Genomic DNA, 56,100 nt, shown 5'->3' on the forward strand with positions numbered 1-56,100 from the left:
TGTCCGGGGTGGGGACGCCGACCATCACCACCCGGCCGGCCAGGTCGCGGGCGTAGAAGGCCTGCTCGAACACCGCCGGGTGGCCGACGGCGTCGATCGCGACGTCGACGCCGAAGCCGCCGGTGAGGCCCTTGATCGCCGCGACGGCGTCGGTCTCCGTCGAGTTCACCGTGTGGGTGGCGCCGAAGCGCCTCGCCCACTCCAGCTTCCGGTCGTCGAGGTCGACGGCGATGATCGTGCCCGCGCCGGCCAGCCTGGCCCCGGCGATCGCGGCGTCGCCGACGCCGCCGCAGCCGAACACCGCCACCGACTCCCCGCGCCGGACCGCGCCGGTGTTCACCGCCGCGCCGACGCCGGCCATCACGCCGCAGCCGAGCAGCCCGGCGGCGGTGGCCGGGGCGGCCGGGTCGACCCTGGTGCACTGGCCGGAGTGGACCAGCGTCTTCTCCACGAACGCGCCGATGCCCAGCGCCGCCGACAGCGCGGTGCCGTCGGTCAGCGTCATCTTCTGCGCGGCGTTGTGGGTGTCGAAGCAGTACTGCGGCTCGCCCTTGAGGCAGGCGCGGCACTGCCCGCACACCGCCCGCCAGTTGAGGACGACGAAGTCGCCGACCGCGACGTTGGTCACCCCCTCGCCGACCGCGGAGACCACGCCGGCGGCCTCGTGGCCGAGCAGGAACGGGAACTCGTCGTTGATGCCGCCCTCGCGGTAGTGCAGGTCGGTGTGGCAGACCCCGCAGGCCCGCACGTCCACGACCGCCTCACCCGGGCCCGGGTCGGGCACCACGACCGTCTCGACGGTGACCGGCTGACCCTTCGCGCGGGCGACGACGCCCCGAACCTCGTAGGCCATGGCGGTGGATCCCCTCTCGTCCCTTGACCCTGTCGAGGAGTCACCCTACGGTGCTACATAACTGGTATACCAGTCTTCCACGGAATTCATGACAGAAGGGAACCCGGCATGGTCGTCCAGCTGGAGGAGACGCTGCCGGCGCCCGCTGCGCAGTACCGGGTGCTCGACCGGTCGCTGGCCGACACGGACCCCGACGTCTTCGACGCGATCACCGCCGAGCTGACCCGGCAGCAGACCACGTTGGAGATGATCGCCAGCGAGAACTTCGCGCCGCTCGCGGTCATGCAGGCGCAGGGCTCGGTGCTGACCAACAAGTACGCCGAGGGCTACCCGGGTCGCCGCTACTACGGCGGGTGCGAGCACGTCGACGTCGTCGAGCAGCTGGCCATCGACCGGCTGAAAGGGCTGTTCGGTGCCGAGTACGCCAACGTGCAGCCGCACTCGGGGGCGCAGGCCAACGCCGCGGCGATGTCCGCACTGCTGGCGCCCGGCGACACCATCCTCGGGCTCGACCTGGCGCACGGGGGGCACCTGACCCACGGGATGAAGCTGAACTTCTCCGGCAAGCTCTACGACGTCGCGGCCTACCACGTGCGGGCCGACGACCACCTGGTCGACATGGCCGAGGTCGAGCGGCTGGCGCGCGAGCGGCGGCCGAAGCTCGTCGTCGCGGGCTGGTCGGCCTACCCCCGCCACCTCGACTTCGCCGAGTTCCGGCGGATCGCCGACGAGGTGGGCGCCTACCTCATGGTCGACATGGCGCACTTCGCCGGCCTGGTGGCCGCCGGACTGCACCCGTCCCCGGTGCCGCACGCGCACGTCGTCACGTCGACCACCCACAAGACGCTCGGTGGCCCGCGCGGCGGCGTCATCCTCGCCACCGGCGACCTGGCCAGGAAGTTCAACTCCTCGGTCTTCCCCGGCCAGCAGGGCGGGCCGCTGGAGCACGTCATCGCCGCCAAGGCCGTGGCCTTCAAGCTGGCCGCCGAGCCGGCCTTCCGCGAGCGCCAGCAGCGGACCCTCGCCGGCGCCCGCATCCTGGCCGACCGGCTGCTGGCCCCGGACTCGCGCGCCGCGGGCATCGACGTCGTCAGCGGCGGCACCGACGTCCACCTCGTCCTGGTGGACCTGCGCGGGTCGGAGCTGGACGGCCGGCAGGCCGAGGACCGGCTGCACTCCATCGGGATCACCGTCAACCGCAACGCGGTGCCGTTCGACCCCCGCCCGCCGATGGTCAGCTCCGGCGTCCGCATCGGCACCCCCGCGCTGGCCGCCCGCGGCTTCGGGCCCGACGACTTCGCCGAGGTCGCGGACGTGATCGCCGCCGCCCTGCGGCCCTCGACCGGTGCGGAGGAGCTCCCCGGGCTCCGCGCGCGGGTCACCCGGCTCGCCGACCGCCACCCGCTCTACCCCGACCTGACGGAGGCCGGCCGATGAGCCCCCGCACCCCCGGCGCCGACCTGCCGGACCACCCGGACTTCCTCTGGCGCGACCCGGAACCGAAGCGCTCCTACGACGTGGTGATCGTCGGTGGTGGTGGCCACGGCCTGGCCACCGCGCACTACCTCGCCAGGAACCACGGCATCACGGACGTCGCCGTCCTGGAGAAGGGGTGGCTGGCCGGCGGCAACATGGCCCGCAACACCACGATCATCCGGTCCAACTACCTGTGGGACGAGAGCTCGGCGATCTACGAGCACAGCCTCAAGCTCTGGGAGGGCCTCGAGGAGGACCTCGGCTACCCGATCCTGTTCAGCCAGCGCGGGGTGCTGAACCTCGCGCACACGCTGCAGGACGTCCGCGACAGCGTGCGCCGGGTCGAGGCGAACAAGCTCAACGGCGTCGACGCCGAGTGGGTCGAGCCGGACGAGGTCCGCAAGGTCTGCCCGATCGTGAACACCTCGAGCGACATCCGCTACCCGGTGCTGGGTGCCACCTACCAGCCGCGCGCCGGCATCGCCAAGCACGACTACGTCGCCTGGGGCTTCGCCCGCCGGGCCGACGAGGCCGGCATCGACCTGATCCAGAACTGCGAGGTCACCGGGTTCTCCACCGACGGCGACCGGGTCACCGGCGTGCAGACCACCCGGGGCACGATCGCCGCGGGCACGGTGGCGCTCTGCGCCGCCGGCCACACGTCGGTGCTCACCGATCTGCTCGGCATCCGGGTGCCGGTGCAGAGCCACCCCCTGCAGGCGCTGGTCTCCGAGCTGCTCGAGCCGGTGCACCCCACGGTGGTCATGTCCAACGCCGTGCACGTCTACGTCTCCCAGGCGCACAAGGGCGAGCTGGTCATGGGCGCCGGCGTCGACTCCTACAACGGCTACGGCCAGCGCGGCGCCTTCCACGTCATCGAGCGCCAGATGGCCGCGGCCGTCGAGCTGTTCCCCGTGTTCGCACGGGCCCACCTGCTGCGCACCTGGGGCGGCATCGTCGACGTCAGCCCCGACGCCTCGCCCATCGTCGGGCGGACCCCGTACGCCAACCTCTACCTCAACTGCGGATGGGGGACCGGCGGCTTCAAGGCCACACCCGGCATCGGCTGGGCCCTGGCGCACACCATCGCCCACGACGAGCCCCACGCGACCGTGGCGCCGTTCGGCCTCGACCGCTTCGTCACCGGCGCGCTCGTCGACGAGCACGGCGCGGCCGCCGTGGCCCACTGATCCAGGGAGCCCCTGCGATGCAGCTCATCGAATGCCCGTGGTGCGGCCCCCGCGAGGAGGTCGAGTTCCGCTACGGCGGCCAGGCCCACGTCCCGTACCCGGAGAACCCCGCCGAGCTCTCCGACGAGCAGTGGGCGCACTACGTCTTCTTCCGGGACAACCCCAAGGGCCGCTTCGCGGAGCGCTGGAACCACAGCACAGGCTGCCGGCGCTGGTTCAACGCCGTCCGCGACACCGCCACCTACCGCTTCGAGCGCGTGTACCGCCTCGACGACCCGAAGCCGGTGATCCGATGACGAACCCGTTCCGCACCGCCGAGGGCGGCCGCGTCGACCGCGCCACCACCGTCGAGTTCACCTTCGACGGGCAGGCGTACACCGGTCACCCCGGCGACACGCTGGCCTCCGCGCTGCTCGCCGCGGGCCGGCACCGGATCGCCACGAGCGTCAAGCTCGGCCGCCCGCGGGGCATCGCCGCGGCCTGGGCCGAGGACCCGGGCGGCCTCGTGCAGGTCGAGGAGCCGTTCCCCGAGCCGATGCTGCTGGCCACCACCGTCGAGCTCCACGACGGGCTGGCCGCCCACGGACTGCGGGGGCAGGGCCGCCTCGCGGAGATCCCCGACTCGGCCCGCTACGACGCCGTCCACCACCACGTCGACGTGCTGGTCGTGGGCGCCGGGCCCGCCGGGCTGGCCGCCGCCCTCAGTGCCGCCCGGGCCGGGGCGCGGGTCGCGCTCGTCGACGAGCAGTCCGAGGCCGGCGGGTCGCTGCTGTCGGGCACCGACCGGCTCGACGACGGCCCGGCACCGGACTGGGTCGCCGCGGCGGTCGCCGAGCTCGCCGGGCTCCCGGAGGTGCTGCACCTGCAGCGCACCACGGCCTTCGGCAGCTACGACGACGGCTTCGTCCTCGCGCTCGAGCGGCGCACCGACCACCTCGGGCCGGCCGCCCCCAAGCACGTCTCCCGCCAGCGGGTCTGGCGCTTCCGGGCCCGCTCGGTCGTCGTCGCGACGGGCGCCCACGAGCGGCCGGTCGTGTTCGCCGACAACGACCGCCCGGGCATCATGCTCGCCGGCGCCGCCCGGACGTTCCTGCACCGCTACGGCGTGCTGCCCGGCCGCGAGGCCGTCGTCTTCACCACCAACGACAGCGCCTACGACGCCGCCCTCGACCTGCACCGCGCCGGCGTCCGGGTGCAGGCGGTGGTCGACCCACGGCCGGCCGGCTCGCCGCGACGGCGGGAGGAGTGCGAGCGCGCGGGGATCCCCGTCCTGGACGGATCCGTCGTCACGGGCACGCAGGGGGTGGACCGGGTCACCCACGCGCTGGTCGCGCCGTTCGCCGACGGCGAGGTCGGCGCCGGCCGGGCGATCGCCTGCGACCTGCTGCTGGTCAGCGGCGGATGGAACCCCGCGGTGCACCTGTTCAGCCAGGCCCGCGGCCGGCTCCGCTTCGACGAGGCGCTCGGCGCGTTCGTCCCGGCGGAGGAGCTCGACGGCCTGTCCGTCACCGGTTCCGCCGCCGGCGTCCTCGACCTGCCCGGGTGCCTGGCCGACGGGCAGCGGGTGGCCCGCGCCGCGCTGGCCGCGCTGGCGATCGAGCCGGCGTCAGAGGACCGGCTGCCGGCCGCCCCGGAACCCGTCGTCCCAGCCGCACCCCTCGTGCTCTGGCGGGTGCCGGACGTCTCCGGCGCGGAGGGCAGCACCTCGTTCGTCGACCTGCAGCGCGACGCGACGGTCGCCGACATCGCCCGGGCGGTCGGCGCCGGCCTGCGCTCCATCGAGCACGTCAAGCGCTACACGACCATCGGCACCGCGCACGACCAGGGCAAGACCTCCGGCGTCCTCACCTCGGGCATCACCGCCGAGCTGCTCGGGGTCCCCGTGCAGGACACCGGCACCACCACGTTCCGGCCGCCCTACACCCCGGTGGCCTTCGCGGCGCTCGCCGGCCGCGACCGCGGCCGGCTGTTCGACCCCGAGCGGGTCACCGCGCTGCACGGGTGGCACGTCGCGAACGGGGCGGTCTTCGAGGACGTCGGCCAGTGGAAGCGGCCCCGCTACTACCCGCGGCCCGGCGAGGACATGGAGGCCGCGGTCCTGCGGGAGTGCGCCGCGGCCCGCACGGGCGTCGGGATCCTCGACGGCTCCACCCTCGGCAAGATCGACGTCCAGGGGCCCGACGCCGCCGTCCTGCTCGACCGGCTCTACACGAACCTGATGAGCAGCCTCAAGGTCGGCTCGGTCCGCTACGGCGTCATGTGCGGCGTCGACGGCATGGTCCTCGACGACGGCACGGTGCTGCGCCTGGCCGAGGACCGGTTCCTCGTCCTCACCACCACCGGCGGTGCGGCCAAGGTCCTCGACTGGATGGAGGAGTGGGTCCAGACCGAGTGGCCGGACCTGCGGGTGCACTGCACCTCGGTCACCGAGCAGTGGTGCACGTTCCCGGTCGTCGGGCCCCGCTCCCGCGACGTCGTCGGCGCCGTCTTCCCCGACGTGGACGTGTCCACCGAGGCGTTCCCGTTCATGACCTGGCAGGACACCGCGCTCGACGGGGTGCCGGTGCGCCTGGCCCGGATCAGCTTCTCCGGGGAGCTCGCCTTCGAGGTCTACGTCAACCCCTGGTACGCGGTCGCGGTCTGGCAGCGGCTGCTCGAGGCCGGCCGCCCGTACGGCATCACGCCCTACGGCACCGAGACCATGCACGTCCTGCGCGCGGAGAAGGGCTACCCGATCATCGGGCAGGACACCGACGGCACCGTCACCCCGCAGGACCTGGGCATGACCTGGGTGGTGTCCAAGAAGAAGCCCGACTTCATCGGCAAGCGCTCCTTCGCCCGTGCGGCCAACCAGGACCCGCTGCGCAAGCAGCTGGTCGCGCTGCTGCCGGTCGACCGGCGGACGGTGCTGCCGGAGGGCTCGCAGATCGTGGAGTTCCTGCCCGGCGGGCAGCTGCCGCCCCCGCCGGTGCCCATGCTCGGCCACGTCACCTCCAGCTACCGCAGCGCCGAGCTGGCCCGGCCCTTCGCCCTGGCCCTGGTCAAGGGCGGTCGCGCGCGCGTCGGCGACACCCTGCACGTCCCCGTCAACGGCACCCTCGTCCCGGTCGAGGTCACCGGCTCGGTGCTGGTCGATCCCGAAGGAGCCCGGCGCGATGGCTGAGCTGCTGCGCACCCACCCGCTCGAGGCGTGGAGCACCGCCTTGGCGGGCCTGCCCGCCACCGTCCGGGTCACCGTCGAACCGTTCGTCGCGACGGTCGACGTCCGGTTGGGCGCGGTGAGCGCCGAGGCCTCGACCGCGCTGGGCGTCGACCTCCCGACGGTGCCCAACACCTGGGTGCCGACCGGCGCCGGACGGGTCGTCTGGCTCGGTCCGGACGAGTGGCTGCTCAGCAGCACGACGGAGGAGCCGGAGGAGCTGGAGCGCCGCGTCCGTGCCGCGGTCCTTCCGCTCGGCGGATCCGCGACCGACGTCTCGGCTCAGCGGATCGGGCTGCGGCTGACCGGCGCCCGCGCCCGGGACGTCCTGGCCAAGGGCTGCGCGATCGACCTGCACCCGCGGGTGTTCGGCCGGGGCCGCAGCGCGCAGACGGCGCTCGGCCAGGCCGGCGTCGTGCTGCTGGCCCTCTCCGACACCGGCGACGACTACGCCCTCCTCGTCCGGTCGTCCTTCGCCGGCTACCTCGCCGACTGGCTGCTCGACGCAGCCCTCGAGTTCACCACCACCCCCACCAGCAGGTGAAGGACCCGGTTCCACCGGCACGTCAGGAGCGAGAGCAATGCCCACCACCCCTCGAGTGGTCATCATCGGAGCGGGGATCGTCGGCGCCAACCTGGCCGACGAGCTGACCCTCCGCGGCTGGGACCGCGTCACCGTGCTCGACCAGGGGCCCCTCCCGCTGACCGGCGGGTCCACCTCGCACGCGCCCGGGCTGGTCTTCCAGACCAACGCCTCGAAGACGATGACGGCGTTCGCGAGCTACACGGTCGAGAAGCTGCTGAGCCTCGACGTCGACGGCGCCTGGTGCTTCAACCAGGTCGGCGGGCTCGAGGTCGCCACCACCCCGGAGCGGCTCGCGGACCTCCGGCGCAAGCAGGGCTGGGCCACGTCCTGGGGCGTCGAGGCCGAGGTGATCGGTCCCGAGGACTGCGTGCGGCTGCACCCGCTCGTCGACCGCGAGCGCGTCCTCGGCGGGCTGCACATCCCCACCGACGGCCTGGCCAAGGCCACCCGCACGGTCGTCGCGCTCGCCCGCCGCGCCGAGGCCCGCGGCGCCCGCTTCCAGGGCTCGACCCGGGTGACCGGCATCGAGCAGGCCGGTGGCCGGGTGACCGGCGTCCGCACGCCGGACGGCGTGATCCCGGCCGACGTCGTGGTGTCCTGCGCCGGCTTCTGGGGCGTGGAGCTCGGCGCCATGGCCGGGATGGACGTGCCGCTGCTGCCCCTGGCCCACCAGTTCGTCTGGACCGGCCAGGTGCCCGAACTGGTCGGTCGCAACGACGAGCTCGGCGAGGCGAGCCTGCCGATCCTGCGCCACCAGGACCAGGACCTCTACTACCGCGAGCGGGTCGACCGCCTCGGCATCGGCTCCTACGCCCACCGGCCGATGCCGGTGGACCTGCGCGAGCTGCCCCAGGGCGACGGCGAGCAGGAGTCGGGCATGCCCTCGATGCTGCCCTTCACCGAGGAGGACTTCGCCCCGGCGTGGGAGCAGAGCAAGCTGCTGCTGCCCTCGCTGCGCTCGTCGAAGATCGACACCGGCTTCAACGGCGTCTTCTCCTTCACCCCCGACGGCGGCCCGCTGGTGGGGGAGTCCGCCGACGTCCAGGGCTTCTGGATCGCCGAGGCCGTCTGGGTCACCCACTCCGCCGGCGTCGCCCGGGCCGTGGCCCAGCTGCTGGTCGACGGGCACTCCGAGATCGACCTGCACGGCTGCGACGTCCACCGGTTCGAGGACGTCCAGCTCGCCCCGGAGTACGTCAGCGAGACCTCGCAGCAGAACTTCGTCGAGGTCTACGACGTCGTCCACCCGCTGCAGCCGCGGCTGTCGCCGCGCGACCTGCGGGTCAGCCCCTTCCACGCCCGGCAGCAGGAGCTCGGCGCGGTCTTCCTCGAGGCCGGCGGCTGGGAGCGGCCGCACTGGTACGAGGCCAACGCCGCGCTGGTGGAGCAGCTGCCGGCGGAGTGGGTCCCGCCGGCGCGCGACCCGTGGAGCGCGCGGTTCCACTCGCCGATCGCAGCGGCCGAGGCGTGGAGGACCCGCACGGCGGTTGCGATGTACGACATGACCCCGCTCAAGCGGCTCGAGATCAGCGGCCCCGGCGCGCTCGCCCTGCTGCAGCGCCTGACGACCGGCGAGATGGACAAGTCGGTCGGGTCGGTCACCTACACGCTCGCCCTCGACGGCGCCGGCGGCGTCCGCAGCGACCTCACCGTCGCCCGGCTGGGCGAGCAGCTGTTCCAGGTGGGCGCCAACGGCCCGCTCGACCTCGACCACTTCCGGCGTCAGGCACCGGCCGACGGCAGCGTGCAGGTGCGCGACATCACCGGCGGCACGTGCTGCGTCGGCCTGTGGGGCCCGAAGGCGCGCGACCTGGTCCAGCGGCTCAGCGCCGACGACTTCTCCGACGACGGGCTGAAGTACTTCCGCGCCAAGCGGGCCCGGATCGGGGGGGTGCCGGTGACGGCGATGCGGCTGTCCTACGTCGGCGAGCTCGGCTGGGAGCTCTACACCAGCGCCGACCACGGCCGGCGGTTGTGGGACGTGCTGTGGGCCGCCGGCCAGGACCTCGGCGTGATCGCCGCGGGTCGCGCCGCCTTCAACAGCCTCCGGCTGGAGAAGGGCTACCGCGCCTGGGGTCACGACATGACCACCGAGCACAACCCCTACGAGGCGGGTCTCGGGTTCGCCGTCCGCCGGCAGAAGAAGGACGACTTCGTGGGGCGGCAGGCCCTCGAGGGGATCAGCGACGACACGGTGGACCGCCGGCTGACCTGCCTGACCGTCGACGACGGCCGCAGCGTCGTCCTCGGCCACGAGCCGGTGTTCCTCGCCGGCCGGCCGGCCGGCTACGTGACCAGCGCCGCCTTCGGCCACACCGTCGGCCGCCCGATCGCCTACGCCTGGCTGCCGGCCTCGGCGACCGCCGGCACGGCCGTCGAGATCGAGTACTTCGGCACCCGCATCCCGGCGACCGTGGCCGCCGAGCCGCTGGTCGACCCCGACATGACCCGCATCCGCGGCTGAGAGGACCCGCCCGTGCGCACCGACACCGTCGAGACGTTCCTGGCGCAGCTCGCCGCCAGGGTGCCCGCCCCCGGAGGGGGAGCCACCGCCGCGCTGCACGCCGCCCAGGCCGCTGCCCTGGTCGCGATGGTCGCCCGCTACAGCGACTCGGCCAGGTTCGCCGAGCACGCCGCGGAGATCGCCACCATCACCGCGACCGCGGACCGGCTGCGCGAGAACGCGCTGGGCCTGGCCGAGGACGACGCCGCGGCCTTCACCGCCGTCACCGAGGCGTACCGCCTGCCGAAGGGCACGCCCGACGAGGTCGCGGCCCGCTCCGCGTCCATCGGGCGGGCGCTGGTCGGCGCGGCCCAGGTCCCGGCGATCGTCATCGCGGTCGCCGAGCGGGTGCTGACCCTGGCCGAGCAGCTCCACCCGATCGGCAACCGCAACGTGCTCAGCGACCTCGCCGCGGCGGCCGAGGCGGCCCGGGCCGCCGCCACCACGGCCCGGGTCAACGTGGAGGTCAACCTCGGCGGCATCACCGACCCGGCGACCTGGGGAGAGCTCGCCGCGGTCACCGACACCGTCGACGACCTCGTCCTGCGCGCCGAGAAGGTGACCGCCGCCGTCCGGGACGGACTGGTGCGGTGACGGCGGAGCTCGACGGGCGGGAGCTGGCCGCCGGCATCCGCGCCGAGGTCGCCGCCGAGGCCGCGGCGCTGGCCGCGGCCGGGACACCGCCCCGGCTGGCCGTGGTGGTGGCGACCGCCGACGAGTCCAGCGCTTGGTACGTCCGCTCCATCGCCCGCGCCTCGGAGCGGACGGGGATCGCCTGCGCGGTGGTCGACCTCGGGGAGACGGCGACGCCGGAGCGGATCCGCGCCGAGCTGGTCGCGCTGAGCGCGGACCCGGCGGTGCACGGCATCGTCCTGCAGACCCCGCTGCCGGCCGACGCGGTGCTCGAGGACCTGGCCGCGGCGATCGACCCGGCCAAGGACGTCGACGGCGCCAACCCGCTCAGCCTGGGACGGCTCGCCGCCGGCCTGCCCGCCTTCGCGCCGGCGACCGCCGCGGCGGTGCTGGCCCTCCTCCACCACCACGGGATCCCGCTCGCCGGGGCGCACGCCGTCGTGGTGGGGCGCTCCACCGTCGTCGGCAAGCCGGTCGCGCACCTGCTCCTGCAGCGGGACGCGACCGTGACCGTCTGCCACAGCCGCACGAAGGACCTCGCCGCGGTGACCCGGACCGCCGACGTGCTCGTCGCCGCCGTCGGACGAGCGGGCCTCATCGGCGCCGAGCACGTCGCCGCGGACGCGGTCATCGTCGACGTGGGGACCAACCCGACGGCCGACGGCGGGCTCGTCGGGGACGTCGACGCCGCCGCCGTCACCGGCCGCGCCGCCGGGCTGACCCCGGTGCCCGGCGGGGTCGGCCCGATCACCACCGCGCTGCTCCTGCGGCACACGGTCACCTCCGCGCGCGGCTGACCCCGTGCTCCGGTCCCGGCCGGGAGGGGCGGCCGTGACCCAGCCGCCCCGCCCGTTCCCGCTCCTCGCTCTCGCGGCGCGCCGGCCGCTGGTCTGCGGCGTCCTCAACGTCACGCCCGACTCCTTCTCCGACGGCGGGCGCTTCGACGCCCTCGACCGGGCGGTGGAGCACGGGCGCACCCTGGCCGGCGAGGGCGCAGACCTCATCGACATCGGGGGCGAGTCCACCCGGCCGGGCGCGCGGCCGCCGTCCCCCGCCGAGGAGCTGGACCGGGTCGTCCCCGTGGTCGAGGCCCTGGTCCAGGAGGTCGGCGTGCCGCTGTCCGTGGACACCTCGCGGCCCGAGGTGATGCGGGCGGCCGTCGCCGCCGGCGCGAGCATGGTCAACGACGTGCGGGCGCTGCGGACGCCGGGTGCGCTGGAGGCCGCCGCCGAGCTCGCGGTGCCGGTGTGCCTGATGCACATGCAGCGCTCGCCGGAGAGCATGCAGCGCGATCCCCGCTACTCCGACGTCGTCGCCGAGGTGCGCGCCTTCCTCGCCGAGCGGAAGCGCGCCTGCCTCGAGGCCGGTCTGCATCCGGAGCACCTCTTGGTCGACCCGGGGTTCGGCTTCGGCAAGACGCTCGCGCACAACGTCGCGCTGCTGGCTTCCCTCGGCAGGCTGCGCGACCTGGGCGCCCCGATCATGGTCGGGCTGTCCCGCAAGTCGGTGCTCGGACAGCTCACCGGGCGGGCGGTGGGGGAGCGGCTGCCGGCGTCCCTGGCCGCGGCCGTCGTCGCCGCCCAGCGCGGGGCCGCGGTGCTGCGGGTGCACGACGTCGCGGCCACGCGGGACGCCCTGGCGGTCCTCGACGCCGTCGACGGTCCCTGAAGCGGTCCGGCGCACCGCTTCAGATGACGGCGCGGATCGCCTTCTCGAAGCCCAGGACGTGCTCACGGGCCAGGGCGTCGGCCCGATCGGCGTCGCCGGCGGCGATCGCGCGGAGCAGCTCCACGTGCTCCCTGACGTGCTCGTCCACCGTGGGCAGCCGGTCGAGGAACAGGCAGAAGATCCGCGTCGCCAGGTTGTCGTAGCGGATGAGCACGTCCTCCAGGTGCGGATTGCCCGCCGCCCGGTAGATGGCCCGGTGCACGGCCAGGTCCCACCGCATCAGCTCCGGAGCGTCGACCCGGGTCACGTCGAGCTGCTCGATGCGCTCGGCCAGCTCCTCGAGCTCTGCCTGCGGGTTGCGGGCGCTGCGCTCCGCGGCGCGGCGGGCGGCCAGCGGCTCGAGCTGGGCGCGGATCTCGGAGATGTGCGCCAGGTCGGAGATGTCCATGCCCGTCGCGAACGTGCCCCGCCGCGGGTAGGACACGACGAGCCGGTCGCCCTCGAGACGCTTGAGCGCCTCGCGGACCGGGGTCCGGCCCACGCCGAGGTCCTTGGCGAGGACGTCGTCGTCGATCGGGTCGCCCGGCCGGATGTCGAGCATGATCAGCCGGTCCCGGACCGCGACGTACGCCCGGTCGGCGAGGGACGTGGCGGCGGACGCGTCGAGATCCAGGAAGGCAGCGGTCACGAGCGCATCGTAGGGGCTGACGGCGACCAAGGCTTGCCTCCTGTGAGTGAGCGACATACTCTTACTGTACATCTGGTATATCAAAGATGTACCTGGAGAGGCACGCATGACCATCAGCGCCTTCGACCTGTTCAAGGTCGGCATCGGCCCGTCCAGCTCGCACACGGTGGGGCCCATGCGTGCGGCCTCCACCTTCGCCTCCCGGCTCCGCGACGAGGGCCTGCTGGGCGCGGTGGTCGGTGTGCGCTGCGAGCTGTTCGGGTCGCTGGGAGCGACCGGGCACGGGCACGGCAGCGTCCAGGCCGTCGTCCTCGGCCTCGAGGGGGAGCAGCCCGACCAGGTCGACCCGGTCGCGGCGCAACCGCGTGTCGACGCCGTCCGGCGCGACGGGAAGCTCGCCCTGGCCGGCGAGCACGTCATCGCGTTCTCCGTGGACGACGACGTCGTGCTGCACCGGCGCAGGCGGCTGGACTTCCACAGCAACGGCATGCTCTTCCGGGCGGTGGACGCGGACGGCGACGAGGTCAGCCGCCGCGAGTACTACTCGGTCGGGGGCGGGTTCGTCCTGGACCAGGACGACGCCGGCAACCCGGCCGTCGTCGAGGACCCGACGCCCGTCCGGTACCCGTTCCGCACCGGCGAGGAGCTGCTCGCCCGGGCGCGGGAGACGGGGCTGCGGATCAGCGACGTGGTGCTGGCCAACGAGCTGGCCTGGCGCAGCGAGGCGGAGGTGCGCGCCGGGCTGCTGCACGTCTGGTCGGTCATGCAGGAGTGCGTCGAACGCGGCACCCGGGCCAGCGGGGTGCTGCCCGGCGGGCTCAGGGTCCGCCGGCGCGCGGCCGCGCTGCGCGCCCAGCTCGAGGAGCACCCCGACGAGGCCGACCCGCTCCGCGCGATGGAGTGGGTGACCCTCTACGCCCTCGCGGTCAACGAGGAGAACGCGGCGGGTGGGCGGGTGGTCACCGCGCCGACCAACGGCGCTGCCGGCATCGTGCCCGCCGTCCTGCACTACTACCGCGACTTCGTGGGCTCGTTCTCCGAGGACGGGGTGGTCCGCTTCCTGCTCACCGCCGCGGCGATCGGGTTGCTGTTCAAGGAGAACGCGTCCATCTCCGGCGCGGAGGTGGGGTGCCAGGGAGAGGTCGGCTCGGCCTGCTCGATGGCCGCCGCCGGCCTCGCCGAGGTGCTCGGGGGGACCCCGGAGCAGGTGGAGAACGCGGCGGAGATCGGCATCGAGCACAACCTCGGCCTCACCTGCGACCCGGTCGGGGGACTGGTGCAGATCCCCTGCATCGAGCGCAACGCCGTCGGCTCCGTCAAGGCCATCACCGCGGCGCGCATGGCCGTCCGTGGCGACGGCCGGCACCACGTCCCGCTGGACAAGGCCATCAAGACCATGCGCGAGACCGGCGCGGACATGAAGGACAAGTACAAGGAGACCGCCCGCGGCGGGCTGGCGCTCAACATCGTCGAGTGCTGAGGAGGCACCCGTGTCCCACCCGTTCACCCTCACGCTGAGCTGCCAGGAGCGGCCCGGCATCGTGCACGCGGTCAGCTCGTTCCTCTTCCGGCACGGCTGCGACATCGTCGAGCACCAGCAGTTCGACGACGCCCTCCGCGGTCAGCTGTTCCTCCGGACCGCGTTCGTCTCCGCCGAGGACACCGCCGTCGAGCACCTGGCGGCCGAGTTCGGCCCGGTCGCCGCCGAGTTCGGCATGACCTACCAGGTGACCGGGGACCAGCCGCAGCGGGTCCTGGTCATGGTGTCCAAGCTCGGACACTGCCTCAACGACCTGATCTTCCGCTGGCGCGCCGGCAGCCTCGGCGCCGAGCTCGTCGCCGTGGTGTCCAACCACGAGGACCTGCGCCCGATGGCGGAGGCGGCCGGGCTGCCGTTCGTCCACGTGCCCGTGACCCCGGCCACCAAGCGCGGGGCGGAGCAGCGGCTGCTCGACCTCGTCGACGAGCACCGGGCCGACCTCGTGGTCCTCGCCCGCTACATGCAGGTCCTCTCCGACGAGGCGTGCGCGGCCCTGCACGGCCGGGCGATCAACATCCACCACTCCTTCCTGCCGGGGTTCAAGGGGGCCAAGCCCTACCACCAGGCCTTCGACCGCGGGGTGAAGCTGGTCGGGGCGACGGCGCACTACGTGACCCCGGACCTGGACGAGGGGCCGATCATCGAGCAGGAGGTCATCCGGATCGACCACACCTTCGACCCCCGCGCACTGGCCACCGTCGGCCAGGACGCCGAGGCGCTCGCGCTGTCCCGCGCCGTGCGCTGGCACAGCGAACGACGCGTGCTGCTCAACGGCCACAGCACCGTGGTCTTCCGCTGAACGCGGAGCGATGAAGCAGACCTCTCGCCCAGGAGGGTGATCAGCACCTGCGTGTGCGTGGCACGCCGCCGCCCGTCCGGCAACATCCACAGTCCGTCGACGGGGGGACACGGACATGAGCAGCGGCCGGCACCTTCCTGACGTCGCGGAGCAGGCGGACGGGGAGACGGGTTCCCCGCGCGTGACGTGGATCTGGCGGGGGGAGCACCTCACCGGCACCGGGCGGCTCCTGATCGCCCTGACGCTGCTGCCCGTCGTCCTCCCCGTGCTCTACTTCGCGCTGCGGTGGCTCAACGTCGAGGGACCGTGGGGCCCCTTCACGATCGCCGTGATCCTTCTCGGCATCCCGGCGGGCATCGAGACGTGGCGCTGGACCAGGAGCCCGGAGCGGCGGTAGGAGGAGGCACGTGGCCGGCCCCCTGCTCACGACGAAGCTCCACGTCCCGCGACGCCGGCGCGGCGCGGTCGCGCGCCCGCGGCTGACCGAGCGGCTGCGGCGCGGAGCCGAGGGGCCGCTCACCCTCGTGTCGGCCCCGGCCGGCTTCGGCAAGAGCACCGTGCTGACCGAGTGGCTCGCCGCCGACGGGCGGACCGCCGCGTGGGTCTCGCTCGACCAGCGCGACGGCGACCCGGTCCTCTTCTGGACCTACGTGCTCTCCGCCCTGCGGACCACGTACGGGCTGGGCGCCGGGGCCCTGGCGGCGCTGGAGGCGCACGCACCGGTCGACGCGGTGCTCGCCACCCTGGTCAACGAGCTCGCCGCCGCTCCGGACGACGTCGTCCTCGTGCTCGACGACCACCACCTGGTCGAGTCGCGCGACGTCCAGGAGGGGGTGGCCTTCCTGCTCGAGCACCTGCCCCCGCACGTTCACCTGGTCATCGCCACCCGCGCCGACCCGCCCCTGCCGCTGGCGCGGCTGCGTGCGCGCGGCGACCTGGTCGAGGTCCGCGCCGACGACCTGCGCTTCACCGCCGACGAGGCGGCCGCGTACCTGGCCGGCGCGACGGGACGGCAGCTCCCGGCCGAGCACGTGGCCGCGCTGGAGGGGCGCACCGAGGGGTGGATCGCCGCGCTCCAGCTGGCGGCGCTGTCGATGCGGGGCCGCGAGGACGTCGCCGGCTTCGTGGCGGGCTTCGCCGGCCACGACCGCTACGTCGTCGACTACCTGGTCGAGGAGGTCCTGCAGCAGCAGCCCGACGACGTTCGCGACTTCCTCCTCGGCACCTCCGTGCTGAGCCGCCTGAGCGGCCCCCTCTGCGACGCCGTCCTCGGCCGGGACGGCGGCACGGCGGTTCTCGAGGGGCTCGACCGCGCGAACCTGTTCCTGGTGCCGCTCGACGACCGCCGCCACTGGTACCGCTACCACCACCTCTTCGCCGACGTGCTGCACGCCCGGCTGCTGGCCGAGCAGCCCGACCGGGTGGCCGGGCTGCACCGGCGGGCCGCCGGCTGGTTCGCCGAGCACGGCGAGCCGGCCGAGGCGATCCGCCACGCGCTGGCCGGCGGGGACGGCGGACGCGCCGCCGACCTGGTGGAGGCGGCGATGCCCGCGGTGCGCCGCAACCGGCAGGAGACCACGCTGCGCGCCTGGTTCGAGGCGCTGCCCGACGAGGTCCTGCGCGCGCGGCCGGCCCTGGGCGTCACCTACGCCGGCACGCTCGTGCAGACCGGCGAGTTCGCCGACGTCGCGCAGCGGCTGAGCGACGCCGAGCAGCGGCTGGACGCGGCGCCGACCGCGGACGCCGCCCGGGTCCGCGGCGAGATCGCCCTCTACCGCGCCGCCCTGGCCCAGGTGAGGGGCGACCCTCCGGAGACGGTGGCCCAGGCCCGTCGCGCCCTCGAGCTCGCCGGCGAGGAGGAGCACCTGCTGCGCGGCGCGGCGGCCGGCGTGCTCGGGCTGGCCGCCTGGAGCGGCGGGGACCTCGCGGCCGCGCACCGCTGGTGGTCGGACTCCGCCGGCCACCTGGGCAGCGCCGGGCACGTCGCGGACACCCTCGGCGTCGCCATCGCCCTGGCCGACATCTCCCTCGCGCAGGGCCGGCTCCGCCGGGCGGAGGCGACCTACCGCCGAGGGCTCGCCACCGCGACGAGCGGGGCGGTGGTCCTGCGCGGCGCGGCGGACATGCACGTGGGGCTGGCCGACGTCCTCCGCGAGCGCGACGACCTCGCGGCCGCCCGCCGGCACCTGGCGGCGAGCCGGGAGCTGGGCGAGCACGCCGGCCTGCCGCAGAACCGGCACCGCTGGCTGGTGGCGATGGCTCGGGTGTGCCAGGCCGAGGGCGACCTCGCCGCCGCGGTCGACCTCCTCGACGAGGCGGAGCAGCTCTACGCGGGTGACATGTTCCCCGACGTCCGGCCGATCCCGGCGGTGCGCGCCCGGGTGTGGACGGCGCAGGGCCGGGTCGGCGAGGCGCTCGGCTGGGCCCGCGAGCGCGGGCTGTCGCCCGACGACGACCCGACCTACCTCCGTGAGTTCGAGCACGTCACGCTGGCCCGCGCACTGCTGGCCGCCGGTGACGTCGAGGTGGCGACCCGGTTCGTCGCGCGGCTGCTGGCCGCCGCCGAGGCGGGGGAGCGCACCGGCAGCGCCGTCGAGCTGCTCGTCCTGCAGGCCCTCGCGCGGCAGGCCGGCGGCGACGACGCCGGCGCGCTCGACGCGATCGGGAAGGCGCTGGCGCTCGCCGAGCCGGAGGGCCACGTGCGCGTCTTCGCCGACGAGGGACGGCCCCTGGCCGCGCTCCTGCGGTCCTGCACCGACCACGGCGCCAGCCCGGCGTACGCCCGCCGCCTCCTGGCCGCGGCGGCCACGGACGGCCGCGCACCGGACCAGCCGGGCCTGGTCGAGCCGCTGAGCGCGCGCGAGCTCGACGTCCTCCGGCTGCTGGGCAGCGACCTCGACGGCCCCGGCATCGCCCGCGCGCTGTTCGTGTCGGTCAACACCGTGCGGACCCACACCAAGAACATCTACGCCAAGCTCGGCGTGAACAGCCGCCGGGCCGCGGTCCGTCGCGCCGCCGAACTCGACCTGCTCGCCCGGCCGCCCGCCTGACCCGGGCTCACCACCCGGATCACCACGTCTGGTGATCCCCGCTCACCACCTCGGCTCCTAGCTTTCCGGCACCGAGGAGAGCGAGCACCCGATGAGCGCACCACCGAGCGGCCACCCGCGTTACGAGATCCGGCTGACCGGCCAGCTCGACCGGCGGTGGGCCGCCTGGTTCGACGGGCTGACCCTCACGCCCGCCGACGACGGCACCACCAGCCTGCGCGGCCCGCTGGCCGACCAGGCCGCCCTGCACGGCGTGCTGCAGAAGGTGCGCGACCTCGGCCTGCCGCTCCTCGCGGTCACCCGCCTCGACGCCGAACCGCCGTCCGCCCCACCCCGGAAGCCCGGAGAGGAACCGACATGACCACCACCGCGCCGAGCCCCGCCCCCCGGGCCGCGACCGATCCGATGCGGCGCACCGCCCGCGCCGCCGGGATCCTCTACCTGCTCACCTTCGTGTCCGTGCCCACCCTCGCCCTCTACCAGGGGGTGCGGGGCGAGCCCGGCTTCGTCCTGGGCGCCGGCAGCGACACCGGTGTGCTGCTGGCCGCCTTCTCCGAGGTCGTCGTCGCCCTGACCTGCATCGGCACGGCCGTGGTGCTGTTCCCGGTGGCCAGGCGGCAGAGCGAGACGGCCGCCGTCGGCTTCGTCGCCTCCCGGGTCGTCGAGGGCACCTTGATCGTCGTCGGCGTCGTCAGCGTGCTGACGATGCTCACCCTGCGCACCGACGTCGCCGGCACCCCCGACGCCGACCCGGCCGCGCTGGTCACCACCGGCGCCGCCCTGAGCGCCGTCTACGACTGGACGTTCCTGCTCTCGCAGAGCCTCATGCCCGTCTTCAACGGGCTGTTCCTGGGCTACGTCCTCTACCGCTCAGGCTTGGTGCCGCGCGTCCTGCCGACCCTCGGGCTGGTCGGCGCCCCGCTGCTGCTGGCCTCCGACGTCGCGGTCTTCTTCGGCCTGTACGACCGTGCCGCCCCGGTCGCCGTCCTCGCCGCCCTGCCGATCGCGGTCTGGGAGCTCTCCCTCGGCGTCCACCTCACGGTGAAGGGCTTCCGGCCCGCGGCGGTGGCCGCGCTCCCGCCCGCGCGGCAGGACGCCGTCCCGGCCTGACCGCCGCCGCCCCCGGCCCGGCCGCCTCGCTGCGAGGCGGCCGGGCCCAGCCCTCGTCCACCCGCTGCGCGCCCGCCGACGGGAGGCGGCCTCAGGACATCACGACCGGGGCGCTGGACCGCGATGCCTGGTTCTCGGCGATGAACTCGCGGACGACCGGGTAGATCTCGCTCTCCCAGCGGGAGCCGGCGAAGACGCCGTAGTGGCCGACGCCGTCCTGCAGGTGGTGGCGCTTCCGTTCCTCCGGGATGCCGGCGCACAGCTGGTGTGCCGCTTCGGTCTGCCCGGGGGAGCACATGTCGTCCTGCGCGCCCTCGACGGTGAGCAGGGCCGTGTCCCGGATGGCCGAGGGGTCCACCGGCCGGCCGCGCCACGTGAAGGCACCTCGCGGGAGGTCGTGCTCCATGAACACGCGCTGCAGCGTCTCCAGGTAGAACTCGGCCGGCACGTCCATGACCGCGCCGTACTCGTCGTAGAACGACCGGATGCTCGCCGCCTGCTCCTCGTCGCCGGTGACCATCGCCCGGTACAGCCGCACGTGGGCGCCGAGGTGCCGGCGGGGGTTCATGGACATGAACGCGGTCAGTTGGGCGGCCCCGGGGTAGACGCGCCGCCCCGCGCCGGCGTACGCGGCGGGCACCCGCGTGATCAAGAGTCGCTCGTAGAACGACAGCGGACGCCGGTCGGCCAGCTCGTTGACCCGGTTCGGGTTGATCCGGGTGTCGACCGGCCCGGCGATCAATGTCAGGCTGCTCGGCCGGGCGGGATCGTCGGCGGCGGCCATGATCGAGACGGCCGCCAGAACGAGCGGAGCCGGCTGGCACACCGCGAGCACGTGGGTGTCCGGGCCGAGGTGCCGCAGCGTCTGGAGGACGTGGTCGATGTACTCGTCGAGTCCGAACCGGCCCGCGGCGACGGGGATGTCGCGGGCGTTGTGCCAGTCCAGCACGTGCACGTCGTGGTCGGCGAGGAGCGTGCGGACCGTCGGGCGCAGCAGTGTGGCGAAGTGCCCCGAGATCGGCCCGACGAGCAGCACGCGCGGCTGCCCCGCCACCCCCGGCTTGGCGAAGTGCCGGACGGTGGCGAACGGCGTCGACAGCACGGGCCGGACGTCGACGTCGGTCGACCGGCCGGCCACGGACACGGACGCGATGCCCCAGTCGGGGCGCTCGTGCGTGGGTCGGGCATCGGCCACGATCCGGCAGGCGGCCCGGAGCCGGCGCGGGCCCGGAAGGGCCGCCAGCGGCGCCGGCAGCGACTCCAGTGCCCGGCTCATCAGGGCGGACCCGGTCCGCGCCGGTGCGGTCACCCGCTGCTGCCATTCGTACGTGGTGTAGAACATCCGCCTGCCCCTCGAGATCGGGTGACCGAGTGTGGTCTGGACCACACCGCAGGGACGTTAACCGACGCTCACGTCAACGGCGCGTTGCGGCGCGAGCGCGAGCCGGGGTGGCGGCCACCGTTCCATGAGTGCGTCGACCGGCGCCACGGCGGCGTCCGCGCCTACCTGCACGCCGTCCGCGTGCCGCCCGCCGTCGTCGGGGCGCTCACCGGGGCCCTCGTCGAGCACGACCCCCTTTCCGATCCCAGCGAGGAGTGCGCGTGAACGTCACCGAGACCATCGCGGTCGCTGCCCGTCCCGACGCCGTGTGGAAGGTGGTCGGCAACGCCGGCGCCATCGCGGACCGGGTGCCGGCCATCGAGAGCTCCCGGCTGGAGGGCGACGTCCGGCACGCGACCTTCGCCGGCGGCGGGGGTGATGCCACCGAGCGGATCGTCGAGCACGACGACGCGACCCGGTCGTACCTCTACGAGTACCTCGTCGTCCCCGAGGAGTGCCCGTGACCACCGCCCACCCGCTCGCCGCGCGACCGGTCGTGCTCGCCGAGCGGTACGCGGTGGGCCCGGAGCATGCCACCCTGGTGCAGCTTCGAAGCCTGCTCGAGCAACTGGTCGACGAGGCCGGCCGGACGCGGTGACCGGACCGCTGGGCCACCAGGTGTCGACCGGGTGACCAGGCGTGCTGCAGGAGGATCCGACGTTCCGAGGAGAACGATGCCGGTGGACACGATCGACCACGGGAACGGTGGCACGTCCGGGCGGTCGACCGTGCGCTCCTTCACCTACCAGGCGCTGCCCATGCGCGTGGTCTTCGGGCCGGGCTCGGTCTCCCGGCTCGGCCAGGAGGTCGAGGCCCTCGGGCTGACCCGGGTGCTGGTGCTCTGCTCGCCCGAGCAGGAGGACACCGGCCGGGCGGTCGCCGCGGCGCTGGGGGAGCGGGCCGCCGGCGTGCTGCCCGAGGCGCGGATGCACGTGCCGGTCGAGGTGGCCCACCGCGCCCGCGACCTGGCGGCGTCGCTGGGCGCGGACGGGTGCGTGGCCGTCGGCGGCGGCTCGGCGGTCGGGCTGGGCAAGGCGATCGCCCTGGAGCACGGCCTGCCGGTGATCGCCGTCCCGACGACCTACGCCGGCTCGGAGATGACGCCGGTCTGGGGGCTGACCGAGGGCGGGGTCAAGCGCACCGGCCGCGACCTGCGGGTGCTGCCGGTGAGCGTGCTCTACGACCCGGAGCTGACCGTGTCGCTCCCGGCGGGGCTGTCGGCCACGAGCGGGGTCAACGCGATCGCGCACGCGGTCGAGGGGCTGTACGCGCCCGACGCGACGCCGATCGTCTCGCTGATGGCGGAGGAGGGGGCCCGCGCGCTGGTCGCCGCCCTGCCCCGGGTGGTCGCCGACGGCGCCGACCTCGACGCCCGCGGCGAGGCGCAGTACGGGGCGTGGCTGTGCGGGGCGGTGCTGGCCGCGACCACCATGTCGCTGCACCACAAGCTGTGCCACACCCTCGGCGGCACGCTGGACCTGCCGCACGCGCAGACGCACACCGTCGTCCTGCCGCACGCCCTCGCCTACAACCAGCCGGCCGCCCCCGACGCCGTGGCCGCGCTCTCCCGCGCGCTCGGCGGGGCACCCGACCCGGCCCGGGCGCTGTGGGACCTCGCCGGCCGGCTCGGCGCACCCCGGTCGCTGGCCGAGCTGGGCATGCAGGAGCGCGACATCCCGCGCATCGCCGACCTCGCCGTCGCCGGGGGGGCCGGGTCGAGCTATCGCAACCCGCGCCCGGTGACCCGGGACGGCGTCGAGGCGCTGCTGCGGGCGGCCTGGCGGGGGGACGCCCCGGAAGCCGCGCAGTTCCAGCGCTGACGTCGCCGCCGCGACGTCAGTCCGCGAGCATCCGGCGGACCGCGCCGAGGTCGTACCACATGGACAGGTCGACGATCCGTCCGTCCCGCACGCGGAAGAGGTCCACCGCGTCGAAGGCGATCGGCCGCCCGGTGCGGGTGGTGGCCGTGAAGAGCACCTCCACTGCAGCCCGGTCGCCCTGGACGATCAGGTCGGTGACGGTGTCACTGTGTTCCGCCCAGGCGGCGAACACGGCGCGGAACCGAGCGACGACGTCCGCCCGACCCTCGTGCGCGGGTGTGCCGGGTGCCCGGTACCGGGCCTGCTCGTGGAACAGCTGCCCGAGTGCCTCCCAGTCCTCGCTGTCGAGCGCGGCGAAGTAGCGGCGCACCACGTCCTCGGTCGTCGTCATCAGGACGGCACTCCTCCCGGTCACCAGCGCCCCCGGTGGTCGGGGACCCGCTGGACGATGGCCGCGGCGCAGACGAACAGCGCCGCGAAGACCGCGAACGACCCCGCCAGCGTCGCCGCCACGTCGTCGCTGCGCGCCATCACGGCGCTGGCGACGGAGATACCTGTGATGCCACCGGCCTGGCGGAACATCCCCCGCAGACCCGCCACCGACGCGGCGTCGTCCGCGGCGAGGTGGAGGGTGGCGTTGTTCGATGCCGGCATCGCCAGCCCGTTCCCGACGCCGACGACCGCGGCCGAGACGGCCAGCCAGGCGTAGGGGGACAGCTCCCACGGGTCCAGGGCAGTCAGGAGCAGGCCGGCTGCGGCGAGAAGGAACCCGATCCGCATGGGCAGCCGGTAGCCGGTCCGGCGCAGCAGGAGGACGGCCGTGCTCGCCGCCGCGATGACCGCGAGCGCCCGCGCCACGAGCAGGGTGCCCGAGCCCAGCGGCGACAGCTCGAAGCGCTCTTGCGCGTAGAGCGGCAGCAGCGAGCCGAAACCGAGGATGGCCACGCCCATGCAGAAGTTGACCGTGTTCATGGCCAGGAAGGGCCGCTGAACGACCAGCCGCGGCGGCACGAACGGCGCCGCGGTACGGGCGCTGAGCACCGCGAATGCCACGAGCGATGCCAGCCCCACGCCGAGCGGGAGCAGGAACCAGAGGTCGAAGAGCGTCGTCGTCGGGCTGCCGAGGTGGCCGACGGCGAGCATGAGGCCCAGCAGGCCGGTCCCCAGCGTGACCATGCCCCACGGGTCGAACGGGCGCGGGGCCCGGGCACCGGCCGCCGGGAGGTACCGGTGAGCCACCGCGAGGAGCAGCAGGCCCACCGGGACGTCGACCAGGAAGATGGCGTGCCAGGACCAGGCGTCGACGAGCACGCCGCCGAGCACCGGGCCGACCACCGCCCCGATCGAGAAGACCGTGCTGAACAGACCCAGTGCGCGGTCCCGGTCGCGCCCGAAGCAGTCGGAGACGATCCCGGTCGCCGCCGGCATCAGGGCGCCGGCACCGACCGCCTGCACCCCGCGCAGGATGACGAGGACGGCGATGTCCTCGGCGGTCCCGCAGCACAGCGATGCCGTGGTGAACACGCCGAGCGCCACCAGGAACACGCGCCGTGCCCCGAACTGGTCGCTCAGCCGACCGGCGACCGGGAGCACCAGCACCTGCACCAGCGCGTAGACCGTGATGGTCCAGGTGGCCCAGGACAGCGGCGCGTCGAGGTCGTCGCTGATCGTCGCCAGCCCGGTCGCCACGCTGGTCTGGTCCACCGACCCCATGAACAGCGCCCCGCCGATGATCGCGAAGGGGACGGCGCGGCGACCCGCGTCGTCCGCCCCCGGTCGGGCACCCCGATCGGTGGTGCCACGACCGGTGCGACGCAGCAGCGGCGGCACTAGCCGGCGGACGGTGCCGGACGGGTGGGCCACATGTCCGGCCGGAGGTAGTGCAGCTCGTCGCCGGCCCAGCCCAGCCCCGACGGGACCGTGAAGCGGATGTCGAAGGTCATGCTGACGAACGACCACCCCTCGGTCGTCCGGCGGAAGACGTCGTCGTACCGCCCGACGACCACGTACGAGACCCCGAACCTGGCGTAGCGCGCGTCGAGGTAGGAGTAGGCGGTGGCGGAGTCGCCGTCCACGTCGACGGTGTGGCAGTGCGGGAACTGCTGGACCATGAAGCGGTCCCGCGCGCCCATGGCCAGGTAACCGGCGTGGATCGCGGCTCGTCCGTCGTAGCGGCCGAGGTAGCCGAGGTCGATGACCCCGTCCTCGCAGAACAACGAGCTCACCCGGTCGAACTGGCCCGAGTTCACGAAGTGGTGGTAGTCCGACCGCAGGCGGCGGATCTCCTCGATGTCCTCCAACCGCCGGACGCGTGCGGCGAGCTCCGCCGTGGAGCTGTCGGCTTCCACTGGTCCTCCTCCTCCCGCACTCGAGCGGGTCATCGATCCGGCTGCTCGTGCGCGGCGTTCTCGCCGGCGATCCGGCCGAACGCCAGGCACTCGGCGAGGTTGCCGCCCCCCACCGGGTACAAGGTCCCGTAGACCGAGCCGAGCTCCCCGGCGGCGTACAGCCGTGGCACGGGCTGACCGGTCACCCTCATCACCTGCCCACGCTCGTTGCGCTCCGGGCCGCCCTGCGTGTTGGGACCACCCGGCCACAGGCGCACCGCGAAGAAGGGCGGCTCCAAGGGCACGAGGGTCTCGGGAGGGCGGCCGACCGGCGGGGGCCCCAGCGGGTCGAGCCCGGCAGCGCAGCCGGCGTCGTACTCGCGCAACGTCTGCCGCAGGACCGCGGCGTCCATCTCGAGCGAGCGGGCCAGGTCCTCGATGCTGTCGCCACGGACGATCCACCCGCGGTCGAGCTCCTTCTGGTTGTCGTGGCTCCACGGGTAGAGCTGCAGCGGTCCCGCGGCTCCGGTCTCCCGCAGCGCGAGCTGCCCCCGCGCCATCCGGGCGGAGTCGAAGATCCAGTACGAGGGGATCCGCGGGTGCAGTCCGCGCTGGCTGTCGTAACCGGCCAGCTCGTAGTAGTGCGTGTGCTGCTTCCAGACCTCGTTCGTGAAGCGCCGGCCGAGCCGGTCGACCTGCATGGCGCCGCAGGAGGCGACCGCCCCGGACGCCGGCGTGCCCTGCCCGTCGGACCGGGCGCTGCCGTAGAGCACGGCTTCCTGCGTCAGCCCGTCGCCGTAGCCCCAGAAGTTGATGGGGAACCCCGTCGCGAAGTCGGGGAACCGGGCGATCGCCTTCGCCGAGCAGGAGCGCATGTGCCACAGCGCCGCTCCCACCTCCTGCGCCATCAGCACGCCGTCGCCGGTGCTGTCCGGACTGGCGTAGAAGTGCGTCGGCGTGATCGGCAGGTGGTCGCGCTTGAGCCGCTCGTTGAACTCGAAGCCGCCGGTCGTGAGGACCACCGCCCTCCGGGCGCGCACGTTGAGTGTGCGGCGGCCGTGCTGGACGACCTGCACACCGACGACGGCGCCGCCGTGGTCGGTGAGCAGCCACCGGGCCGCCGAGTCGTACCGCACCTCGATGCCGCGACCGGCGACGAGCTGCTGCAGCCACAGGAACATCCCGTACCCGCGAGCCGGCGCACCGGGCTCGCCGGTGCCGAAGCGGTAGCTCTGGATCGCCTCGACCCCGGGAACGTGGTGGTGCTCGCCGGAGGATGCGAACAGGTGCGCCGCCCCGCCGTGCCGCTCGACCCAGGCCAGGTTCCCCGCGCAGGCGTGCGCCCACGCGCGCAGCACCTCCGGCGGTGTCTCGTACTCGTCGGTTCCGACGCGGTAGAGCTCGAGAACGTGCTCGTACGCTGCCTCGGGGTCGGACGGGCAGATGAAGCTGCCCCCGGACATGAAGGTGTTCGGGTGGCGGTGGTCGCGCGACTGCTTCTCGATCACCAGGACGTCCGCACCGGCGTCGTGGGCGGTGACCGCCGCCACGGCACCCGCACCGCCGTAGCCGAGCACGACGACGTCCGCCTCGTCGTGCCACGTCGGGTTCTTCAGCCACATGGGTCGCCTCCGGCGGTGCCGACCGGGCGTCAGCGCTCGTAGGTGCCGACCAGCCGGTTCTGCTCGAGGATGGCGTCGGCGTAGTCCCGCAGGAACTCCTCCCGGGAGGGCGTGCCCTCGACCGGCCGACTGAGCGCGTAGACCCAGAAGTAGTAGTGGTGGACGCCGTGGCCCGCCGGCGGGCGTGGACCACCCCAGCGGTGCTCACCCCAGCCGTTCGGGCCCGGGCGGTAGCGCTCGTCGGCGTCCGAGCCCAGGTCGCCGCCCGTGGCGGGGATCCCGTACAGGGTCCAGTGCGTGTAGCCGTTCGGCAGCGGCGCATCGGGGTCGTGGCAGACCACCGCGAGTTCCACCGTGCCCTCCGGCGCACCCGACACGGTCAGCGGTGGCAGCTCGTTCTCCTTGTCGTAGGCGTTGCGGTCCTCCAGCCGGCCGGCGGGGCCGAACTGGGGACTGGAGATCGCGAGGTCGGCGATGGTCGGCATGGCGGGGCTCCTCTGGGTCGACGGGGCGCAGCGCTGCGCCCGACAGCTGTAGCGCCGAGGCCGGACAGGACGCCAGGGAGTCGTTCCGGTCGGCGGACAGGCAGTTCCCCGCGGGCCGAGTGGCCCCGTGTCCCGCATTCGGTGTTCCGCCGGGTGAGACGGGTCACTGTCTGCCGCGTCGCCCCCCTTGCACCATCGGCCCCCGCCGGGTCGGACGGTGCCCACCGCCCCGTCCGGTGTCGCAGGAGGGAGACGCATGAGCGACGGCGACGCACGCCTGCGACCGCGAGGTCTGGACCGGCTCACCGTGGTCGTCGACGACCTCGACGAGTCGATGCAGGACTACGGGCTGATCCTCGGCGTGGACCGATGGGCGCTGTTCGAGGACGCCGACCGGGTCGGGGACCTGCGCGTCGACGGCCTGCGCAGCAACGGGCGCTGGCGATCGGCGGTGGGCAGCACCCCCTCCGGAGCCGTGACGTTCGAGCTGGTCCAGCCGCTGACCGGGCTCAGCACCGCCCAGCTGTTCCGTGCCCGGCGGGGCAACGGGATCATGCAGGTGGACTTCACCGCCGGCGCGGCGGAGCTGCGTCGGGCCGAGGAGTTCTTCGCCGCGAGGTCGGTCTCCGTCCTCCAGCGCTACGTCGTGGACGGCGTGCTGGAGGACGTCACCTTCGACACCCGCGAACTGCTCGGTGGGTACCTGGTCAACTACCGGGCGCCGCTCACCGACGACGACGAGGCAACGCCCGAGCCGGACCGCATCTGCGACGTCAGCCAGACCTACACCCGTCCCGGGCCGATGACCGCCCTCGACGTCCCCCGGTTGCACCACATCGGGATCGTGTCGCGCGACGTCGTCGGGTCCGTCGGCAGGCACGCCTCCGTGTTCGACATCGACCGGTGGAACTTCATCAACTGGCGCCGGGAGCGCGGGCGGCTGGAGACGCCCTTCTACCGGGGGCGGCCGGTCGACCACGAGTACCTCACCGGACGCGCGTTCGACTTCCAGGACTTCGGCTTCGAGGTGGTCCAGCCCACGTTCGGGCCCAGCCACTACAAGGACGACTTCCTCCAGGTCGTCGGCGAAGGCATCCACCACCTGCTCATCTGCTTCCCGACCGACGAGGAACGGTGGGCCGAAACCGTCGAGTGGCTGGAGTCCGAGCGGGTTCCCCTCGTCATGGGCTCCGAGATGCGGGGCGGGTCGGGCAGGTTCTACTACCTGGACAGCCGCGAGCGCCTCGGTGGATGGGTCATCGAGGCGAGCTTCCCGCGGGCTGGACGACCCGTGGTGGGTCCCATCAACGACTTCTCGATCGACTACCGCGCGCAGACCGCCGATTAGAGGACGTGGGTCGATGGCCATCAGGATCGTGAGCAACATCAGCGTCGCGCCGGACGCGGTGGAGCCGTACCTGGCGTACTGGCGCACGCGCTCGCCGGAGTGCCGGGACGAGCCCGGCAACCTGCAGTACCAGGTCTTCCGCAGCATCGAGCAGCCGAACGAGTTCGCCCTGCTCGAACTGTGGGCCGACCAGGAGACCTACGACCGGCACTGGGAACTGCAGCGCAGCATCCCGGACCGGCCGACGTTCCCCCGGGTCCCGCGCGCACACGGCCGCGACGGCATCGAGTTCTACTTCGACCACCGCTACTTCCGGCTCGTCGACGGCCGTTGGCAGCCGGCCGAAACATGAGCGACACAGGCGGTTCCGCTCAGCGGTACGGGCTGCTTCCTGCGCTCGGGCCCGCTCGCCACTCTCTCCCCCCACACGAAGCGCCGAGAGGATGACCATGGCACCGATCGACACGTCGTCGCTGGTGGACCACGTCAACGGGAGGATCAGCCCGACGATCTACCAGGACGAGGCGATCTACCAGGCCGAGCTCGAGCAGGTCTTCGGGCGCTGCTGGCTCTTCCTCGCCCACGACACGATGATCCCCAGGGCCGGTGACTTCTTCCAGACGTACATGGGGGAGGACCCCGTCCTCGTCGTCCGCCAGCGCGACGGCTCGGTGCGGGCCTTCCTGAACCAGTGCCGCCACCGCGGCATGCGGATCTGCCGGGCAGACCTCGGCAACACCAAGATGTTCACCTGCACGTACCACGGGTGGACCTACAACACCGCCGGCGACCTGGTGTCGGTCCCGCACGAGGACGACGCCTACTTCAACGAGATCGACCGCTCCGAGTGGGGACCCGCGCAGGTCCGCCTCGCCACCTACAAGGGCTTCATCTTCGGCACGTGGGACCAGTCCGCGCCGGACCTCGACACCTATCTCGGCGAGATGGCCTGGTACTTCGACGCCTTCTGCGACCGGTGGGAGGAGGGCGGCGAGGTCATCCCCGGGACGCACAAGTGGCTGATCGACTGCAACTGGAAGTTCGCCGCCGAGCAGTTCGCCTCCGACTCCTACCACGCCGAGATCAGCCACGCGTCGGCCTACATGGCCTACGTCGCCCCGGGTGAGGGCCTGTCGCTGAACGAGCTCGTGGAGAACCGCAAGAAGGCCGGCTTCCAGTTCACCTCCACGCAGGGGCACGGCACGGGCTTCCGCACCTCGCCGCAGCCCAAGCGGGTCGGCCCGGTCGTCCAGGAGTGGGAGGCGCAGGTCCAGCCCAAGATCGTGGACCGGCTGGGACCGGCGCGGGCGAACTTCATGCCCGGGCACGCGACGATCTTCCCGAGCCTGGCGTACCTGTCCAACGGCACCTTCCGGGTGTGGCACCCGCGGGGCCCGAACCAGATCGAGGTCTGGGCGTGGGGCCTGGTGCACAGGGCCGCGCCGGAGAAGGTCAAGGACGAGCGGCGCGTCGAGATCCTCCGCACGTTCTCCCCCGGCGGGCTCTTCGAGCAGGACGACGGCGAGAACTGGAACGAGATCCAGAAGGTCCTCCGCGGCTGGCGCGCGCGGCAGCACCCGCTCAGCATCCAGATGGGCCTGGGACACGCGCGCTACGACGCCGAGGGGTTCCCCGGCCGCAGCGCCTACGTCTTCTCCGAGGAGGCCGCGCGGTCGTTCTACAAGCGCTGGTCCGAACTGGTCTCGGGGCTGACCTGGGCGGAACTGGCGGAGATCGACGAGGCCGACCGCCGCGCCCGCCCGCAGCAGGCGTCGTCGTGAGCACCACGGCGCACGGGGCGGCGCGGATCTCGCGGCGCAGCGACGTGGGCGCGGCGACCCACCACGAGATCGAGCAGTTCCTGTACGACGAGGCCGACCTCCTCGATTCCTGGCAGTTCGACGAGTGGCTCACGCTCATCGCGCCCGACATCCACTACTGGATGCCGACGCGGACCAACCGCCTGCAGCGGCAGCGGCACCTCGAGACCGGGGGGCTCGGGGACGCCGCCTACTTCGACGAGACCTACGAACACCTCGAGCAGCGCGTGCGCCGGCTGAGGACCGGCATGGCGTGGGCGGAGGACCCGCCCTCGCGGACGAGGCACATGGTCAGCAACGTCCGGGTGCGATCGACCGACATCGACGGCACGTACGAGCTCGACTGCGCCTTCTTCATCTACCGCACCCGTCTCGAACGCGAGATGGACATGTTCGTCGGGCGGCGCAACGACGTGGTCCGTCGCGCTGCCAACGCCTACGGGTTCGAGATCGCCCGACGCACGATCCTGCTCGACCAGGCCACCCTGCTCGCGAAGAACCTCTCGATCTTCTTCTGAGCGCCGGCACATCCATCCATCCCTGCAACCCCCCTGTGAGGCAACGATGTCCGTGGGTAAGCGCGGTCTGGGAGCAGTTGTGCCCCTACTCTGCGTCGCAGCACTGACCGCCGCGTGCGGCGGCGGCTCCGACGCCGACTCCGACTCCGAGGCAGCGGCGACGTCCGCCGAGGCGACGGAGGACGGGCCGCAGTTCTTCGATCTGCTCCCGGCCGATATCCAGCAGTCCGGAGTCATCACGGTGGTGGGGGACATCCAGGCGCCGCTGCGGTTCCAGGACAGCGCCGGGGAGATCGTCGGTGTGCAGGCCGACTTCCTCGACGCCATGGCTCCGCTGCTCGGTGTGGAGTTCGAGCAGGCCACCGTCGAGAGCTTCGCCAACATCCAGACGAGCGTCGAGGCCGGTCGCTACGACATGGCCTGGGGCGGTATCGCCGACAGCGTCGAGCGCGAGGCGACGCTCGACATCGTCACCCACTCGGTCTCGGCTCCGACCTTCATGTCGGCGAAGGGCAGCGGCTTCAGCGAGCCGGTCGACCTCTGCGGGCGCAACATCGCGCTGATCTCGTCCAGCGTGCCGCTCAACGCCGCCTTCGACACGCTGACCGCCCTCTGCCAGGAGGAGGGCGAGGACGCCCCCACCAAGATCGACCTGGCCCAGCGCGCCGATCTGCAGCTGGCGGTGCAGTCGGGACGGGCGGACGCCTACGGCACCACGCCGGCCGAGGCCGCGTACACGACGCAGCAGGCCGAGGACAAGTGGGAGTTCTTCATCGCCGACGAGGACCCCTTCGTCGTCACCCAGCTCGGCGCCGCCTTCACCAAGGACAACACGGAGCTGCGCGACGCGATCCACGCGGCGCTGCAGGAACTGTTCGACAACGGCACCTACGAGGAGATCATGACCGAGTGGGGCATGGAGGGCGTCACCATCCCTGAGCCCGAGATCAACCCCGCGGGCGCTGCGGCCGGCGGAGATGGTTCGTCGACCCCCGCAACGCCGAGCAACTGACCGGATCCCGAGCCGGCTCGGCACGGAGAACTGCGGGGAGCGACGCATGACCACCGCCCATCCGGCCGCCGGCACGTCCCTCTCGGGGGGCGCGCCGGCGGCACCCGACGACATCTCGACGGCGCAGCGGAGGATCCGGCCGGGCCGGATCGCCGTGGTCGTGCTGCTCCTGGTGCTCGCGGCCCAGTTCGTGAACTTCCTCGTCACCAACGACCGGCTGCGCTGGCACGTCGTCGGCGAGTTCCTCTTCGACGACCTGGTGCTGCACGGCCTGCTCGTCACGATCGAGCTGACGGCGATCGGCATGGTCCTCGGCATCGCGATCGGCATCGCCGTCGCCGCGGCCCGGATGTCGTCGTTCAGGCCGCTGTCCACGGCCGCGTGGGCCTACACCCGGTTCTTCTACGGTGTGCCGCTCCTCGTGCAGCTGATCTTCTGGTTCAACCTCGCCTACCTGGTGCCGGAGATCTCCATCGGGATCCCGTTCGGGCCGTCCTTCGGGTCGTGGGACGCCAACGAGATCATCACCCCGTTCACCGCGGCCGTCCTCGGCCTGGCGCTGCACGAGGGCGGCTACATGTCCGAGGTGGTCCGGGCCGGCCTGCTCTCGGTCGACCGAGGGCAACGGGACGCCGCGAGCGCCCTCGCTCTGCGAGGGCACCAGACGTTCCGCCTGATCGTGCTCCCGCAGGCCCTGCGCTTCATGATCCCGCCGACGGTCAACCAGACCATCGGCATGCTCAAGGGGACGGCGCTGGTCAGCACCGTCGCGGTGTCCGAGCTGCTGCACGAGGTGCAGAACATCTACAACCGCAACTTCGAGGTCATCCCGCTCCTCCTGGTGGCCTGCATCTGGTACTTCGCGCTGATCTCGGTCCTCGACCTCCTCCAGCGCTACCTCGAGCGCCGCCTGGGTCGGGCCGACTCGACACCCACCAGGCCGACCCGCGGTCTCCGCCGACGCCGGGCCGAGCAGGTCGTCGCCAGCCGGGAGGCGGAACTGTGACCATGGGCGACGTCCTCGACCACGACGTGCGGGCACGCGAGGACGACGTGATCCTCCGGGCCTGCGGTGTGCGCAAGTCCTTCGGGTCCGTCCCTGCGCTGGCCGGGGTGGACATGGAGGTCCGCCGCGGCGAGGTCGTCGTGGTGCTCGGGCCCTCGGGCTCCGGGAAGTCGACCTTCATCCGCTGCGTCCAACAGCTCGAGCCGATCGACGGCGGTTCGATCTACTTCCGCGGGGAGCTGCTGGGCTACGAGCGCGATCGCAAGGGGAAGCTGCGCGAACGGCGGGGCCGCGACGTCGCCCGCCAGCAGGCGCAGATGGGCATGGTCTTCCAGCAGTTCCACCTGTTCAACCACCTCACGGTGGAGCGGAACATCACCCTCGCTCCGTGCAAGGTCCAGAGGCTGTCCCGAGGGGAGGCCCGAGCGAAGGCGGAGAAGCTGCTCAAGCAGGTCGGTCTGGCCGAGAAGATCGACCAGTACCCGCGGCAGCTGTCCGGTGGGCAGCAGCAGCGGGTCGCCATCGCCCGAGCGCTGGCGATGGAGCCCGCCCTCATGCTCTTCGACGAGCCGACCAGCGCGCTCGACCCGGAGCTGGTCGGGGAGGTCCTCACGGCGATGAAGGACCTGGCCCGAAGCGGCATGACCATGATCGTCGTGACCCACGAGGTCGGGTTCGCGCGCGAGGTCGCCGACCGCTGCGTCTTCATGGACAACGGCGTCGTCGTGGAGAACGGCCCCGCCCAGGAGATCCTGCGTGCGCCGAAGACGGAGCGGTTCGCGAACTTCCTCCGGCGGGTCGACTGATGGGGACCGGCCAGGAGGCCGACGCCCTCGGAGCGGTCGCGCTCGTCGGCGCCTCCGAGTCCATGCCGTGGACCTACTGGCTGGTCAGGAACCTCGCCGACCACGGCTTCACCGGCGCCGTCTGGCCGGTCAACCCGCGCCAGAGCCAGGTGCACGGCCTGCCGGCGTTCGCGTCGATCGCCGATCTGCCCGCCGCTCCCGACGTCGGTGTGTGCCTGCTGCGACCGGAGCTCGCCGAGGACGCCGTCGAGCAGCTGCTGGGGCGCGGTGTGCGGACGATCGTCCTGATCTCCAACGGGTTCCGGGAGACCGGTGACCCGGCCGCAGCCGAGCGCGAGCAGCGGATCGCCGCGCGCTGCCGCGCGGCGGGCGCCCGTCTGATCGGCCCCAACTGCGTCGGCTTCGCCGACCTCGGGCGGCGGCTGGCGCTGGTGGCCGAACCGCTGCCCCGAGGGCTGACGGCGGGCACGGTGTCAGTCGTCAGCCAGTCCGGCGCGCTGCTGTCCGGTGTCGTCGGCGCGGTGGCGGCGAGCGGGTCGGGCGTGCACCTCGCCTACTCCATCGGCAACGGTGCCGCGTTCGGCGTGGCCGACGCCCTCGAGGAGTTCGTGGCAGGGGACGACTCGTTGCTCGTCCTCGTCCTCGAGGGGGTCGGCGAGCCCGAACGGTTCGCCGCCGCGGCCCGTCAGGCCCGCGCGGCCGGGAAGCTCGTCCTCGCGCTCTGCCTGGCCCGCTCGGAACGGGCGGCGGTGGTGGCCCAGTCGCACACGGGGGCGGTGGTCGGGTCCGACCGGCTGATCCAGGCATGGCTGTGGCGGCTGGGCGTGGTCTCCGTCGACTCGATCGAGGAGCTCCCCTACCTCGTGCAGCTGCTGGCGCACGCCGGCGGGCGTCCGGAGGCCGGTGTCTTCGTCCTGACCGGCAGCGGGGGCGCCGCGGGTTACGCCGCGGACCTGGCCGGCCGGTACGGGGTGGCGCTGGCGGAGCTGTCGCCGACCACGGTGGAGGCTCTGCGCGAGCTGATGCCGTCCGGGGTGTACATCGGCAACCCGCTCGACCTCACCGGCGCCAACGGGGAGCGCAAGAAGCAGGTGCGCGACCAGGTGTTCCGTGATCCCGCCGTCGGGGTCGTGGTGGAGCCCTACGCGCTACCGTGGCCGGACGACGCGGCGGACCGGTTCTGGTTCCGCGACGGCCTGCTGGGCCTGGCCGAGTCCGCGCGGGAGGCCGGCAAGGTCACCCTCACCGCCAGCACCTTCGGCGAGCCGGTCACGCCGTGGGTGGACGAGCTCTCCGCGAAGCAGCCGGTCGTCTCCGGGCCGAGCTTCGTCGCCGCGATGAGCGCCGCCGCCAAGGTGTACCCCGTCGCCGGCGGCGTCGGCGGCGGGCACCGGGAAGGTGCGGGGCCGGCGACCGCTCGCGGGGTCCTGGCCGAGGCCGAGGCGCGGGACGTGCTCGCCCGGCTCGGCGTGCCTCTCGTGGACGGCGTCGTGGTCGACGACCCGCGGGCTGCGGCGGAGCACGCGGCCGGAGTGGAGGGTCCGTTCGCGGTCAAGGCCGCCGTCGAGGGGCTGGCCCACAAGGGCCGGGTCAGCGGCGTCCGCCTCGACCTCGTCTCGCCCGAGGCCGTGGCCGCGGCGTGCGAGCAGATGCGCCGCGACATCGGCGCGGCGGGGGTCGACCGACCCGTGCGCTTCCTGGTCCAGCGGATGGTGCGCGGCCCGGAGCTGCTGCTCGGGTTCATCCGCGACGCCGTGGCGGGCCCGACCGTGACCGTGGGGGTCGGCGGCTGGGCGGTGGAGCTGGTGCCACCGCTGGGCACGCTGGCTCTCACCGGCCCGGAGGCACCGACGGTCGACGAGACCGTCGACAGCCTCACCCGCTGGGGCCTGGCCCGGGCGGTCGGCCCGGCGGCTCTCCAGTCGTTCGCCCGGCTCACCGCGGAGCTGGCCGGGCACTTCGCCGACGGTGACCTGGCGGCGTACAGCACCCTCGAGCTGAACCCCGTCGTCCTCACCCCCGAAGGGCCGCGTGTCGTCGATGCGCTGCTCATCACCTGAGGGCGGCCGCCGGTGACGGGCGGGCCGGCCGCGGCGATCGTGGGGGTGTACGAGCACCCCGACCGGGTGGCCCCGGACACCTCGGAGATCCGGCTCAAGGCCACCTGTGCTGTGCGGGCGCTGGAGGACGCGGGGTTGACCCTGGCCGACGTCGACGCGCTCTACGACGTGCCCGAGACCGGCGAGCTCAGCCTGATGAGCACCGCGGAGTACTTCGGCATCACCCCACGGGTGCTCGACGGCACGAACCTCGCCGGGGCCTCCTACGAGGCGCACGCGATCCACGCCGCTCGGGACATCGCGGCCGGCCGGGCCCGCGTCGCCCTGCTGACCTACGGCTCCCGCGCACGCAGCTCGATGCGAGCCGTCGGCACGGGTGTGCCCAAGGTGGTCTACCCGGCCGTCGTGAACAACACGGAGCTGCCCTGGGGGCTGCCCGTGGTGGGCAACTACGCCATGGCGGCGATGCGCCACCTGCACGAGTACGGCACGACGCCGGAGCAGCTGGCAGAGATCGCCGTGGTCACCCGGTACCACGCCACCCGCAACCCGCAGGCGGTCGCGGGCCTGGCGGCGCTGGGCGTCCGTGACACGGGGGAGCTCACCGTCGAGGACGTCGTCTCGTCGCGGGTGATCGCCGACCCCCTGCACGCCCTGGACTGCTGCCTGGTCAGCGACGGGGCCGGCGCCGTGGTCATCGCGTCGGCCGAGGTCGCCGCCGGCACTGCGCAGCCGCCGGTCTGGGTCCTCGGCGGGGGAGAGGCGACCGGCGCGGTGGCGACCGGCAGCGACGTCACCACGACCGCGGCGGCGCGCAGCGCCGCGGACGCCTTCGCCAGGGCCGGCGTCTCGCCGCAGGAGGTCGACGTGGCCATGCTCTACGACTCGTTCACGTTCACCGTCCTCGCCGCTCTGGAGGACCTCGGCTTCTGCGCGAAGGGGGAGGGGGGTCCATACGTGTCCGACGGCCGTCTGCGCTTCGACCGCTCCGGCGGTCCGGCGCTCAACACCGACGGCGGCGGGCTGTCGTCGACCCACCCCGGCATGCGGGGGATCTTCCTGCTCATCGAGGCCACGCGACAGCTCCGCGGCCGGTCGACCGCGCAGGTACCGGGTGCCCGGCTGGCCGTCGCCCACGGCAACGGGGGCACGCTCGGCACCCGCCACGGTTGCGCCACCGTGGTCCTGGGAGCCGACCGGTGAACGGGGAGCTCGCGCGCCCGCTGCCCGACCTCGACGAGCCGGACACCGCCCCGTTCTGGGAGGGAACCGCCCGCCACGAGTTCCGGGTGCCGTTCTGCGACCGGTGCGGACGGCCCGTGTGGTACCCGCGGGGGCACTGCCCCGCGTGCGGCTCGTTGGACCTCACCTGGCGGGCGCTGCCGGACCCGGTGAGCGGGACGGTCTACACCTTCACCGTCGTCCGGCGGCACGGCGATCCCTACTTCGCCGCCAGGACCCCCTACGCCGTCGCCTGGGTGGACCTCCACGGCGGTCCGCGGGTCCTCTCCGAGGTGCGCGCCGACGACCCGGCCGCCCTGCGGATCGGGGACCCCGTCGTCGTCGAGTGGGAGGAGCGGTCGACGGACGGTTCGGGGCCGGTGGTGGTGTACCCGGTGTTCCGGGTCGTCAGGACGCCATCAGCCGCAACTGCTCGATGATCCGCAGCGTGCCGGGCACGTCGGCGGCGAGCGGCTTGGCGATCAGCGTCGTGACGCCTGCCCGGTGCAGGGCGGCCAGCCGCTCCGCCACCTCCTCCGCGGTGCCCACCAGGCTGGTGGCGTCCACCAGCCCCTCTGGCACCGCCGCGGCGGCCTCCTCCTTGCGGCCGGCGAGGTAGAGCTCCTGCACGCGCGCGGCCTCCTCGGCGTAGCCGTACCGCGCCGCGAGGTCGTTGTAGAAGTTCTTCCCGCGAGCACCCATCCCGCCCACGTAGAGGGCGAGCTCCTCGCGCACCACCTGCCGCTCGCGGGCGACATCGGCACCGATCGCGACGGCGGTCTGCAGTGCGACGTCGAGCGGACCGAGGGCCGGGTCGCGACGCCCGAGCCCGCGGTCGAGCGCCGGTCCGAAGACCTCCGCCGCCCGATCAGGGTGGAAGAGGATCGGCTGCCACCCCTCGGCGATCTCGGCGGCCAGCTCGACGTTCTTCGGGCCTATCGCGGCCAGCATGACGGGGATCCGCTCGCGCACCGGGTGGTCGACCAGCTTCAGCGGCTTGCCCAGGCCCGTCCCCTGGCCGGCCGGGAGCGGCACGTCGTAGTGCTGTCCGTGGTGCACCAGCCGCTCGCGCGCCCAGACCGAGCGGCAGATCTCGACGAGTTCACGGGTGCGCCCGACCGGGGCGTCGTAGCGGACCCCGTGGAAGCCCTCGATGACCTGCGGCCCCGACGCCCCCACGCCGAGGGTGAACCGGCCGCGGGACAGCTGGTCCAGCCCGGCCGCGGTCATCGCGGTCAGGGTCGGCGTCCTCGTGTACAGCTGCAGGATGCCGGAGGCGATCTCCAGAGCGGTCGTCCGCGCGGCGAGGTAGCCGAGCCGGCTGACGGCGTCGAAGCCGTACAGCTCCGGGACGAACGCGATCTGCAGCCCGGCGCTCTCGAGATCGGCGGCGGCGTCGAGCAACTCCAGCGAGCGCGAGCCGATCTGCATGCCGATGCGCATCCCGGGCAGCCTTCCGTCGGGCGGTGCGGCAGAGGAGCCGCGGCCCGATGTGTATCCCGGGGCCGCCCTCGCCGGGGCGGAGGCGTTCCACGTGCCGGACCGGGGACCTCGGACGGCGCCGCCCGCCGTGGCACGCTGCCGCCGATGGAAGCCACGGTCCAGGACCGCCCGCTGACGGTGCAGTCCGTCGTCCGCCACGCCCGGGCGGTGCACGGCCGGGCCGAGGTGGTGACGGTCACCCGGTCCGGGACGACGCGGGCGACCTTCGCCGAGGTGATCACGCGCGCCGGTGCCCTCGCTGCCGGCCTGCGCGCCCTCGGTGTGGGCGAGGGGGAACCCGTCGGGACCTTCCTGTGGAACTGCCAGGAGCACCTCGAGGCGTATTACGGCGTCCCGGCCGCCGGTGCGGTGCTGCACACCCTGAACGTGCGGCTGTCGACGGCCGAGCTCACGGCCGTCGCCGAGCACGCCGGGGACACGGTCGTCCTCGTCGGGGGGACCCTGGTGGAGCGGTTCGCTCCGGTGCTCGCCGGTCTGCCGCGGGTGCACACCGTCGTCGTCACCGGCAGCGGGGACGTGGCCCCGCTCGCCGCGACCGGGAAGCGGGTGCTGCGCTACGACGACCTCGTCGCGGGCGGTCCGGCGATCGACTGGGAGGCCGATCCGGCGGAGCGCGCAGCGGTGGCGATGTGCTACACGAGCGGCACCACCGGCATGCCGAAGGGCGTGGTGTACAGCCACCGGTCGACGGTCCTGCACGCCCTGTCCGTGTGCTCGGCCAACGCGGTGGGGCTGAGCGCGGCGGACCGTGCGCTCGTCCTCGTGCCGATGTTCCACGCCAACGCGTGGGGCTGGCCGTACGCCGCCTTCCTGTCGGGGACCAGCCTGGTGCTGACCGACGGCGACCTGTCGCCGGCACACGTGGCCGCGGTCGTCGCGGGCGAGCGGGTCACGGTGACCGGCGGCGTGCCGACGCTGTGGGCGGACCTGCTCGCCCACGCCGACGTGCATCCGGTCGACCTCGGCTCGCTCCGGCTGGTGCTCTGCGGGGGGTCGGCCGTGCCGAGCGCCCTGACGGAGGCCTACCGCCGGCGCTTCGGGGTGCCGCTGGTCCAGGCGTGGGGCATGACGGAGGTCTCGCCGCTGGGTGCGGTCGCCCGCCCCCGGGAGGCGACCGACACGGGCGACGTCGCTTCGTCGCAGGGCCGGCTGCTGTACGGGGTCGAGGGACGTGTCGTGGACGAGGGGGGAGCAGTGGTCCCCCGGGACGGTGGCGGGCTGGGCGAGCTGCAGGTGCGCGGGCCGTGGGTGACCGGGTCGTACTTCCGCGGTGCGGGCGCGGACTCGTTCACGGACGACGGCTGGCTGCGGACGGGGGACGTCGGCACGCTGGACGCCGACGGCGTGCTGCGGATCAGCGACCGGCGCAAGGACGTGATCAAGTCCGGCGGCGAGTGGATCTCCTCGGTCGCCCTGGAGGACGCGCTCACGGCCCACCCCGATGTGGTGGAAGCGGCCGTCGTCGGCATCGCCGACGCGCGCTGGCAGGAGCGGCCGCTCGCGGTCGTGGTCCTGCGGCCGGGTGCGCAGGCCGGCCCGGGGGAGCTGCGCGCCTGGCTGTCGGAACGGGTGGTCCGCTGGTGGGTGCCCGATTCCTGGTCGTTCGTCGCGGCCGTACCCCGGACGAGTGTGGGCAAGTACGACAAGGTGCGGCTCCGCTCGATGGTGTCCGACGGGGACCTGCGCGTCGAACACGGCGCCGCGACCGTCGGGGACCAGCCCGCCTGACGAGCGCCGTCGCGCTCAGGCCCAGGCGTCCACGCCCTGCGGGTAGAGGTCCTCGGCCCCGGACGCCACCTGCCGTGCCAGGGCGTGCACGTCCGGCAGGACCTGGCCCGTGTAGACCCGGAGCAGCAGGCCGGTCCGGTCGACCTCGTCCCGCGCCTGCTGGCGGACGCGGCTCCCGTGCGCCGTGTCGGCGAGCAGCGCACCCCCCACCACCGTGCCGAGCAGCCGCAGGTACGGCGCGGCTCCGGCCAGCACGGCGACCGTCGCCTCCCGCTGCTCCACCAGCCAGGCGGTCGTCTCGGCCAGCACGGTCACCGCCGCGCGCAGCGGGCCGGCGGGTCCGGCGCTGCGCCCGTCGAGCTGCGCGGCGGAGCGTCCTGCCTCACCGATCAGTTCCTGCACGGCACGACCACCGTCGCGCAGGACCTTTCGGGCGACGAGGTCGATCGCCTGGATGCCGTTGGTGCCCTCGTAGATCGGGGTGATCCGCACGTCGCGGTACAGCTGGGCGATCCCCGTCTCCTCGACGAACCCGCTGCCCCCGAACACCTGCACGGCGCGGGACACCACCTCCACCGCCAGGTCGGTGCACCACGCCTTGCAGACAGGCGTGAGCAGATCGGCCCGCGCCTGCTGCGCGGCACGGACGGCGGCGTCGGGGTGCGCCGCTGCCAGGTCCATCGCCCGGGCCGTCGCGTAGGCGAGCGCCCGCATCGCGGCGACGGTCGCCCGCATGCCCAGCAGCGTCCGCCGCACGTCCGGGTGCTCGATGACGGGCACCGGCCCGGCTGCGGCCGCTGTGCGGCCCTGCACGCGCTCACGGGCGTACGCGACCGCGCTCTGGCAGGCGAGCTCGGCCAGCGCGACGCCCTGCAGACCGACACCCAGCCGCGCGTCGTTCATCATCGTGAACATCGCCGCGATGCCCCGGTGCTCCTCGCCCACGAGCTCGGCCACCGCACCGTCTCCCGCGCCGAACGTGAGCGAGCAGGTTGGAGATCCCCGCAAGCCGAGCTTGTGCTCGACCCCGGTGACGACGACGTCGTTGTGCCCTGCCGGGTTCCCGTCCGCACCGACGAGGCGCTTGGGCACGAGGAAGAGCGAGAGGCCGCGCGTCCCCGCCGGCGCCCCCGGGAGGCGGGCCAGCACGAGGTGCAGGATCTGCTCGGTCAGGTCGTGGTCGCCGTAGCTGATGAAGATCTTCTGCCCGGAGACGCGGTAGGTGCCGTCCTCCGTGCGTACGGCCCGGGTGGTCACTGCGCCGACGTCCGAGCCCGCCTGCGGCTCGGTGATGCACATGGTCGCCGCCCACTCGCCCGACACCAGCCGCGGGACGTACGTGTCCCTCTGCCGATCGCTGCCGTGGGCCAGCAACGCCGTCACGAGGCCGCCGGCGAGGAACGGGCACATCGCCAGCGACAGGTTGGCGCTGAAGAGCATCTCCCGGACCGCCAGCGTGAGCGTCAGCGGAGCACCGGCGCCGCCGTGCTCCACGGGATGCCCGATCGACGCCCAGCCGGCCTCGGCCAGCTGCCGGTAGACGGGGCGGAACGACGGCGGCACCCGCACCCGGCCCTGCTCGAGGCGGACACCCGCCAGGTCGCCCGCGCGCAGCGTGGGGGCGAGGACCTGCTCGGCGAAGCGGCCCCCCTCGGCCAGGAGGTCCGCGACCGTGCCCTCGTCCAGGTGCCCGAACCCAGGGAGGCGGAGCAGCTCGTCCAGTCCGGCGGCGTGCGTCAGGGCGGTGCCGATGTCGGCAAGCGGGGCTCGGTACCTCACCCCGCGACGCTAGCGGCGGCGCATCCTGCTTCGTGGCCGCCCGTTCGGGCAGCCGGAACGGCAACCGGACGTCAGCTCACCGGAGGTCGTCCTCCCCGACCTGCAGTCGTGCCGCGATCAAGCCGGCCGTGCGCAGCAGGCGGGGGACGAACTGCTGAGGGAGCCCCCGCCGGATGTCGACGGAGACCGAGAGCCCGGCCACCGGGCGCCCGTCGCGCAGGATCGGCGCGGCTACGCAGGCCATCCCCACCTTGGACTCCTGGCGGTCGATCGCGAACCCGGTTCGCCGGATCTGGACCAGCTCCTGGCGCAGCACGTCGGGAGAGGTGATCGTCTGGGTGGTCCGGCCCGGCATGCCGGCGGCCACGACGCTGTCGAACAGGTCGTCGGGCGAGAAGGCGAGCATCGCCTTGCCGATCGCCGTGCAGTAGATGGGCATGCACCCACCGACCCTCGCCGGGCTCTCCAGGCCCCCGCGGGCGGCGAGCTTCTCGATGTAGAGGACCTGCGGCCCGTGCAGCACCCCCAGGTTGACCATCGCCTGGGTGGCGATGTGCAGGGCCTGCATGTACGGCAGTGCCCGGTCGCGCAGGCGGTGCGGCCGGCACATCGCCACCGTGTTACCCAGCCGGAACAGGTGCGCCCCGAGCAGCCAGCCATCTCCCGCCCGCTCGACCAGCCCGTGCCCTTCCAGCACGGCGAGCAGGCGGTGGGCGGTGGACTTCGCGACCCCGGCCCTCCGCGCGATCTCGCTGACCCCGAGGACCTCGTTGTTCGCCCCGATGAAGGCGTTGAGGAGCGAGAGCGCCTTGCCCACGCTGGACGAGGTGTCCCCGAGCGGGTCCGTCCTGCGGTTCGAGGGGGAGCCGTCGAGGAGCGTGCCAGCTTCAAGCGTCATGGTCTCCACCGTCGGACGTCGCCTGTGAATGTCAGACTATTGGCGGAGTGTAATCCAGCTCACTCTGCTCGGGAAGCAGGTCGCTCACGTTCCGCAACCGGGACAGAGCGCTCCGGACTCATACCCGCAGCGGTGTCCCGCCCGCCCCCGATGCGGACCGTCCCAGGCCACGGAGGTCGGCAGCCGGGTCCGCCAGCACGTCGACGGGGACGCGCGCCGCCGCGGCGGCCAGCTGCCGTCCCGCCCGGATCTCGGCGGGGCAGTTGACGCCGGCGACCGCGCTGACCCGGCCGTCCCGCAACCAGAACCAGCACGCCGAGTCGGCGGACTCCCTCCGCGGGACGACCGCGTCCGAGGGGTGCGGCGCACCGAAGAGCTGGAGGGTCAGGTCGTACTGGTCGGACCAGAAGTAGGGCAGTGACCGCCAGGGGGTCGGCACGCCGGCCACCGAGCGTCCGGCGGCCCGTCCCTGCTCCGCGGCGACCGTCCAGTGCTCGACCCGGCGTCGTCGTCCGCCGACCCGGTGGTTGGCGACGTCCCCCGCGGCGTAGACCCAGGGGTGGCTCGTCCGCCCGGTGGCGTCCACGACGACGCCGTCCGCGACCTCCAGGCCGGCCTCCTCGGCCAGCTCCGTGCGCGGGACCACCCCGATGCCCACGACGGTCACGCCGGCGGGAACCCGGCTGCCGTCGGTGAGGAGCAGCTCGGCGGGAGCCCCGCCGGCCCCACGGCGCACCCCCGTGACACCGGCCGAGGTCAGGACGCGCACCCCCCGTTCCGCGTGCCGCGCGCGGAACCACGCGCCGAGCGCCGGACCGCCACCGGCCAGCAGCGGCAGCGGGGCGGCCTCGATGACGGCCACCTCGTGCCCGCGGACCCGGGCCGCCGCCGCGACCTCCATACCGATGAAGCCACCCCCGACGACCGCCACCGGGCTCCCGTCGAAGCGTCGCACCAATTCGGTGGCGTCCGACAGCGTCCGGAGGACGTGCACGGCGTCCCCGTCCAGGCCGTCGAGCGTGCGGGGACGGGCGCCGGTCGCCAGCACGACGCCGTCGGCCGCGAGCACCGTCCCGTCGGCCAGGGTGACCGTGCGGGTCGGGGGATCCAGCCGGACGACGCGCTGGCCCAGCACCAGCTCGAGGTCCAGCTCGCGCTGTCGGTCGGCGGTGAGCAGCGGCTTCGCGTGCGGCTCGGCCCCCGTCAGCAGCGCCTTCGACAGCGGCGGGCGCTCGTACGGCTGGTGCGCCTCGGCGCCCACGACGACGATCCCGCCGTCCCAGCCGGCCTCGCGGGCGCCCATCGCGGCCGCGACGCCGGCGGCGCTCGCTCCCACGACGACGAGCCGGCGGGGGGTCACCGCGCGGGCCTGGTGCGGCTGGCCGTGTCGACGTGCACCTTGTCGTCGACCACGCGGACCGAGTACGTGCCGAGCGGTTCCGTCGCCGGGAAGGACAGCACCGCCCCGGTGCGGATGCAGAACTTGGCGAAGTGGAACGCGCACTCGACGACGTCGCCGTCGACGTACCCCTCGGCGAGCGAGGAGACCTCGTGCGTGCAGGTGTCGTCGGTGGCGAAGAACTCACCGTCGACGTTGTAGACCGCGATCGCGGGGATCGTGCCGGGCACGGGGAGCACCTCGCCCGGCGGGAGGTCGTCGACCGCGCACGCGACCACCCAGGACTCGTCGTCTGCCACGTCAGCACATCCCCATCGCCGCAGGACCCCTTGCCCGGCCGAGTCTGGGCGGTCAGCTCGGGCGCCGGCAGCGTCGTGGTCCACCGTCCGGCACACGAGCTGGCGCCGCCACCCCCACGGGACGCAGGGTGCGCCAGCGGGAAGGGTGTCCGGCCCGACGACGTCGTCCGGATGGCCCGCGGCGGCGATGAGGAGGGGCGATGCCGGGCGAGCTCGACGGACGCGTGGCACTGGTGACGGGGGCCGGACGGGGGATCGGAGCGGCGGTGGCCCGCCAGCTCGCGGCCGCGGGGGCGGCCGTGGTGGTGAACGACCTGGGCGTCGCGCTCGACGGTTCGGCCGCCGACGAGCGGCCCGCCGACCAAGTCGTGGCGGAGATCCGGGCCGCCGGTGGGACCGCCGTCGCCGACGGCGGGGACGTCTCCGACTTCACCGCGGCGCAGCGGATGGTGCAGGGGGCCGTCGACACCTTCGGTGGCCTGGACGTCGTGGTCAACGTGGCGGGCATCGTGCGCGACCGGATGCTGTGGAACATGACCGCCGAGGAGTGGTCGGCCGTCCTGCGGGTGCACCTGGACGGCACGTTCAACACCTGCCGGCACGTGGCCGCCTACTGGCGGTCGCTCGGCGACAGTCGGCTCGGCAGGCGGATCGTCAACTTCACGTCCGACTCCGGCATCTACGGCTCGACCGCCCAGCCGAACTACTCGGCCGCCAAGCTCGGCATCGTCGGGCTGACCTACTCGACGGCCAATGCGCTCGCCCGGAGCGGAGCGACCTGCAACGCCCTGGCGCCGGCCGCCGACACGCGCATGACCCCCCCGCGCGAGGACCAGGACCCCGCTGCGGTGGCCCGCCGGTCCCCGGACAACTGCGCGCGGGTCGTCCGCTGGCTGGCCGGTGACGACTCCGCCTGGTGCACCGGACAGGTCATCGGCGCCCGCGGCTACGAGGTGTTCCTCTACAGCCTCCCCCGGCCGACGCTCCGGCTCTCCGCGGAGGGCCCCTGGACCCCCGCGGCGCTCACCGCGGAGGCCGAGAAGCGGTTCCGGCCCGAGGTCGAGGACCGGAAGTTCCCGAGCTGGCCGCCCGCGGACTTCGCCCCGCCGCCCGGTCCCGCCTGATTCCCATTCCGCCCAGCCGAACACGGGACTGGGCCGGCGCCGGGCGGGCTGCCACCGTCGGGACCGGCCGGAGGAGGGCAGGAGGTGGAGGCGTGGCGCTGACGTCGGAGGGCCTGGCGGCCGCGCCGGGCTGCCTGAGCCGCTGGGTGCGGCTGCCCGGGGGCGTGCGGGCGCACTACACGACCGGCGGCGCGGACGGCCCGGCCGTCGTCCTGCTGCACGGCGGGCTCGTGGGCTCCTCCGGCCTGGCCGGGTGGGCCGGCATGACGCGCTTCCTGGGCGACCACGGGTTCCGCGTCTACTGCCCGGACCTCCCCGGGTTCGGCCTCACGACCGACGAGCAGGGGTTCTACGCGGCCGGCCAGGTCGGCCACCTCGACTTCCTCCACGACTTCACGACCGCGCTGTGCCTGGACCGGTTCTCCCTCGCGGGGAACTCGATGGGGTCGCTCAACGCGGTGAACTACCTGCTCGCGCACCCGGAACGGGTGGAGCGGTTCGCGCTCGTCGCAGGGGGGATCGGGGACCTGGTCCCGCCCGAGGCGGTCGCCGCTCTCGACCGCCGTCCGGCGGGAGAGCGCCCCGACCTCCGGGCGTTCGACGGCACGGCCGGGTCGATGCGCACCCTGCTGAGCTCGATCCTGCGCCGGCCCGACGAGGTCGACGACGACGTCGTTGCCATGCGGGTCGCCGCGGCCCGGCGCAACGCGGCCGCCCACCGGCGGCACAGCGGCGCCACGCTCGACGGGCCGGCCCGGGCCCGTCTGACGACCCGGGGACGGCTCGACCGGGTGGGGATCCCGGGCATCTACCTCTACGGTCGCCAGGACACGCTGATCCCGGTCGAGGCGCGCGGGTACCTGCAGGAGGACGCACTCCCGGACGTCCAGTTCTTCTACCCCGACGACTGCGGCCACCAGGGGCAGAACGACCAGCCGGAGCTGTTCCAGCAGGTCTTCCTGGAGTTCTTCCGCGACGGGCGGGTCGGTGCCGAGACGGCGGCGCGGGCCGGCGTGTCCAGGCGGCGCCCGGTGAACCCGGCGCTCGTCGAGACCGACGTGCCGGCCGACCGGGCGGGCTGAGACCGAGCAGGGCGGGGCGATCGGTCGCCCGCCCGCGACGAAGGGTGCGGACCATGGGACACCTGTACGGACTGGGGTACGTCGGCTTCACCGCGCGCGACCTGGATGCCTGGGCGCGGTTCGGCACCGACGTCCTCGGCGGAGAGGTCGTCGACGGTGACGACACGGTCCGCATCCGCCTCGACGAGCGCGCCTACCGCCTGACGGTGAGCGCCGGCGAGGACGCCTTCGCCTGCGCGGGCTGGGAGGTCGCCGGGTCCCGCCAGTTCGACGAGCTCCTCGCCCACCTCGAGCACCACGGCGTGGCGGTGAAGGAGCAGCCGGACCAGGCGGCGGTGCGGCAGGTGGCCCGGCTGGCCACCTGCCTCGACCCGGCGGGCAACCAGCTGGAGTTCTTCTGCGGCGCACTGCGTCCCAAGGCCGCCCTGCGCCCCGGCCGGACCGACGTCCGGTACGTGGGCGGGGCGCTCGGGTTGGGGCACGTCGTCTTCACCGTGCCGGAGCTCGCACCGAGCCTGCACTTCTACCAGGACGTCCTGGGCTTCCGGGTGAGCGACATGATCGGGGTCACCCGCTTCATGCGGATCAACCGGCGCCACCACAGCCTGGCCTTCCGGGAGATGGAGGGCCCCAGCCGGTTCCGGCACTTCAGCCTCGAGGTGGAGGACCTCGACGGGGTCGGCCGGGCCCTGGACGCCGCCGAGGCGGCCGGTGTGCCGGTGTCCTGCGGACTCGGCCGCCACACCAACGACCACATGGTCTCCTTCTACATGAAGACGCCCTCGGGACACGAGCTCGAGTACGGGTGCCAGGGGCGGCTCGTGGACGACGACACGTGGACGACCGGGTCCTACGACGCGACCAGCCTCTGGGGCCACAAGCGGACCATCCCCGTCGTGTGACGGTGGCCGGCACGGGCGAACGCCGCGGGTCGGCTCAGGGGGAGACGCCGAGCAGGTCCGGCGCGGCGACCGGCCCCGACGTCCCGCAGGGACCGGCCTGCAGGTCCTTGACGTAGTCCAGGTGCTCTCGCACGGCGTGCTCGGTCGCCTCGTCGTCCCCCGACTCCAGGGCCCGGAGGATCGCCCGGTGCTGGCGCACCGCGGTCCTGGCCGTCCCCGGGGTCAGGTGCATGTGCCGCACCGGTTGGGCCACGGTGTGCAGCGCGCGGACGAAGACGTGCAGGACCTGGTTGCCCGACGCCGCCGCGACGGTGGAGTGGAAGTCGATGTCGAGCTGGGGGACCCGGGGGTCGTCGCAGGTGGTGTGCTTCTGGACGTCGAGGATGCCGGCCAGCACGTCGAGATCGGCCTGGGTGCGATGACGCGCAGCGAGCCGCCCGGCGGGCACCTCGAGGATGTCGCGCAACGCCGCCACCTCGGCCGGCTGCGCGTTGCCCAGGTCGACGAACAACCCGACCGACTCGCCGAGCATCGCGCTGAACGCCGAGGCATCGAGCGTGCGCACGAAGCTGCCGCCCTTCGCGCCGGGCGCCTGCTCGATCAGCCCCGCGGCGGCCAGCGAGCGCAGCGCCTCGCGCACCGTCGGGCGGGACACCCCGAACCGCTCGGCCAGCTGGCCCTCGCTGGGCAGCTTCTCGCCCTCCGCGATCGTCTTGGAGACGATGGCCGCACGCAGCTGCCGTTCGATCTGCTGGCGTACGCGGAACACCGGTTGTGCCTGGAAACCCATCGGGACGTCCTCTCGACACCGGCGGGCAGCGGCTGGCGACTGACAATTCTAACCGCGCCGGCCCCCGGGTCACTCCCGTAGGCGGCGCGCGGCGGCCGGTGGACTCCCTCCGCGTGCGCCGAGGGCGTCACCCCGCTGCTCGGGGCGTTCCGCGGAGCGGCCGTGCCCCGTTGACAGACATTTGCCGTCGTCCCGAGCATCGGGCCCCCGAGATCGGAGGTCCGATGAGCCTGGAGACGCTGGATCCGGCCGGGGCGGGGCAGCCACCGCTCCCGCTCGACGGGATCCGGGTGGTCGACATGTCCACCTCCTACGCCGGACCGACGGCCAGCATGTACCTGGCCGACCTGGGCGCCGACGTCGTGAAGGTCGAACGCCCCACCGGCGACGACGCCCGTGGCTGGGGACCGCCCTTCGTGGGCGCCAGTTCGGCGTGGTTCGCGGCGGCGAACCGCAACAAGCGGTCCATCGCCATCGACCTCCGCACGGCGTCGGGGGCCGAGGTGCTGCGCCGGCTGGTGGGGTCCGCCGACGTCTTCCTCCACAACGTCAACCCCTCCAAACTCGAGGGGCTGGGCGTCGACCCGGCGACCGTCTGCGCCCGTTCGCCCCGGCTGGTCTACTGCGCGGTGTCCGGGTTCGGCCTGACCGGCCGTGACCGCCGGCTGCCCGGCTACGACCTCATCGCGCAGGCGCGGTCGGGGCTGATGAGCGTCACCGGGGCCGCGGGGGGTGTGCCGCAGCGGGTGAGCGCCCCGTTGTCGGACATCGTGGCCGGACTGTCCGCAGCGCTGTCGATCATCGCCGCGCTGCACCGGGTCTCCCGCGGCGGCCCGGGTGGGGTCGTCGACATCTCGCTGCTCGACGCCGATCTGGCGCTCATGGCGCCGCGGATCGCCAGCTACCTCGCGGGAGAGCCCGAGCCGGCGCCCTCCGGTGCGACCGATTCGGTGCTGGCCGTGTACCAGCAGTTCCAGGCGCTGGACCGACCTGTCTGCATCGCGGTGGGCAACGACGCCATCTGGTCGCGGCTGTGCGGGGTGTTGGAACTACCGGATCTCGCCGCCGATCCGCGGCTGGCCTCCAACGAGGGACGGCGCCGGCACCGCCCGGAGGTCATCGGCCGGATCGCCGACGCCGTGGCGCGGCGGGACAGCGCGCACTGGCTCGCGGCGTTCGCCGAGGCGGGGGTCCCCGCCGCCCCGATCGCCTCCCTGTCCGAGGTCGTCTGGGATCCGCACGTCCGGGACCGGGCGTCGATCTTCGCCCTCCCCGTCGCGGAGGGGGATCCGGTCGCGGCCGGCGACGAGGTGACGCACGTGGTGGCGGCGCCGTGGCGGATCAGCCAGGCCGAGGCGCCCCGACGCCCGGCGCCCGCACTGGGCGCGGACTCGCGGGCGGTCCTGGCCGAGATCGGGGTGGATGCCGCCGGCGTCCAGGCCCTCCTGGAGAGCGGCGCGGTGCTGGAGGCGGCCGGCGGTGGTCCGGTGGCCGCGGAGGCGGCGGGCTGATCGAGCCGGGCCGGATCGGCATTCCGGTGCACGGAACGACGCCCCCTGCCCCGCCGCGACGCGCTGCTACTCATAGGGGCAGTCGAGCGGCGGAGGTGGCGCATGGACGGTCAGGTCGTCGTCCAGGTCGAGCGTCGTCCCGGCCTCGCCGTCATCACGCTGAACCGCCCGGCAAAGCTCAACGCGCTGAACAGCGAGGTGCTGGACGCACTCGAGGACGCGCTCACCGGTCTGGAGCGGGACCCGGACGTCAGGGCCGTCGTCGTCACGGGCGCAGGGGACCGCGCGTTCTGCGCCGGCGCCGATCTCGGCGAGCTCCGCGGCCTGGACGCCGCGCGGGCCCGCGAGGTCCTGGCCCGCGGCCAGCGGGTGATGGCGCGGGTGGCCGGCAGCCCGGTGCCCGTCATCGCGGCGGTCAACGGGTACGCGCTCGGGGGAGGGTTCGAACTCGCGCTCGCTTCCACCTTCGTCCTCGCCTCCACCACGGCGTCCTTCGCGCTGCCCGAGACGGGACTCGGGCTGATCCCCGGCTACGGCGGGACGCAGCGACTGGGCGGCCTCGTGGGCCGGCAGGCCGCCGCGTACCTGGTCACCACGGGGAACCGGGTACCCGCCGAGCGCGCCCACCGGTGGGGTCTGCTCGCCGAGGAACCGCTGGCGCCGGAGGCCCTCCTGCCGCGTGCCGTCGAGCTGGCCGGGCAGATCGCCGGCAGGGGATCGCTGGCCACGCGGCTGGCGCTCGGGCTGCTGGCCGCGGCCGGCGGTGACCTGGCTCGCGGACTGCAGCACGAGACCGACGCGGCGGCGCTGGCGACGGTCTCGGGTGAGGCGCGGACGCGGGTTGCGGCCTTCCTCGACCGTCCCGCGACGCGGGCGGGAGCCGAGCGGTGACCGCGTCGCTCGCCGTGCCCCGGGCCGGGTTCTCCGAGGAGTCGGTCCCCGAGACCCTGCTCGACGACCGGACGAGGGAGGTCCGTGCGCGCCTGCGCACGGTGCTCGCCACCTCCGTCGCGCCCCGGGCCGCCCACTGGGACGAGACGGGGGAGTTCGCCGGCCCCAGCTGCCGGGCGCTCGCCGACGCCGGGCTGGGCGGCCTGCTGTTCCCCCGCGAGCTGGGCGGTTCGGGCGACACGTCGCTCACGTACGCCGTCGCGGTGGCGGAGATCGCGGAGCACTGCCCGGCCACGTCGCTGATCTACATGACCCAGATGCACGCGGGCTATCCCGTGCTGCTCGAGGGCACACCGGAGCAACAGCGCCGCTGGATCCCGCGGCTCGCCTCCGCGGAGAGCTTCGGCTCCCTCGCCATCACCGAACCCGACGCCGGCAGCGACGTCGCGTCCATGCGCACCGTCGCCGTCCGGCACGGGCGGGGCTACCGCCTCAACGGGTCGAAGACCTTCATCACGAACGGGGACGTGGCGGACGTCATCGTCGTCTTCGCGACCGTCGACCGGACGGCCGGACGCCGGGGCATCACCGCCTTCCTGGTCCCGGGCCACACCCCCGGTCTCACCAGGGGCCAGGGTCTGCAGAAGATGGGCATGCACGGGTCCTCGACCGCCGAGCTGTTCCTCGACGACGTCCACGTGCCGGAGACGGCCCGGCTCGGGGACGAGGGCGAGGGCTGGCTCATCTCGATGCGGTCGGTGGTGAAGTCCCGGCTCAGCGCCGCCGCCCAGGGGGTCGGCATCGCGACCCGGGCCTACCGCGTCGCCGCGCACGTGGCCCACACCGACGGGACCCCGGACCAGTCGGCCGCGTTCGCGCTGGCCGACATGCGGACGCGTCTGCTGACCGGGCGCACCCTGCTCTACGCGACCGCCCGGGCGATCGACGGCGACGCGCCGGGGCTAGCCGCCCAGGTCTCGGCCACGAAGCTGTGGTGCACCGACCTGGCGGTCGACCTCGCCGACCGGGCCTGCGACCTGCTCGGCGTCCACGGCGACCTGGCGGACGGCGAGGTGGAACGACTCCTCCGCGACGCCAAGGTGACCCAGATCTACGACGGCACCAACGAGATCCAGCGGCTGATCATCTCGCGGGACACGGCTGCCACGTACGGCAGGAGCAGCGCATGACGCACACGGCAGCCGACGGACTCCCGCTCGCCGGCACGGTGGCGGTGGTGACCGGGGCGGGGCGGGGGATCGGCCGCGCCCTCGCCCTCGCCCTCGCCGGCGCCGGCGCGAGGGTCGTCCTGGCCGCGCGGTCGCTCGACCAGCTGGAGGTGGTCGCCGGTGAGGTGCGCAGCAGGGGTGGCACGGCAGCGGTGGTCCCCACCGACGTCACCAGCGCCGCCGAGGTCGAGGCCCTGGTGGAGCGCGCCGTCACCGAGTTCGGCCGGCTCGACGTCCTCGTGAACAACGCGGGCATCATCGAGTTCACGCCGCTGCTGGAGATCTCCGACGACGGCTGGGACGCGGTGCTGTCGACGAACCTGCGCAGCGCCTTCCTCGGCACCCGCGCGGCCGCGCGGGTCATGCGCGAGCAGGGCGGCGGCCGGATCGTGAACATCGCCTCCAACTTCGCGTTCCGGGGGATCTCCGGCTACGCCTCCTACTCGGCCGCCAAGGCCGGCCTGGTCGCCCTGACGCGCACGGCGGCAGTGGAGCTCGCCCGGTACGGGATCACCGTGAACGCGGTCGCCCCCGGCTACGTCGCGACCGACATGAACGCCGTCCTCCGGGACGACGAGACCACGCTGGCCACCGTCCTCAAGGGGGTGCCCCTGCGTCGCATGGGGGACCCGGAGGAGCTCGGTGACCTCGTGGTGCTGCTCGCCGGGCGCGGCGGGGGCTTCATCACCGGCGAGACCGTCGTCGTCGACGGCGGACAGCTCGCCCGCTGACCGGGACACGAACGGAAGTGGAGCGCTCATGACGAGGGTCGGGGTCTGCGGTGCCGGGACGATGGGGAGCGGCATCGCGATCGTCGCCGCCCAGGCCGGGCACGAGGTGGTGCTGTACGACGCCGATCCGGCGGCCGCTGAGCGCGGCCGGGAGACGGTGGGCAGTTTCCTCGACCGCGGCGTCGCGCTGGGGAAGCTCACGCCCGAGCGCCGGGACGCGGCGCTGGACGGTCTGGTCGCCACCGGCGCGATCGGCGACCTCGCGCCGTGCGAGGTCGTGGTCGAGGCCGTCGTCGAGGACGTCGGGGCGAAGGCACGGCTGTTCGGGGAGCTCGACGGGATCTGCGACCCGACGACGCTGTTCCACACCAACACGTCCACGCTCTCGGTCACCGCCATCGCGGCCGGCTCCGCCCGTCCCGAGCGGGTCATCGGGACCCACTACTGCAACCCGGCGCCGCTGATGAAGCTCGTCGAGATCGTCAAGGCCCGGCAGACGAGCGAGGAGACCTACGAGCGCACCGCCAAGTTCCTCGCGGAGGTGAACAAGGTCGTCGTGACGACCGCGGACACGCCCGGGTTCATCGTCAACCGTTTCCTGATCCCGTTCGAGAACGACTGCATCCGCGCGCTGGCCGCCGGCCGGGGCACCGTGGACTCGATCGACACGGCGGTCACCCGTGGACTGCGCTACCCGATGGGGCCGTTCGCCCTGCTCGACATCGTCGGTCTCGACATCCACCACGCCGTGTCGACGAGCCTCTACGAGCAGCTCCGCGACCCGAAGTTCGCCCCTCCGCCGCTGGTCTCCCAGATGATCGCCGCCGGTCACCTGGGCCGGAAGACCGGCCGGGGCTTCCGCACGTACGACGACGCCCGGCTCTTCGGTTCCTGACGACGAGGGAGTGACCCGTGAACGACATCCGAGCGGTCGGCGTCCTGGGCTTCGGCACCATGGGGGCCGGCATCGTGCAGGTGGCGGCGGCCGCGGGCTGCGACGTCGTGGTGTACGAGCCGGAGCAGGCCGGCCTGGACGCCGGGTTCGAGCGGCTGAGCCGGTTCGTCGAGGCCGGCGTGACCCGGGGGAAGCTCACCACGGAGGCGCGGGACGAGCTGCTGTCCCGGGTGGTGGGGACCGCTGCCCTCGACGACGTCAGCGGCGTGGACCTGGTCGTCGAGGCCGTCGTGGAGGACCTCGGGGTCAAGCGCGAACTGCTGGGCGCACTCGCCGAGGGGCTCCCCCCGACGACGGTGATCGCGACGAACACGTCGGCCCTGTCGGTGACCCAGATCGCCGCGTCGCTGCCACACCCGGGCCGGGTCGCGGGGCTGCACTTCTTCAACCCGGCGCCGGTGATGGCGCTGGTGGAGGTGGTGCGGGCGCTGCAGACCAGCGACGGGACGGTCGAACGGCTGATGGCCTGGAGCACGGCGGCCGGCAAGGAGCCGATCGTGGTCGACGACCGCCCAGGGTTCCTCGTCAACTCCCTGTTCATGCCCTACGTCAACGACGTCGTCCAGGCCTACGACGACGGCCTGGCCAGCGCGCAGGACATCGACACCGCGCTCCGGCTCGGCCTGGGCTACCCGATGGGCCCGCTCGAGCTGCTCGACCTGATCGGGATCGACACGCACCTGCACGCGACCAGCGCGGCCTACGCCGACACCCTCGAACCGCGCTTCGCCCCACCCCCGTTGCTGGCCCGCCTCGTCCAGGCGGGGTGGACCGGGGACAAGGCCGGCCGCGGCATCCGGGATCTGGAGACCCGGGCATGACGTACGAGGACATCCGGGTCGAGACCGGGACGTCGGGGATCACCACGGTCACCATCGACCGGCCAGAGGCCGGCAACAAGTTCCGGGCCCTGACCGCGCGCGAGCTGGCCGCGGCGCTGCGCGACTTCGCGGCCGACAGCGCGCAGCGCGTCGCCGTCCTCACCGGGACCGGGGACAAGTTCTTCTGCATCGGCGGGGAGCACGACCCCCTCACCCGGTTCGACGCGGCCAGCGCGATGCCGATCGTGGACGTGTACCAGCTGCTGGACCAGGTGCCGAAGCCGGTGATCGCCGCCGTCAACGGCTACGCGGTCGGGGGCGGGCAGGTGCTGCAGACCATGTGCGACCTGTCGATCGCGAGCGAGAACGCCGTCTTCCGCCAGGTCGGCCCCATGGTCGGGAGCTTCGACGCCGGCTACGGCACGTGGTACCTCGAGGACACCGTGGGCCGGAAGCGCGCCAAGGAGGTCTGGTACCTCAACCGCAAGTACACCGCGGCCGAAGCCCTCGCCATGGGGCTGGTCAACGAGGTGGTCCCGGTCGGCGAGGCGCTGCCCCGGGCGCTCGAGGTGGCGGCGGAGCTCATGACCCGCAGCCCGCTGGCGCTCGCCGCCCTCAAGGCGGCGTTCTCCGCACGCCACAGCGGGGTGGCCGGCCTGTCGCGCATCACGCACGACCAGCTCCTCACGCTCTACCTGAGCACCGAGGAGTCGCACGAGACGTCGGCCGCCTTCGCCGAGCGGCGCACCCCGGACCCGGGCAAGACGCTGCGGTGACGGGGGCGGGGCAGGAGGAGCTCGCGGAGCTCGTGTCGGTGGCCCGCGCCGTGGCGACCGGTCGGATCGCGCCACTGCTCGCCGGACTGGAGGTGGCCGACCGGCTCGACCCCGGGCTGGTCGGGCACCTCTCCGCCGCGGGGCTGTGGAGCCTGGGCATGCCGGAGGACGTCGGCGGGCAGGGCGCGGACGCGGTCACCACGCTGCGCGTGGTCCGCGAGCTCGCGCAGGTGAGCCCGAGCGTCGCGCTGGCGGTGGTGCACGCGCACGCCGCGGTGCACGCCCTCCTCGCGGTGGGGGAGACCGCCACGGCGGCGGACGTCGCGGCGGGGTCGACCGCCGTCGTCGGGTTCGGGGACGTCGATCCGGCCGATGACGACGTCCTCGTCGTGCCGCGCCTGGACCTCGGGGTCGGTGCCGGCCCGCTCCTGCTGTTCGACCCCGGCGCCGACGCCCTCGTGCTGACCGCTGCCGAGAACCCGGCCCAGCCGGTCCGCCGGTGCGGACTCCCCGGCCTCGGGACGACGGTGCTGCGCGTGCGTCGCGCCGAGCTGCGGGCCGGCCTACGTGGCAGCTGGTGCGGCCGGGCACACCGCGAGGCCCTGGCGACCGCGGCCGCCTGGTGGACCGGCGGCACCACCGTGGCGGCGATCGGTGCGGCGATCGGCGCGACCGAGCACGCGTCGGCCTACGTCCGGTCGCGGCACCAGTTCGGCGCCCCCCTCGTGGAGATCCCCACGGTCGCCGGCGCCGTCGCCCACGCGCGCTCCGAACTGTGCACGGCGAGCGCCACCGCGCTGCGGTACCACCGCCGGACGGGCAGCGTCGACGCGCACCTGGCGCGGCGCGCCGTGAACCTCGCCGTCCGCACGTGCATCGAGGCGGTCCAGCTCTTCGGCGGCTACGGCTACCTGCGGGAGTACCTCGTCGAGGGCCTGCTCCGCGATGCCGTGTCGCTGCG

54 protein-coding genes (1 of these 54 only partly in view) are annotated in these 56,100 nt (G+C 73.7%); 40 read left to right on the plus strand and 14 right to left on the minus strand.

All coding sequences use genetic code 11. The features are described 5' to 3' along the window. The coding region (locus ACI8AF_RS06160) for a zinc-binding dehydrogenase (RefSeq protein ID WP_456538800.1) at positions 1-853 on the minus strand (853 nt) is incomplete at its 3' end. 108 nt (positions 854-961) lie between these two features. Here ACI8AF_RS06160 and glyA point away from each other — a divergent pair. The 9 genes from glyA to folP are packed head-to-tail and all read left to right on the plus strand — an operon-like array spanning position 962 to position 12,108. Further along, positions 962-2,290 carry a serine hydroxymethyltransferase gene (gene glyA, locus ACI8AF_RS06165; RefSeq protein ID WP_456538801.1) on the plus strand — a complete coding sequence of 443 codons (1,329 nt, stop codon included), beginning with the start codon at positions 962-964 and terminating at the stop codon, positions 2,288-2,290. Further along, entirely contained in the window at positions 2,287-3,519 is a 1,233-nt protein-coding gene (locus ACI8AF_RS06170) for a sarcosine oxidase subunit beta family protein (RefSeq protein ID WP_456538802.1), read from the plus strand. The genes glyA and ACI8AF_RS06170 overlap by 4 nt, the downstream gene beginning before the upstream one ends. 17 nt (positions 3,520-3,536) lie before the next feature. Next, positions 3,537-3,815 carry a sarcosine oxidase subunit delta gene (locus ACI8AF_RS06175; RefSeq protein ID WP_456538803.1) on the plus strand — a complete coding sequence of 93 codons (279 nt, stop codon included), beginning with the start codon at positions 3,537-3,539 and terminating at the stop codon, positions 3,813-3,815. After that, positions 3,812-6,682 (plus strand): 2Fe-2S iron-sulfur cluster-binding protein, encoded by a 2,871-nt coding sequence (locus ACI8AF_RS06180; RefSeq protein WP_456538804.1) that lies wholly within the window; start codon positions 3,812-3,814, stop codon positions 6,680-6,682. Before ACI8AF_RS06175 ends, ACI8AF_RS06180 begins: the two co-directional genes overlap by 4 nt. Continuing rightward, positions 6,675-7,262, plus strand: coding sequence for a sarcosine oxidase subunit gamma (locus tag ACI8AF_RS06185; protein ID WP_456538805.1), 588 nt, complete (start codon positions 6,675-6,677; stop codon positions 7,260-7,262). Before ACI8AF_RS06180 ends, ACI8AF_RS06185 begins: the two co-directional genes overlap by 8 nt. Positions 7,263-7,299: 37 nt before the next feature. Beyond that, positions 7,300-9,768, plus strand: coding sequence for a GcvT family protein (locus ACI8AF_RS06190; RefSeq protein ID WP_456538806.1), 2,469 nt, complete (start codon positions 7,300-7,302; stop codon positions 9,766-9,768). Between the two features lie 12 nt (positions 9,769-9,780). Beyond that, positions 9,781-10,401 (plus strand): cyclodeaminase/cyclohydrolase family protein, encoded by a 621-nt coding sequence (locus ACI8AF_RS06195; RefSeq protein ID WP_456538807.1) that lies wholly within the window; start codon positions 9,781-9,783, stop codon positions 10,399-10,401. After that, positions 10,398-11,237 carry a bifunctional 5,10-methylenetetrahydrofolate dehydrogenase/5,10-methenyltetrahydrofolate cyclohydrolase gene (locus ACI8AF_RS06200; protein ID WP_456538808.1) on the plus strand — a complete coding sequence of 280 codons (840 nt, stop codon included), beginning with the start codon at positions 10,398-10,400 and terminating at the stop codon, positions 11,235-11,237. Before ACI8AF_RS06195 ends, ACI8AF_RS06200 begins: the two co-directional genes overlap by 4 nt. 34 nt (positions 11,238-11,271) lie before the next feature. Then, on the plus strand, positions 11,272-12,108 hold the full coding sequence (gene folP, locus ACI8AF_RS06205; protein ID WP_456538809.1) for a dihydropteroate synthase: 837 nt from the start codon (positions 11,272-11,274) through the stop codon (positions 12,106-12,108). A 19-nt stretch (positions 12,109-12,127) separates the two neighbouring features. Here the strand turns inward: folP and ACI8AF_RS06210 are convergent, their stop codons facing one another. Further along, positions 12,128-12,796: a GntR family transcriptional regulator gene (locus ACI8AF_RS06210; RefSeq protein WP_456538810.1), complete on the minus strand. Its 669-nt coding sequence runs from the start codon at positions 12,794-12,796 to the stop codon at positions 12,128-12,130. 106 nt (positions 12,797-12,902) lie between these two features. Here ACI8AF_RS06210 and ACI8AF_RS06215 point away from each other — a divergent pair, with 106 nt between their 5' ends. From ACI8AF_RS06215 to ACI8AF_RS06240, 6 genes are all read left to right on the plus strand, one after another. Next, a complete protein-coding gene (locus tag ACI8AF_RS06215; protein WP_456538811.1) occupies positions 12,903-14,276 on the plus strand; it encodes an L-serine ammonia-lyase in 1,374 nt (457 codons plus the stop codon). Positions 14,277-14,286: 10 nt separating this feature from the next. Continuing rightward, positions 14,287-15,135: a formyltetrahydrofolate deformylase gene (purU, locus tag ACI8AF_RS06220; RefSeq protein ID WP_456538812.1), complete on the plus strand. Its 849-nt coding sequence runs from the start codon at positions 14,287-14,289 to the stop codon at positions 15,133-15,135. Between the two features lie 181 nt (positions 15,136-15,316). Beyond that, a complete protein-coding gene (locus tag ACI8AF_RS06225) occupies positions 15,317-15,532 on the plus strand; it encodes a hypothetical protein (RefSeq protein ID WP_456538813.1) in 216 nt (71 codons plus the stop codon). 10 nt (positions 15,533-15,542) lie between these two features. Further along, on the plus strand, positions 15,543-18,185 hold the full coding sequence (locus tag ACI8AF_RS06230) for a LuxR C-terminal-related transcriptional regulator (protein ID WP_456538814.1): 2,643 nt from the start codon (positions 15,543-15,545) through the stop codon (positions 18,183-18,185). A gap of 91 nt (positions 18,186-18,276) precedes the next feature. Then, positions 18,277-18,546: a hypothetical protein gene (locus ACI8AF_RS06235; RefSeq protein WP_456538815.1), complete on the plus strand. Its 270-nt coding sequence runs from the start codon at positions 18,277-18,279 to the stop codon at positions 18,544-18,546. Further along, positions 18,543-19,295, plus strand: a complete 753-nt coding sequence (locus ACI8AF_RS06240) for a DUF4386 domain-containing protein (RefSeq protein WP_456538816.1) — start codon at positions 18,543-18,545, stop codon at positions 19,293-19,295. Before ACI8AF_RS06235 ends, ACI8AF_RS06240 begins: the two co-directional genes overlap by 4 nt. Before the next feature lie 91 nt (positions 19,296-19,386). On the opposite strand, the gene ACI8AF_RS06245 is transcribed toward ACI8AF_RS06240, so the two are convergent. Further along, the gene (locus ACI8AF_RS06245) at positions 19,387-20,637 is read right to left on the minus strand and encodes a polyhydroxyalkanoate depolymerase (RefSeq protein WP_456538817.1); all 1,251 of its coding nucleotides are present in this window, start codon (positions 20,635-20,637) and stop codon (positions 19,387-19,389) included. A gap of 260 nt (positions 20,638-20,897) precedes the next feature. Between ACI8AF_RS06245 and ACI8AF_RS06250 the strand changes: the two genes are divergently transcribed. From ACI8AF_RS06250 to ACI8AF_RS06260, 3 genes are all read left to right on the plus strand, one after another. Further along, positions 20,898-21,140: an SRPBCC family protein gene (locus ACI8AF_RS06250; RefSeq protein ID WP_456538818.1), complete on the plus strand. Its 243-nt coding sequence runs from the start codon at positions 20,898-20,900 to the stop codon at positions 21,138-21,140. Next, positions 21,137-21,274 (plus strand): hypothetical protein, encoded by a 138-nt coding sequence (locus ACI8AF_RS06255; protein ID WP_456538819.1) that lies wholly within the window; start codon positions 21,137-21,139, stop codon positions 21,272-21,274. Before ACI8AF_RS06250 ends, ACI8AF_RS06255 begins: the two co-directional genes overlap by 4 nt. Positions 21,275-21,350: 76 nt before the next feature. Next, positions 21,351-22,496 carry a maleylacetate reductase gene (locus ACI8AF_RS06260; protein WP_456538820.1) on the plus strand — a complete coding sequence of 382 codons (1,146 nt, stop codon included), beginning with the start codon at positions 21,351-21,353 and terminating at the stop codon, positions 22,494-22,496. Between the two features lie 16 nt (positions 22,497-22,512). Here the strand turns inward: ACI8AF_RS06260 and ACI8AF_RS06265 are convergent, their stop codons facing one another. The 5 genes from ACI8AF_RS06265 to ACI8AF_RS06285 form a co-directional block, all read right to left on the minus strand. After that, positions 22,513-22,887: a nuclear transport factor 2 family protein gene (locus ACI8AF_RS06265; protein WP_456538821.1), complete on the minus strand. Its 375-nt coding sequence runs from the start codon at positions 22,885-22,887 to the stop codon at positions 22,513-22,515. 20 nt (positions 22,888-22,907) lie between these two features. After that, positions 22,908-24,209, minus strand: a complete 1,302-nt coding sequence (locus tag ACI8AF_RS06270) for an MFS transporter (RefSeq protein WP_456538939.1) — start codon at positions 24,207-24,209, stop codon at positions 22,908-22,910. A 116-nt stretch (positions 24,210-24,325) separates the two neighbouring features. Further along, on the minus strand, positions 24,326-24,844 hold the full coding sequence (locus ACI8AF_RS06275) for a nuclear transport factor 2 family protein (protein WP_456538822.1): 519 nt from the start codon (positions 24,842-24,844) through the stop codon (positions 24,326-24,328). 29 nt (positions 24,845-24,873) lie between these two features. Then, positions 24,874-26,445 carry an FAD-dependent oxidoreductase gene (locus ACI8AF_RS06280; RefSeq protein ID WP_456538823.1) on the minus strand — a complete coding sequence of 524 codons (1,572 nt, stop codon included), beginning with the start codon at positions 26,443-26,445 and terminating at the stop codon, positions 24,874-24,876. A gap of 29 nt (positions 26,446-26,474) precedes the next feature. After that, positions 26,475-26,930: a YbhB/YbcL family Raf kinase inhibitor-like protein gene (locus ACI8AF_RS06285; protein ID WP_456538824.1), complete on the minus strand. Its 456-nt coding sequence runs from the start codon at positions 26,928-26,930 to the stop codon at positions 26,475-26,477. Positions 26,931-27,186: 256 nt separating this feature from the next. Here ACI8AF_RS06285 and ACI8AF_RS06290 point away from each other — a divergent pair, with 256 nt between their 5' ends. From ACI8AF_RS06290 to ACI8AF_RS06335, 10 genes are all read left to right on the plus strand, one after another. After that, positions 27,187-28,278 (plus strand): hypothetical protein, encoded by a 1,092-nt coding sequence (locus ACI8AF_RS06290; RefSeq protein ID WP_456538825.1) that lies wholly within the window; start codon positions 27,187-27,189, stop codon positions 28,276-28,278. 13 nt (positions 28,279-28,291) lie between these two features. Continuing rightward, positions 28,292-28,630 carry a putative quinol monooxygenase gene (locus tag ACI8AF_RS06295; protein WP_456538826.1) on the plus strand — a complete coding sequence of 113 codons (339 nt, stop codon included), beginning with the start codon at positions 28,292-28,294 and terminating at the stop codon, positions 28,628-28,630. A gap of 97 nt (positions 28,631-28,727) precedes the next feature. Further along, a complete protein-coding gene (locus ACI8AF_RS06300) occupies positions 28,728-30,059 on the plus strand; it encodes an aromatic ring-hydroxylating oxygenase subunit alpha (protein WP_456538827.1) in 1,332 nt (443 codons plus the stop codon). Beyond that, positions 30,056-30,616: a 3-phenylpropionate/cinnamic acid dioxygenase subunit beta gene (locus tag ACI8AF_RS06305; protein WP_456538828.1), complete on the plus strand. Its 561-nt coding sequence runs from the start codon at positions 30,056-30,058 to the stop codon at positions 30,614-30,616. The genes ACI8AF_RS06300 and ACI8AF_RS06305 overlap by 4 nt, the downstream gene beginning before the upstream one ends. 79 nt (positions 30,617-30,695) lie before the next feature. Next, on the plus strand, positions 30,696-31,628 hold the full coding sequence (locus tag ACI8AF_RS06310) for a transporter substrate-binding domain-containing protein (protein WP_456538829.1): 933 nt from the start codon (positions 30,696-30,698) through the stop codon (positions 31,626-31,628). 46 nt (positions 31,629-31,674) lie between these two features. Continuing rightward, positions 31,675-32,634, plus strand: coding sequence for an amino acid ABC transporter permease (locus ACI8AF_RS06315; RefSeq protein ID WP_456538830.1), 960 nt, complete (start codon positions 31,675-31,677; stop codon positions 32,632-32,634). A gap of 2 nt (positions 32,635-32,636) precedes the next feature. Next, positions 32,637-33,440 (plus strand): amino acid ABC transporter ATP-binding protein, encoded by an 804-nt coding sequence (locus ACI8AF_RS06320; protein ID WP_456538940.1) that lies wholly within the window; start codon positions 32,637-32,639, stop codon positions 33,438-33,440. Further along, positions 33,440-35,500 (plus strand): acetate--CoA ligase family protein, encoded by a 2,061-nt coding sequence (locus tag ACI8AF_RS06325; protein WP_456538831.1) that lies wholly within the window; start codon positions 33,440-33,442, stop codon positions 35,498-35,500. Before ACI8AF_RS06320 ends, ACI8AF_RS06325 begins: the two co-directional genes overlap by 1 nt. Positions 35,501-35,512: 12 nt before the next feature. Continuing rightward, positions 35,513-36,703 (plus strand): thiolase C-terminal domain-containing protein, encoded by a 1,191-nt coding sequence (locus ACI8AF_RS06330; protein ID WP_456538832.1) that lies wholly within the window; start codon positions 35,513-35,515, stop codon positions 36,701-36,703. Continuing rightward, the gene (locus tag ACI8AF_RS06335; protein ID WP_456538833.1) at positions 36,700-37,161 is read left to right on the plus strand and encodes a Zn-ribbon domain-containing OB-fold protein; all 462 of its coding nucleotides are present in this window, start codon (positions 36,700-36,702) and stop codon (positions 37,159-37,161) included. Before ACI8AF_RS06330 ends, ACI8AF_RS06335 begins: the two co-directional genes overlap by 4 nt. Here ACI8AF_RS06335 and ACI8AF_RS06340 read toward each other — a convergent pair. After that, positions 37,130-38,164: an LLM class F420-dependent oxidoreductase gene (locus tag ACI8AF_RS06340; protein ID WP_456538834.1), complete on the minus strand. Its 1,035-nt coding sequence runs from the start codon at positions 38,162-38,164 to the stop codon at positions 37,130-37,132. The two genes, ACI8AF_RS06335 and ACI8AF_RS06340, sit on opposite strands and share 32 nt — an antisense overlap. Before the next feature lie 144 nt (positions 38,165-38,308). Between ACI8AF_RS06340 and ACI8AF_RS06345 the strand changes: the two genes are divergently transcribed. Next, complete coding sequence (locus ACI8AF_RS06345) at positions 38,309-39,952, plus strand: long-chain-fatty-acid--CoA ligase (protein ID WP_456538835.1); 1,644 nt, start codon at positions 38,309-38,311, stop codon at positions 39,950-39,952. Positions 39,953-39,967: 15 nt separating this feature from the next. On the opposite strand, the gene ACI8AF_RS06350 is transcribed toward ACI8AF_RS06345, so the two are convergent. The 4 genes from ACI8AF_RS06350 to ACI8AF_RS06365 all read right to left on the minus strand — a co-directional run bounded on the left by ACI8AF_RS06350 (position 39,968) and on the right by ACI8AF_RS06365 (position 44,327). Continuing rightward, entirely contained in the window at positions 39,968-41,731 is a 1,764-nt protein-coding gene (locus tag ACI8AF_RS06350; protein WP_456538836.1) for an acyl-CoA dehydrogenase, read from the minus strand. 76 nt (positions 41,732-41,807) lie between these two features. Continuing rightward, the gene (locus tag ACI8AF_RS06355) at positions 41,808-42,629 is read right to left on the minus strand and encodes an IclR family transcriptional regulator (RefSeq protein WP_456538837.1); all 822 of its coding nucleotides are present in this window, start codon (positions 42,627-42,629) and stop codon (positions 41,808-41,810) included. A 118-nt stretch (positions 42,630-42,747) separates the two neighbouring features. Then, positions 42,748-43,989 (minus strand): NAD(P)/FAD-dependent oxidoreductase, encoded by a 1,242-nt coding sequence (locus ACI8AF_RS06360; protein WP_456538838.1) that lies wholly within the window; start codon positions 43,987-43,989, stop codon positions 42,748-42,750. Further along, a complete protein-coding gene (locus ACI8AF_RS06365; protein ID WP_456538839.1) occupies positions 43,986-44,327 on the minus strand; it encodes a bifunctional 3-phenylpropionate/cinnamic acid dioxygenase ferredoxin subunit in 342 nt (113 codons plus the stop codon). Before ACI8AF_RS06365 ends, ACI8AF_RS06360 begins: the two co-directional genes overlap by 4 nt. A 200-nt stretch (positions 44,328-44,527) precedes the next feature. On the opposite strand from ACI8AF_RS06365, the gene ACI8AF_RS06370 reads away from it, so the two are divergent. From ACI8AF_RS06370 to ACI8AF_RS06380, 3 genes are all read left to right on the plus strand, one after another. Beyond that, positions 44,528-45,451 carry an SDR family NAD(P)-dependent oxidoreductase gene (locus tag ACI8AF_RS06370; protein ID WP_456538840.1) on the plus strand — a complete coding sequence of 308 codons (924 nt, stop codon included), beginning with the start codon at positions 44,528-44,530 and terminating at the stop codon, positions 45,449-45,451. Positions 45,452-45,543: 92 nt separating this feature from the next. Next, positions 45,544-46,533 (plus strand): alpha/beta fold hydrolase, encoded by a 990-nt coding sequence (locus tag ACI8AF_RS06375; RefSeq protein ID WP_456538841.1) that lies wholly within the window; start codon positions 45,544-45,546, stop codon positions 46,531-46,533. 53 nt (positions 46,534-46,586) lie between these two features. Beyond that, on the plus strand, positions 46,587-47,435 hold the full coding sequence (locus ACI8AF_RS06380; protein WP_456538842.1) for a VOC family protein: 849 nt from the start codon (positions 46,587-46,589) through the stop codon (positions 47,433-47,435). A 34-nt stretch (positions 47,436-47,469) separates the two neighbouring features. Here the strand turns inward: ACI8AF_RS06380 and ACI8AF_RS06385 are convergent, their stop codons facing one another. Then, on the minus strand, positions 47,470-48,225 hold the full coding sequence (locus ACI8AF_RS06385) for a FadR/GntR family transcriptional regulator (protein WP_456538843.1): 756 nt from the start codon (positions 48,223-48,225) through the stop codon (positions 47,470-47,472). A 224-nt stretch (positions 48,226-48,449) separates the two neighbouring features. Here ACI8AF_RS06385 and ACI8AF_RS06390 point away from each other — a divergent pair, with 224 nt between their 5' ends. The 8 genes from ACI8AF_RS06390 to ACI8AF_RS06425 all read left to right on the plus strand — a co-directional run. Then, on the plus strand, positions 48,450-49,736 hold the full coding sequence (locus tag ACI8AF_RS06390; RefSeq protein WP_456538844.1) for a CaiB/BaiF CoA transferase family protein: 1,287 nt from the start codon (positions 48,450-48,452) through the stop codon (positions 49,734-49,736). 102 nt (positions 49,737-49,838) lie between these two features. Beyond that, positions 49,839-50,627 carry an enoyl-CoA hydratase/isomerase family protein gene (locus tag ACI8AF_RS06395; RefSeq protein WP_456538845.1) on the plus strand — a complete coding sequence of 263 codons (789 nt, stop codon included), beginning with the start codon at positions 49,839-49,841 and terminating at the stop codon, positions 50,625-50,627. Beyond that, a complete protein-coding gene (locus ACI8AF_RS06400; RefSeq protein WP_456538846.1) occupies positions 50,624-51,817 on the plus strand; it encodes an acyl-CoA dehydrogenase family protein in 1,194 nt (397 codons plus the stop codon). Before ACI8AF_RS06395 ends, ACI8AF_RS06400 begins: the two co-directional genes overlap by 4 nt. After that, positions 51,814-52,587, plus strand: coding sequence for an SDR family NAD(P)-dependent oxidoreductase (locus ACI8AF_RS06405; RefSeq protein WP_456538847.1), 774 nt, complete (start codon positions 51,814-51,816; stop codon positions 52,585-52,587). Before ACI8AF_RS06400 ends, ACI8AF_RS06405 begins: the two co-directional genes overlap by 4 nt. Before the next feature lie 28 nt (positions 52,588-52,615). After that, positions 52,616-53,482, plus strand: coding sequence for a 3-hydroxyacyl-CoA dehydrogenase family protein (locus tag ACI8AF_RS06410; protein ID WP_456538848.1), 867 nt, complete (start codon positions 52,616-52,618; stop codon positions 53,480-53,482). A 17-nt stretch (positions 53,483-53,499) separates the two neighbouring features. Next, on the plus strand, positions 53,500-54,363 hold the full coding sequence (locus tag ACI8AF_RS06415) for a 3-hydroxyacyl-CoA dehydrogenase family protein (RefSeq protein WP_456538849.1): 864 nt from the start codon (positions 53,500-53,502) through the stop codon (positions 54,361-54,363). Next, a complete protein-coding gene (locus ACI8AF_RS06420) occupies positions 54,360-55,139 on the plus strand; it encodes an enoyl-CoA hydratase-related protein (protein ID WP_456538850.1) in 780 nt (259 codons plus the stop codon). Before ACI8AF_RS06415 ends, ACI8AF_RS06420 begins: the two co-directional genes overlap by 4 nt. Beyond that, positions 55,136-56,100 carry the 5' portion of an acyl-CoA dehydrogenase family protein gene (locus ACI8AF_RS06425; RefSeq protein WP_456538851.1) on the plus strand. Its footprint extends 64 nt past the window's final position, so the window shows 965 of its 1,029 coding nt (coding positions 1-965); its start codon is at positions 55,136-55,138; the stop codon falls past the right edge of the window. The genes ACI8AF_RS06420 and ACI8AF_RS06425 overlap by 4 nt, the downstream gene beginning before the upstream one ends.

The sequence above is a fragment of the Blastococcus sp. SYSU D00669 genome (assembly GCF_054050715.1).

What these genes read in the sequence shown, in the direction of transcription:
- glyA (WP_456538801.1), top strand. Translation starts at nt 962, where the DNA reads ATGGTCGTCCAGCTGGAGGAGACGCTGCCGGCGCCCGCTGCGCAGTAC.
- ACI8AF_RS06170 (WP_456538802.1), top strand. Translation starts at nt 2,287, where the DNA reads ATGAGCCCCCGCACCCCCGGCGCCGACCTGCCGGACCACCCGGACTTC.
- ACI8AF_RS06175 (WP_456538803.1), top strand. Translation starts at nt 3,537, where the DNA reads ATGCAGCTCATCGAATGCCCGTGGTGCGGCCCCCGCGAGGAGGTCGAG.
- ACI8AF_RS06180 (WP_456538804.1), top strand. Translation starts at nt 3,812, where the DNA reads ATGACGAACCCGTTCCGCACCGCCGAGGGCGGCCGCGTCGACCGCGCC.
- ACI8AF_RS06185 (WP_456538805.1), top strand. Translation starts at nt 6,675, where the DNA reads ATGGCTGAGCTGCTGCGCACCCACCCGCTCGAGGCGTGGAGCACCGCC.
- ACI8AF_RS06190 (WP_456538806.1), top strand. Translation starts at nt 7,300, where the DNA reads ATGCCCACCACCCCTCGAGTGGTCATCATCGGAGCGGGGATCGTCGGC.
- ACI8AF_RS06215 (WP_456538811.1), top strand. Translation starts at nt 12,903, where the DNA reads ATGACCATCAGCGCCTTCGACCTGTTCAAGGTCGGCATCGGCCCGTCC.
- ACI8AF_RS06235 (WP_456538815.1), top strand. Translation starts at nt 18,277, where the DNA reads ATGAGCGCACCACCGAGCGGCCACCCGCGTTACGAGATCCGGCTGACC.
- ACI8AF_RS06240 (WP_456538816.1), top strand. Translation starts at nt 18,543, where the DNA reads ATGACCACCACCGCGCCGAGCCCCGCCCCCCGGGCCGCGACCGATCCG.
- ACI8AF_RS06245 (WP_456538817.1), bottom strand. Translation starts at nt 20,637, where the DNA reads ATGTTCTACACCACGTACGAATGGCAGCAGCGGGTGACCGCACCGGCG.
- ACI8AF_RS06260 (WP_456538820.1), top strand. Translation starts at nt 21,351, where the DNA reads ATGCCGGTGGACACGATCGACCACGGGAACGGTGGCACGTCCGGGCGG.
- ACI8AF_RS06265 (WP_456538821.1), bottom strand. Translation starts at nt 22,887, where the DNA reads ATGACGACGACCGAGGACGTGGTGCGCCGCTACTTCGCCGCGCTCGAC.
- ACI8AF_RS06270 (WP_456538939.1), bottom strand. Translation starts at nt 24,209, where the DNA reads ATGGGGTCGGTGGACCAGACCAGCGTGGCGACCGGGCTGGCGACGATC.
- ACI8AF_RS06280 (WP_456538823.1), bottom strand. Translation starts at nt 26,445, where the DNA reads ATGTGGCTGAAGAACCCGACGTGGCACGACGAGGCGGACGTCGTCGTG.
- ACI8AF_RS06285 (WP_456538824.1), bottom strand. Translation starts at nt 26,930, where the DNA reads ATGCCGACCATCGCCGACCTCGCGATCTCCAGTCCCCAGTTCGGCCCC.
- ACI8AF_RS06290 (WP_456538825.1), top strand. Translation starts at nt 27,187, where the DNA reads ATGAGCGACGGCGACGCACGCCTGCGACCGCGAGGTCTGGACCGGCTC.
- ACI8AF_RS06295 (WP_456538826.1), top strand. Translation starts at nt 28,292, where the DNA reads ATGGCCATCAGGATCGTGAGCAACATCAGCGTCGCGCCGGACGCGGTG.
- ACI8AF_RS06300 (WP_456538827.1), top strand. Translation starts at nt 28,728, where the DNA reads ATGGCACCGATCGACACGTCGTCGCTGGTGGACCACGTCAACGGGAGG.
- ACI8AF_RS06315 (WP_456538830.1), top strand. Translation starts at nt 31,675, where the DNA reads ATGACCACCGCCCATCCGGCCGCCGGCACGTCCCTCTCGGGGGGCGCG.
- ACI8AF_RS06320 (WP_456538940.1), top strand. Translation starts at nt 32,637, where the DNA reads ATGGGCGACGTCCTCGACCACGACGTGCGGGCACGCGAGGACGACGTG.
- ACI8AF_RS06325 (WP_456538831.1), top strand. Translation starts at nt 33,440, where the DNA reads ATGGGGACCGGCCAGGAGGCCGACGCCCTCGGAGCGGTCGCGCTCGTC.
- ACI8AF_RS06340 (WP_456538834.1), bottom strand. Translation starts at nt 38,164, where the DNA reads ATGCGCATCGGCATGCAGATCGGCTCGCGCTCGCTGGAGTTGCTCGAC.
- ACI8AF_RS06345 (WP_456538835.1), top strand. Translation starts at nt 38,309, where the DNA reads ATGGAAGCCACGGTCCAGGACCGCCCGCTGACGGTGCAGTCCGTCGTC.
- ACI8AF_RS06355 (WP_456538837.1), bottom strand. Translation starts at nt 42,629, where the DNA reads ATGACGCTTGAAGCTGGCACGCTCCTCGACGGCTCCCCCTCGAACCGC.
- ACI8AF_RS06370 (WP_456538840.1), top strand. Translation starts at nt 44,528, where the DNA reads ATGCCGGGCGAGCTCGACGGACGCGTGGCACTGGTGACGGGGGCCGGA.
- ACI8AF_RS06380 (WP_456538842.1), top strand. Translation starts at nt 46,587, where the DNA reads ATGGGACACCTGTACGGACTGGGGTACGTCGGCTTCACCGCGCGCGAC.
- ACI8AF_RS06385 (WP_456538843.1), bottom strand. Translation starts at nt 48,225, where the DNA reads ATGGGTTTCCAGGCACAACCGGTGTTCCGCGTACGCCAGCAGATCGAA.
- ACI8AF_RS06390 (WP_456538844.1), top strand. Translation starts at nt 48,450, where the DNA reads ATGAGCCTGGAGACGCTGGATCCGGCCGGGGCGGGGCAGCCACCGCTC.
- ACI8AF_RS06395 (WP_456538845.1), top strand. Translation starts at nt 49,839, where the DNA reads ATGGACGGTCAGGTCGTCGTCCAGGTCGAGCGTCGTCCCGGCCTCGCC.
- ACI8AF_RS06405 (WP_456538847.1), top strand. Translation starts at nt 51,814, where the DNA reads ATGACGCACACGGCAGCCGACGGACTCCCGCTCGCCGGCACGGTGGCG.
- ACI8AF_RS06410 (WP_456538848.1), top strand. Translation starts at nt 52,616, where the DNA reads ATGACGAGGGTCGGGGTCTGCGGTGCCGGGACGATGGGGAGCGGCATC.
- ACI8AF_RS06420 (WP_456538850.1), top strand. Translation starts at nt 54,360, where the DNA reads ATGACGTACGAGGACATCCGGGTCGAGACCGGGACGTCGGGGATCACC.